The organism is Rehaibacterium terrae (genome assembly GCF_014202935.1).
GTDB classification, from domain to species: domain Bacteria; phylum Pseudomonadota; class Gammaproteobacteria; order Xanthomonadales; family Xanthomonadaceae; genus Rehaibacterium; species Rehaibacterium terrae.
Genome location: NZ_JACHHX010000005.1, coordinates 56,561 through 112,741 on the forward strand (window position 1 = coordinate 56,561; position 56,181 = coordinate 112,741).

Genomic DNA, 56,181 nt, shown 5'->3' on the forward strand with positions numbered 1-56,181 from the left:
CCGGATGGCTTCGTCGAGGGCGAGCGCTCGCTGGTGGCCGATCGCGGGCCGATGCGCTTCCGCCATTACCCGAGCGACACCCGGGCGCTGGCCGAGGTCGCCCATTTCCCCGCCGTGCGCCGGCTGACCTGGTTCAACCACGGCTTCATGAAGGCCGAGGTGCGTGACGGCAAGCTGGTGCTCAGCGATCTGCGCATGGGCGCCGAACCGGACTACACCTTCCGCTTCGCGGTGGCCGAGGGCGGCAACCCGCACTGGCAGGAAATCGTTCCCGAGCAGCAGCGCTGGCCGTGGAGCGAGCGGCGCGCGCTGGATGTGCTGTGGCGGCGGATCTGGGCGCAGCCGGAAGAGTCGGTAACCGGTAGCCGGTAGCCGAAAAGCTTGCGGGTTGCGATGTTTTCCCGGTTCCCGGTTCCCGGTTCCCGGCCCCAACCTCAATACACCGTCGCCCGCGCCTGCACGAAGGCGAAGAAGAACACCGCGTCCGGGTCGTTCTGCACCTGGTGCAGCTCGGCGCGCATGCCCTCGACGGTGGCCTGGTCGACCTTGCCGGCGGCGATGAGCTGGTCGGCGCCGGACAGCAGCAGTTCCTCCCAGAACGCGATCATCGCCTTGCGCCGGTCCGGTTGGCGGTTGTCGTAGTGGAAGGTCTTGATTTCGGTGGCGACGTCGCGGAAGCCGCCGGCCAGCAGCAGGTTGCCGAGCTTGGCACCGACGAACGGATCGCCGCCGCTGTCGTACTGGTGGTCGTTGAAGGCCATCCAGTAGCGCAGCAGGTTGGGCGAATAGGGGTCGAGGAAGAACGAGGAGTTCATCACCTCGGTGACGTATACCGGCGCGCCCGGCATCAGCACGCGGCGCACCTCGTTGAGCACCCGCGCCGGCTGCGGCACGTGTTCCAGCACCCAGCACAGGAAGGCGCCGTCGAAGCTGCGTGGCTCGAACGGCAGATCGGTGGCGTCGGCCTTCGTCAGCGTGTAGCGCTCGGCGCACCAGGGGTGCCGGGCGAGATTGTGTGCGGCGGCTTCGAGCTGGGCGTCGGACAGATCCACGCCGGTCACGTGCAGGTCGGGGAAGCGGCGCAGCAGGATCTCGGTCTGCGCGCCGACGCCGCAGCCGACTTCGAGCAGGCGGCGCACGCCGTCGAAGTCGATGTGGCGGTAGATGGTCTGTTCGGCGATGCGCGCCTGCTTGACCAGCCGCGCCTGCTCGGTCGGCGAGAAGCCGTGGATGTAGGGGAAGTCGGTGGCGGTGGAGGAGTCGGTCATGGCGTGCTCCGGCGCGCTCAATGTGCGGATTGTCGCGCGGGGTGAGGTGTCCGCAGCGTTCAATGTGTATCGGCTTGACCTGCGGCGGCGGGCAGGTGCGCGGCATGGTCGCGCAGCAGCTCCTTTTTCGCCACCCAGGCCTCGCCTTCGTCCATCGGTACGTGGGTTGCGAATTCGCCGCCGACCAGGGTGGCGACCGGCATGCCGTCGCGGTAGAGCACGCGCGCGCCGGCCAGCGACGGCAGCTTCGGGCCGGCGACGACGATGCCCGAGAGGTTGAGCGGGTCGACGCCGCAGACGCAGACCAGGGTGCCGTCCGGTTCGCGCTGGCGCACGCGGCGCAGCAGGCCGATGGCCTCGGGCAGGGCGAACTGCTCGCCGGACAGGCCGGCGATGAAGCGCCCGCCGCGCAGCTCGCCGCGCGCTTCCATGCGTTGGCAGGCGCGGCGCAGGTCGCGCCACGGTGGCAGCCAGTCGGCTTCGCGTTGCAGCAGTTGCCAGGCGAGCACGCCGTAGCGGCGCAGCAGCACGCGCACGATGTATTCCAGCGATTCGGCCTCGTCCCGCTGCCGTTGCCGCGCGTCGGCAGCGGTGGCGGGCGGCGCGCGCCGCAGCAGCGACCAGCGGCCGGCGTCGGCGATGCCGAACAGCGCCGGCCGGCGGCCGCGCTTGCGGCGTTTGCCGTCGCGTTCGCTCGACGGCACCAGCAGCGCGCGCAGGCCGGCGAAACCGTCGGCGTTGACCTGCCCGGCGCTAACGAGTTCGCCGAGCGCGTCCTCCAGCTCGGCCTGCAGCAGGCGGGTGCCGTCCATCAGTTCGTCGAAGAACGAGGCGCCGTGCTCGCGCAGCCAGTCGGCCACGCGGCGGGCGCGCGAGGACAGCGGCAGGCCGTCGGCCTGTTCGGCGACGAGTGCGGTCCAGCGCGGCATCGCCTTGCGCGGCAGCAGCACGATCGGCGTGGCGCGCACCGGGCCGCTGCCGGTGCGCGGTGTGCCGGCGGTGTGGCCGGCGGCGGCGCGCAGGCGCGTCCAGGCCACGCGGCCGGTCATGCTCAGCTCGTCCAGCCAGCCGATCTCGTAGTCGGCCACGCGCAGCGGTAGCAGTTCGCTCTCCCAGGCGCCGGCCGCGGCCTCGTAGCCTTCGAGCTGGCCGAGCACGGCGGCCAGCGCGTCCGGGCCGGCCGCCTGCGTGCCCGGCGCGACGCGCTGCCACTCGAACACGAAGCGCATGAAGTCGCGCGGCGCCACCGGTTCGATCTCGCGCCGCAGCCGGCCGAGCGTGTAGCGGTGGATGCGCGCGAGCAGGTGACGCTCGCACCACTCGGGCGCGGAGCCCTCCGCAGCAGTCCGGCCAGCCATGGCCGGACTTTCCGCATCAGCGCCCGCGGGCGATGCGCCCGGGGTGAAGCGGCCGCGCAGGGCGTAGCCGTCGCGCTCCAGCCGCCGCAGGGCGAGCTCGATGTCGGCGACCGGCAGGCTGATCGAGGCGGCCAGATCGGCGGCCGTGACCGGCCCCAGGCCGGTGAGGCGGGCGCGCAGCAGTTCGGGCAGGGCGTCCTCGGCGGTCCATTCGACCCGCGCGTACTCGGCCGGGGCGTCGATGCGCGGTTGCCACGCCGCCCGTGGATGGATGGCGAGGAATTGCGGCAGGCGTTCGGCGGCGATCCACAGGTCGTGCTTTCCTCCCGCTCCCGCCGGGACAGGGTCGGTGTGAGGGGGTGACGAGGTGGTGGCGTTCGCGGGCCGGCGAACCCTCGCCCCAACCCCGCGCCCGGCGGGAGCGGGGCTCAGCCGTGTCGCGCGCCGCGCGGCGGCGAGTTCGGCCAGCCACTTCTCCCAGCCGGGGCCGCGCGCGGCCTCCTCGGCGGTGAGCCAGCCGATGCCCAGCAGCGCCTCGTGCAGTTCCTCGGCGTTGCGGGCCTCGGGCCAGGCCTCCTCGCGCACCGCCGCGATCGCGCCGGGGTCGAGGCGGCCCAGATCCTCGGCCGATTCGGGGTCGGCCCAGCGCCGGCTCTGCACGGCCTGGGTGCGGCGCTCCTCCAGCGGGGCGTCGTCGAGGAAGGCGTAGGGGCGGGCGCCGAGGATTTCCGCCGCCAGCGGCGAGGGCTCGGTGAGGTCGCGGCAGACGACCGCCACCTCGCCGGCGTCGATGCGCCGCAACAGCGCCTCCAGCGCATCGATGTCCATCGCCTCGTGCAGGCAGTCGTGCAGGGTCTGCGCGACCAGCGGGTGGTCGGGAATCTGCCGCTCGCCGACGATGTTCTCCAGGCAGGCGACCTGATCCGGGAACACGGTGGCCAGCAGATCCTCCGAACGCATGCGCTGGATCTGCGGTGGCACGCGCCGGCCGCCGGAAAAGCGCGGCAGCGCCAGCGCGGTGGTGGCATTCCAGCGCCAGCGCAGCGGGAACATCGGCGCGTCCAGCAGCGCCTGCACCAGCACGTCACGCACGCTGTTGGCGTGCAGGAACTTCACCACGTCGGCGAGCGGGAAGCTGTGGCTGGTCGAGAGCGAAAGGATGATGGCGTCGTCGGTGGCCGCCGCCTGCAGCTCGAAGTTGAAGCTGCGGCAGAAGCGCTTGCGCAGCGCCAGCCCCCACGCGCGGTTGACGCGCACGCCGTAGGGCGAATGGATGATGAGCTGGGTGCCGCCGGATTCGTCGAAGAAGCGCTCCATCGCCAGGGTCTGCTGCGTGGGCAGCACGCCCAGCGCGGCGTCGGCGGCGGCGTAGTAATCGACCAGTTGCCGGGCGGCGGCGGGGGCGATGCCGACCTCGTGCACGAGCCAGTGTCGGGCGATGTCCAGGCCGCCGCCATGCAGCCGCGCGGCGATCTCCGCGCGCAGCCGCGACAACGCGAACGAGAGCTCGTCGCTGCGGCCCGGCGCCTCGCCGAGCCAGAACGGAATGCTCGGCGGCAGGCCCTGCGCGTCCTCGACCCGCAGCTTGCCGCGCTCGACGCGCAGGATGCGGTAGGAGGCGTTGCCGAGCTGGAACACGTCGCCGGCCATGCTCTCGACCGCGAAGTCCTCGTGCACGCTGCCGATGACCTGCGACTGCGGCTCCAGCACCACGTCGTAGTCGGCGGTGTCGGGGATGGCGCCGCCGGAGGTGAGCGCGGTCAGCCGCGCGCCACGACGGGCGCGCAGCATGCCGTGCACGGCGTCGCGGTGCAGGTGCGCCGCGCGCGGGCCGCGCCGGGGGCTGTAGCCCTCGGCGAGCATGCGCACCACCTCGCCGTACTGCTCGCGGGTCAGCGCGGCGTACGGCCAGGCGCGGCGCAGCGTTTGGTAGAGGTCGTCCTCGTGCCAGTCGCGGCTGGCGACCTCGGCGACGATCTGCTGGGCGAGCACGTCGAGCGCCAGCCGCTCGACGCGCAGTGTGTCCAGCTCGCCGCGGCGCACCGCGTCGAGCAGGGCGACGCATTCGGCCAGGTCGTCGCGCGAGAGCGGAAAGATGCGCCCCTTCGGCGTGCCGCCGACGCTGTGGCCGGAGCGGCCGATGCGCTGCAGGAAGGCGGCGATGGCGCGCGGCGAACCGAGCTGGCAGACCAGCTCGACCTCGCCGATGTCGATGCCCAGTTCCAGCGAGGCGGTGGCGACCAGCACCTTCAGCTCGCCGCGCTTGAGCCGCTGCTCGGCGTCGAGGCGGATCTCGCGCGAGAGACTGCCGTGGTGGGCGGCGACCGCCTCCTTGCCGAGCCGCTCGGTGAGGTGCATCGCGGTGCGCTCGGCCATGCGGCGGGTGTTGACGAACACCAGGGTGGTGCGGTGCTCGCCGGCCAGCGCGGCGAGGCGGTCGTACACGCTCGCCCAGACCTCGCCCGACATCACCGCTTCCAGCGGCGCCGGCGGCACTTCGACGGCGAGGTCGCGGCGGCGGGTGTAGCCGACATCGACGATCTCGCAGCCGGAAGGGGCGTCGGGTTCGACACCACCCCCACCCAACCCTCCCCCTGAGGGGGAGGGCTTTAGAGCGGAAGCGAGGCTTTCCGTTCCATCGCGCACGGGGAGAGACACGCACTCGACTCCCTCATCCCCAGCGGGAGCCCCGCTCTTGACTCCCTCCCCCTCAGGGAGAGACGTGCTCTTGACTCCCTCCCCCTCAGGGAGAGACGCGCTCTTGACTCCCTCCCCCTCAGGGGGAGACGCGCTCTTGACTCCCTCCCCCTCAGGGGGAGGGTTGGGGTGGGGGTGGTGTGCGAGCGTCCGCGCCCCCACCAGATAGCGCGCCACCTCCTCGATCGGCTTCTGCGTCGCCGACAGCCCGATCCGCACCAGCCGCCGCCCGCACAGCGCCTCCAGCCGTTCCAGCGACAGTGCCAGGTGCGCGCCGCGCTTGTTGCCGGCGAGGGCGTGGATTTCGTCCACGATCACGCTTTCGGTGCTCGCCAGCATCTGCCGGCCGGACGCCGAGCCGAGCAGCACGTACAGCGATTCGGGCGTGGTGACCACGATGTGCGGCGGGCGCTTGCGCATCGCCGTGCGCTCGCCCGGCGGGGTGTCGCCGGTGCGCACCATGGTGCGGATCTCGACCTCCGGCAATCCGCGCTCGGCCAGCGCGGCGCGAATGCCGGCCAGCGGGCCCTCGAGGTTGATCCGCACGTCGTTCGACAGCGCCTTGAGCGGCGAGACGTAGACCACGAAGGTGCGGTCGGGCAGGGCGTGGCCGAACAGGTCGCCGTCGCCGGGGCCGGCCAGCCCGCGCCGCACCAGCGCGTCGATGGCGGCGAGGAAGGCCGCCAGCGTCTTGCCCGAGCCGGTGGGCGCGGCGATCAGCGCGTGCCGGCCCGACGCGATCGCCGGCCAGGCCCGCGCCTGCGCCGGCGTCGGCGCGCCGAAGGTCGCGCCGAACCAGTCGGCGACGGCGGGATGGAAGGCGGCGAGCGGGTCGGTGTGGGCGGTCATGGCGGCGTCGGCCCGGAACTTTTTTCGATGCTGCCCCCGGCCGGTCGCAGATTCCGGGACGCGCCAGTGTCGCGCAGGCGGCGTTCGCGCCGCGTCATCAGGCCGCTGCGGGCAGGTGCGGCGTCACGCCGGCGATCAGCGCGTCGAAATAGTCGCGAGTCAGGCGCAGTTGCTCGTCGGCGCTCTCGGCGCGGTTGACCACGGCACGGAAGGCGGAATTTTCCGGGCGGTCCCTGGCATACCAGCCCAGGTGCTTGCGGGCGATGCGCACGCCCGATGGCTCACCGTAGAAGGCGTGCAGGGCTTGCAGGTGGCCGAGCAGGATATCGCGCACTTCGGCCAGTGACGGTGGCGGCAATTGCTCGCCGGTGGCCAGATAGTGCGCGATCTCGCGGAAGATCCACGGTCGCCCCTGTGCGGCGCGGCCGACCATCACCGCGTCGCAGCCGGTGTGGCGCAGCACGAAGGCGGCCTTCTGCGGCGAGTCGATGTCGCCGTTGGCCAGCACCGGGATGGACAGCGCCGCCTTGATCTCGGCGATGGTGTCGTACTCGGCCTGGCCGGTGTAGTGCTGGTCGCGGGTGCGGCCATGGATGGCGAGCGCGGCGATGCCGCAGTCCTGCGCGATGCGGGCGATGGCCGGCGCGTTGCGCTGATCGGCGGCCCAGCCGGTGCGGATCTTGAGCGTGACCGGCACCTCCACCGCCTTCACCACCGCCGTCAGGATGCGCGCCACCAGCGCCTCGTCGCGCATCAGCGCCGAGCCGGCCCAGGCATTGCAGACCTTCTTGGCCGGGCAGCCCATGTTGATGTCGATGATCTGCGCGCCGTGGGCGACGTTGTGGCGCGCCGCTTCGGCCATGATCTCGGGCACGGTGCCGGCGATCTGCACGCTGACCGGCTCGGGCTCGCCTTCGTGGTCCATGCGGTGCCGCGATTTGGCGGTCTGCCAGAAGCGCGGATCGGATGTGGTCATCTCCGACACGCACAGCCCCGCGCCCAGACGCTTGCACAGCATCCGGAACGGCTTGTCGGTGACGCCTGCCATCGGGGCGAGCGCCAGCGGCGGATCGATGACGTGGGGGGCGATGCGCATGGCGCGCATTGTACGCGCCGGGCGACCGCGGTCTGGGCCCGCCGCTCGTGCCGTCTCAGCCGCCGTAACGCGCCTGGAACTCCGCCCGGGTCGGCATCGCCAGCGCCGCGCCGGGGCGTTCGGTGGAGAGGGCGGCGTAGCGGTTGGCGAGGCGCACGGCGTCGGCGAACGGGCGCCCGGGGTGCAGCGCCAGGGCGGCGGCCAGGGCACCGTTGAAGGCGTCGCCGGCGCCGGTGGTGTCGATGGCCTCGACCGCTTCGCCGGCGATGCGGTAGTGCGTCGCCTCGTCGCCGCGCAGCTGGCCGTCGGCATGCGAGACGAAGCAGCCGCGCGCGCCCAGCGTCACCACCACGGTCGGGACGCCGAGCCTGCGGCACAGCGCGTGCAGTTCGTCGTCGCCGAGCGTGGCGACGCCTTCGCCGGCGACAGGTCCACCGCGCTGGGCGGCGAGCACGGCGGCGAATTCGGTTTCGTTGGGGGTGAGGATGTCGGTGTCGGACAGCGCGATGGCGCTCACGCCGGCATCGACCGGGGCAGGATTGAGGATGGTGATGCGGCCGGCGCTGCGGGCCAGCGCCAGTGCGGTCTCGACGGCGGCGGTGTTCACTTCCAGCTGCGTCAGCACCACGTGCGCCGCGCGCAACTGCTCGGCCTGGCCGCGCACGAAGCGTTCGGACAGCACCGCATTGGCGCCGGGCGCGACCACGATCTGGTTGCGGCCCTGGCCGTCGACGATCACGGCGGCGCTGCCGGTGGCTTCGCCGGGCGGTCGCTGCACGCGCATGGCGAGGTGGTACTCGCGGGCCAGGTCCATGGCGTGCTCGCCGGCGGGATCCTCGCCGAGCGCACCGATGAACAGCGTCTGCGCGCCGAGCCGGGCGGCGGCCACCGCCTGGTTGAAGCCCTTGCCGCCGGGGCCGGTGTGGTAGCGGCCGAGGCGGGTCTCGCCCGGCGCGGGCAGGCGGTCGGCGACCCAGACGTGGTCCTGGTTGTACGAGCCGACGACGGCGACCTGCGCGCTCATGCTCAGCCCACGTAGCTGGTCAGCACGCCGGCGATGGTGGCGGTCATGAAGGTGGCCAGGGTGCCGCCGAGCACGGCCTTGAGGCCGAAGCGGGCCAGGTCGCTGCGCCGCTCCGGCGCGATGCCTCCGATGCCGCCGAGCTGGATCGCGATCGAGCTGAAGTTGGCGAAACCGCACAGCGCATAGGTGGCGATCAGCCGGGACTTGTCGCTGAGGCTGGCCTGGATCTCGGCCAGCTGCACGTAGGCGACGAATTCGTTGAGCACCACCTTGGTGCCGATCAGGCCGCCGACCGTGACCGCGTCCGACCACGGCACGCCGATGATCCAGGCGATCGGCGCCAGCACGAAGCCGAACAGGGTGGACAGGTTGAGCTCGCGGCCGAGCGCGGCATTGATGCCGCTGATCTCGCCCAGCCAGGCGATCGGCGCGTCGAGCAGCGCGATCAGGGCGATGAAGGCCAGCAGCATGGCGCCGACGTTCAGCGCCAGCCGCAGGCCGTCGGCGGCGCCGGCGGCGGCGGCGTCGATGACGTTGGCGGTGTTCTGCTCGACCTCGATCCGGACCTGGCCGCGGGTGAGCGGCTCGCCGGTCTCGGGGGCGAGGATCTTGGCGATCACCAGCGTGGCCGGCGCGGCCATGATGCTGGCGGTGATCAGGTGCTTGGCGTACTCGGCCTGCGCGGCCGGATCGGGACCACCGAGCATCAGCACGTAGGCGCCGAGCACGCCGCCGGCGATGGTCGCCATGCCGCCGACCATCAGCGTGAGCAGCTCGGACGGGGTCATCTTCGCGATGTACGGCTTGACCACCAGCGGCGCCTCGGTCTGGCCGATGAAGGCGTTGGCGCACACGCTCAGCGTCTCGGCGCCGGAGACCTTCATCACCTTGGTGATCACCCAGGCCATGCCCTTGACGATCGCCTGCATCACGCCCAGGTGGTACAGCACGCTCATGAAGGCAGCGAAGAAGATGATCGTCGGCAGCACCTGGAAGGCGAACACGAAGCCGACCTTCTCCGAGCGCGCGAAGTCCCCGAAGATGAAGGCCGCGCCCTGCTGGGTGAAGCCGAGCAGCTTGACGAAGCCCGAGCTCAGGGCCCCGAACGCGCCTGCGCCCCAGGGCGTGAGCAGCACGAAGCAGGCGAACGCCAGTTGCAGGCCCACGCCGGTGGCGACCAGCCGCCAGTCGACCGCGCGCCGGTTGTCGGAGAACAGCCAGGCGATGGCCAGCAGGGTGGTCAGGCCGAGCAGGCCGAAGAGGATGTCGAGCATGCGGGGTTCCGGGCGTGACGGCGGAAAGGTCGGGGCAGGGTAGAGCAGGGGCGGGGGGGCGGCAATACGCGCCGCGGCGGCGCCGGGACCGCCCGGCTCAGGCCGGTTCGTCGCGGGCGACGGTGCGGTTGCGGCCCAGCCGCTTGGCGGCGCGCAGGCGCAGGTCGGCCTGGCGCATCAGGCTGGAGACATCGGCACCGTCCTGCGGGAAGCTGGCCAGGCCGGCGCTGAAGGTCATGCTGCGGTGGGCCTCGCCGGCCTCCGGCACGAAGGGCGTGTCGGCCAGCCGCCGGCGCAGTGCCTCGACGCGCTCCCAGGCCGTGCCCATCGGGTGGCGCAGCAGCAGCACGAACTGCTCGCCGCCGATGCGGATCATCATCTCGCCCGGTTCGGCCGGTTCGCGCAGGCACCGCACGGCGTGGCGCAGCGCGCGGTCGCCGGCGAGATGGCCGAGCTCGTCGTTGATGCGCTTGAAGTGGTCCAGGTCGATCAGCGCCAGCGTGATGGGCGCGCCCTCCTCGCGCGCATCCTCCAGCATCTGCGGCACGCGATGGACGAGCAGGGCGCGGTTGGGCAGGCCGGTCAGGCCGTCGATGCCGGACATCGCCACCAGCCGCTGCATGCGGTAGACGATCACCGCGGTGATCAGCGTGGTCGCCACCAGCAGCACGACGCGCTGAGCCTGATTGCTCACCGAGGCGGTGCCGTACTCGGGCGAGAACAGCAGCGTGTCCGGCGGCTGCGAGAGAAAGGTCCACAGCACCAGCCCGCCGTACTGCAGCAGCGCCAGCGCGCCGGCGAACAGGGTCACCCGGCCGTCGTTGCGCAGCGCGGTGACGAAGATCACCAGCAGGTAGATGGCGAACACCACCATGCTGTTGAGCGCGCCGGCCGGATCGATCCGCAGCAGCAGCACCAGCACCAGGGTGACCATGCCCAGGTCCGAGGCGCTGGTGACGAACGGCAGCCAGCGGTAGCGGCGGCGGTGCTTGGCCAGCGCCAGCCAGGCCTGGGCCAGGACGTTGGCGAGAATCACGCCGGTCAGCCCGGCCAGGGTCTCCTGCAGGGTGCCGTCGGTGAGCCAGTTGAGCAGCGGCAGCAGGAACAGCAGCAGCGAGATCGCCGCACGCAGCCGCGCCAGCAGCAGCTCGCCGCCGGCACCGATGTCGAGCATGAGATCGTCCGGGCGCTCGAACAGCGAGCGCTGCAGATCCCTGACGGTAGTCCCCAGTGTGCTCATCGCCGCGTGGCAGCCTTCCCCCGAAGGTGTCCAGCATACCCGTGCCCGGGCGGCCGGATCAGCCCAGCCCCCGCAGCGCCACCCACAGCGCCAGCGCGGCGAAGATCGCCGCGGCGGCCCAGCGCGCGTGCTTCAGCGGCAGGCGGTGAGCGAATCCTGCCCCCAGCGCCACCACCGGCGCGTTGGCCAGCAGCATGCCGAGGGTGGTGCCGGCGATCACCTGCCACAACGGCTCGTAGCGCGCCGCCAGCACCACGGTGGCGACCTGGGTCTTGTCGCCGATCTCGACCAGGAAGAAGGCGATCAGGGTGGCGATGAAGGCGCCGTGGCGCGGCGTCCTGGCCTCGGACTCGTCGAGTTTGTCGGGGATCAGCGCCCAGCCGGCGACCAGCAGGAAGGAGGCGACCACCGCCGAGCGCACCAGTGTCTCCGGCAGCGCGGTGGCGACCCAGGCGCCGGCCCAGGCGGCGAGCGCATGGTTGGCGAGGGTGGCGACGAGGATGCCGGCGACGATTGGCCACGGCCGGCGGTAGCGCGCGGCCAGCACCAGGGCGAGCAGCTGGGTCTTGTCGCCGATCTCGGCGACGGCCACCGCGAGGGTGGAAACGGACAGGGCGGTCAGCGACATGTTGACTCCGGGGCCGGGCGCGGACGACACGAAGGCCGGCATCGCGCGGCCCGGCCCGGGTCGGCGCGACGCCCGCCTTCGGTCTTGCCCGGGCGGTCCATGAGGACCGGCCTCGCGCACCATGGCTGCCGCCAAGTGTGTTGATGCGCGACCCCGCCGCGGCGGGTGGGCTACTCCCCGAAGTCGAGGAAAGCGGCGGGATTATAGCCGAGCCGGCCCCGCCGCACCTCCTGTCCGGCGCGCCCGGCCCGCATAATGCGCGGATGGACCAAGCCCTGCGCCTCGCCCTCGCCCAGTTCGACTTTCCCGTCGGCGACGTCGCCGGCAACACCCGCCGCATCGTCGAGGCCATCGCCGAGGCGCGCGACCGCCACGGCGCCGATCTGGTGCTGTTCCCGGAGCTGGCGGTCTGCGGCTACCCGCCCGAGGACCTGCTGCTGCGGCCGAGCTTCCTCGCCGCCTGCGAGGAGGCGCTGGACGAGATCGCCGCGGCGGCGCGCGGCATCGTGGCCGTGGTCGGCCACCCGCAGGCGGCCGGCGCGGTGGTCTACAACGCCGCCAGCGTGCTGCGCGCGGGCCGCATCGAGCACACCTACCGCAAACGCGAACTGCCGAACTACGCGGTGTTCGACGAGCGCCGCTACTTCGCCCGCGGCGGTGCCAGCCCCTGCGTGTTCGAGGTGAAGGGCGTGCCGCTGGGGCTGGTGATCTGCGAGGACCTCTGGCATGCCGACCCGCTGGCGCAGACCGCCGCCGCCGGCGCCGAGCTGGTGGTGGTGCCGAACGCCTCGCCGTTCGAGCGCGACAAGGCGGCCGAGCGCGACGCGCTGCTGGAGCGCCGCGCGCGCGAGGCCGGTGCGGCCATCGCCTACCTCAACCTGATCGGCGGCCAGGACGAGCTGGTGTTCGACGGCGGCGCCTGCCTGGTCGATGCCGACGGCAGCGTGCATCCCTCCGCGCAGGCGTTCGCGCCGCACTGGCTGGTGGCCGACTACCACCCCGGCGCGCGCCGCTTCCACCGCACGCTGTGGCCCGAGGAGCAGGACGAGAGCCGCGAGTCGCTGGCCTACCGCGCCGTGGTCACCGGCATCCGCGACTACGTGCGCAAGAACGGCTTCCAGTCGGTGCTGCTCGGCCTGTCCGGCGGCATCGACTCGGCGCTGACCCTGGTGATGGCGGTGGATGCGCTCGGCGCCGACCACGTCACCGCCGTGCGGCTGCCGTCGCGCTACACCTCCGACCTCAGCAACGACCTCGCCGCCGAGCAGGCCGCCGCGCTCGGCGTGCGGCTGGAGACGCTGCCGATCGAGGCGCCGTTCCAGGGCTTCCTCGCCGCACTGGGCCCGCTGTTCGCCGGCCGCGCGCCCGACCTCACCGAGGAAAACCTGCAGTCGCGCTGCCGCGGTGCGCTGCTGATGGCGCTGAGCAACAAGTTCGGCCACCTGCTGCTGACCACCGGCAACAAGAGCGAGTACGCGGTCGGCTACGCCACCATCTACGGCGACATGTGCGGCGGCTTCGCGCCGCTCAAGGACCTGTACAAGACCGAGGTCTACGCGCTCAGCCGCTGGCGCAACGCCATCTCGCCGGCGATCCCCGAGGCGGTGATCGCCCGCGCGCCCTCGGCCGAGCTGCGCGAGCACCAGACCGACCAGGACTCGCTGCCGCCCTACGAGTTGCTCGACGCCATCCTGCACGCCTATGTCGACGAGGAGCGCTCGCGCGAGGAGATCGTCGCGCAGGGCTTCGACGCCGCCACCGTCGAGCGGGTCGCGCGGCTGGTCAAGCTCAGCGAGTGGAAGCGCCGCCAGTCGGCACCGGGCCCGAAGGTCTCCCGCCGCGCCTTCGGCCGCGAGCGGCGCTACCCGATCACCTCGGGCTGGTGCTGACCCGTTGACATGCGAATGAGAACCATTATCATTTGATCCGTCCATCACGGAGGGCGGATCCATGCAGGTATACGAAACACCCCATGCCGGTTCGATGCGCGCTGCGTCCGAGCGGCCGGCCTTGCCGTCCCGCGAGCGCGAGCTGAGCAGCCTGGAGCTGCTGCGTGGGGCGCGCGAGGTCGTCATCCGCCACGGCGAGCAGACCTATCGCCTGCGCCACACCCGCAACGACAAGCTGATCCTGACCAAGTGACCGCGGTGCGGGCGGGTGCCCGCATCGTGGGCTTGCCGATCGGTAGGGGCGGCTTCAGCCGCGACTACGGATTGCGGGGGAGTGAGTGAAAGTGAGTGAAGAGAAGTGAGTGAAGAGGAGTGAGAAACCAGGGAAAGCATCGGCGTGTCGACGCCTGGCGCTTCCCTCACTCCTCTTCACCCGTTTTCCGCTTCCCCGGCCGCGGCTGAAGCCGCGCCCACGAAGACGAGCGTGCGCGCCGCGCCGCGAAAATTTCCCAGGCCGCCAGCCCCGCCGGTTCCTCTCTCGCCGGCTCCAGCCCGCCGCCTTTCGATCTCGACGAAAGACGCCGCTGGAGTACCGATGCGATTCCATCCGCTTGCCCTCGCCCTGTGGCTGGCCCTGCCGGCCGCCGCGCAGGATTCCGCCGTTCCCGAACAGCCCGGCGCCGTCGCTGCCGCCAACGTCCATGAGCTCGAGCGCATCACCGTCAGCGCCACGCTGAGCGCGCGCGCGGTCGGCGGCGTGCCGGCCGCGCCGATCGTGATCGAGCGCGAGCGCATGGACGCGGAACTGGTGCGCGACATCCGCGGCCTGGTGCGCTACGAGCCGGGCGTGTCGGTGACCTCCTCGTTCGGCCGTTTCGGCCTCGGCGGTTTCCGCATCCGCGGCCTGGACGGCAACCGGGTACGGATCGAGATCGACGGCGCGCCGGTGCCGGAGAGCTTCGCCATCGGCAGCTTCGCCAACGCCTCGCGCGACGCGGTCGATCTGGACCTGCTCAAGCGGGTGGAGATCCTGCGCGGCCCGGGCTCGGCCCTGTACGGCTCGGACGCGCTCGGCGGCGTGGTGGTGTTCACCAGCAAGGATCCGGAAGACCTGTTGCGCGCCGGCCGCGACCGCCACGTCGGCTTCAAGGCCGGCTACGACAGCGGCGACCGCGGCCTGTTCGCCGGCGCCACCACTGCCTTCGCCGGCGAGCGCTGGTCGGGCCTGCTGGCGCTGAGCCATCGCCAGGGCCGCGAGACCCGCAATCGCGGCGATGACGGCAGCGACGGCAGCGCGCGCACGCGGCCCAATCCGCAGGACTACCGCGGCCTCGCTCTGCTCGCCAAACTGGGTTTCGCGCCCGACGCCGACCAGCGCTTCCGGCTCAGCGTCGATGCCGGCGAGTCGCAGGTGCAGACCGACGTGCGCAGCGGCCTCGGCCCGGTCGCCGGCTTCGGCGCGCCGGTGCGGGTGCTGTCGCTGGACGGCGACGACCGCCAGACGCGCGCGCGGGTCGCGTTCGACCACGCGCACGACGCGGTCGAGGCCGGCTGGGCCGACGCCTTCCGCTGGCAGCTGTACCGGCAGGATTCGGAAACCACCCAGGACACCTTCGAGCGCCGCGCCAGCGTGGTCGCCGGCCAGCCGGGACCGGTCACCCGCCGCGAGCGGCGGTTCGACTTCGACCAGCGCGCCTACGGCGGCGAGTTCATCGCCTTCAAGGGCTTCGCGACCGGTGCGGCGGCGCATTACCTGAGCTACGGCGTCGAGTTCGAGCGCCGGCGGCTGGCGCAGAAGCGCGACGGCCGCGCGATCCTGCCCAATGGCAGCGTGACCAACGTGATCTCGCCGGACACCTTCCCGGTGCGCGACTTCCCGCTGTCGACCGTCACCGCACTGGCGGCCTTCGCGCAGGACGAGATCGCGCTGGCGGACGGCCGCTGGCTGCTGGTGCCGGGCCTGCGGGTGGACCGCTTCGAGCTGTCGCCCAAGGACGATCCGCTGTTCGCCGCGCGCAATCCGGGCATCGTGCCGACCGCGGTCCGCGAGACGCGGCTGTCACCCAAGTTCGGCGCGGTGTGGAAGCTCGACGACCGCTGGTCGCTGTTCGGCCACTGGGCGCGTGGTTTCCGCGCGCCGCCGTACAGCGACGTCAACCTCGGCTTCACCAACCTGCAGTTCGGCTACACCGCGCTGCCCAATCCCGACCTCCGGCCGGAAACCAGCGACGGTTTCGAGCTCGGCCTGCGCGCCGGCGGCGAGGCCGGCTGGCTGAGCCTGTCGCTGTTCCACAACCGCTACCGCGACTTCATCGAGTCGCTGCGCCCGCTCGGCCGCGACCCGCAGACCGGCCTGCTCGTGTTCCAGTCGCAGAACATCGGCCGCGCCAGGATCGAGGGCGTCGAATTCAAGGGCGGGCTGGCACTGCGGACCTTCGCGGCGGCGCTGGCGCCCTGGGAACTGCGCGCCGCGGCCGCCTGGCAGCGTGGCGAGGACGAGATCGCCGGCACGCCGCTGGCTTCGGTCGATCCGCCCAGCCTGGTGCTCGGCCTGCGCCGCGACGGCGTGCGCATCGACCACGAGTTGGTCGGCCGCTTCGTGCGCCGACACGACCGCCTGCCGACGGTCGCCGGCGCGCCGGCCTTCGCCGCGCCCGGCCACGCGGTGTTCGACTGGCTGGTCGACATCGACCTCGCCGAGGGGCTGCGGCTCAACGCCGGCCTGTTCAACCTGTTCGACCGCAAGCACTTCGAGGCCGGCGCGCTGCCGCTGCTGGCGGCCGACAGCGGCAACGCCGACCGCTACACCGCGCCCGGCCGCACCCTGGCCTTCAGCGTCCACGTCGACTGGTGAGCGTCATGCGCCCGCCGCCCTCCGCCCCCGCCGCGCCGCTCGACTGGCCAAGGCTGTGCCAGTCGCTGGCGGCGCTCGGCGCCGTGCTCTGCCTGTACGCCGGCGAGCGCAGCCCGCAGCAGGGCGTGTTGCGGGGCGATGCGCCCTTGCCCTGGCAGCGCGAGCTGCTCGGTCTGCTCAGCGCCGAGCGGCTGGAGCCGGTGGTCAGCCTGGACAGCGACGGGCCGTTGGAGGGGCTGTGGTTCCTCGATGACGAGGGGCGCCCCGGTTTCGGCCTGTGCCTGCTCCCGGACAGCGACTTCCTCGCCTGGGAGCGGCTACTGGCCGGGCTGCCGGCGTGCCGGAACGCGGTCGGCGGCTGGTGCGAACGCCTGCTGACGCGGCTGGCGCGGCGCTGGCGCGGCGAGGACTGGCGCGCCGGCCTGCGCCGGTTCCGCTTCGGCGTGGCGGCCGGTCTGCCGGTGCTGGCGCTGGAGCCGGTGGCGCGGATCTCGCCGGTCAGTGTGCACGCCGCCCACCGCCTCGCGCAGCGCAGCCACGCCCGTTTCGATTCCCATGCCGACGCCTGCTGCCGCGCCTGTGGCCGGCTCGGTCTCCACCACTGACGGAGTCATTCAACCCATGTACCTGCACTTGCCACGATCCGTTCCGCTCCTGTTCGCGGTGCTGGCCGTCGTCGCCACCGGCTGTGCCACGGACGCTGCACGCCATGCCGTCGCGCCTGCCGCGCCCATGGCGCCGACGCCCGCCGCAGCGCCCGAGGCCGACCGCCAGGCCATCCTCGCCATGCTCGGCGAGTACCGGGTGAGCTTCGCCTTCGACGAGACGGTGGTGCTGCAGCCGGGCTACGCGCGCGCCGCCCCGAAACGCAGCGGCGCCTACGAGTGGGTCGTGCTGGTCGAGGACAGCGGCGACCGGATCGTGCTGCAGCACCTGCTGGTCTCGCCCGGCGGCCACGTCACCAAGCACTGGCGGCAGGACTGGCACTGGCAGGCGCGCGAGCGGCTGGAATTCGCCGCCGACCAGACCTGGCGGCGCCGGCCGCTCGCACCCGAGCTGACGCGGGGTGCGTGGACACAGTGCGTGTACGAGGTCAGCGACGCGCCGCGTTACTGCGGCACCGGGCGCTGGAATCATCGCTACGGCAACGCCACCTGGACCTCCGACCGGACCTGGCGGCCGCTGCCGCGACGCGAATACACCGTGCGCGGGGACTACAACGCGCTCAACGTCGAAAACCGCCACACCGTCACGCCGGACGGCTGGACCCACGAGCAGGACAACAGCAAGGTGCGCCGCGCCGCCGACGGCAGCACCGAGGCCGTGCTGGTGCGCGAGTTCGGCTTCAACGACTACCGGCGTATCGCCGACCACGACTTTTCACCGGCGCGGCGCTACTGGCAGGCCACCGCCGGCTACTGGGCACGGGTGCGCAGGCATTGGGATGCGGCGGCAGCCGCCGGCGGACTGCGTCTGAACATGGCGGTGGACGGCATGCCGATGATCGAGGGCTTGTTCGCGCAGGCCGCGCGCGTCGAGCGTGGCGAGACGGTGGCCGACGCCGAGATCGACGCCCTGTTCTCGCGTTACGTTGAGCCGTTGCCGGATACCCGCCTGGGCCGGCGCTGAGGCGCGCCACGTTCGCGCCATGCCCGGCCGCGACGGGCCGAACCCGGGCCGGTGACCGCGACGCGGACCCAGGTCCGCGTCACGGCGGCGACGGCGGTCGCGACCGGCAGATGCGTGGTCCCCCGGGGCGGCTTGCCTGGCGCCTGCGGGGATCGTCCGGCAGGGCCGGCGCTCAGTGGATCGCGATGTGTCCGTGCCGGCGTTCGGTGGACCGCTCGGGGCCGCCGGCCTCGGCCAGCACGATCGTCGCGACGATGCCGTGCATGCCGGGGGCGTCAGGCGCCGCGGCCTGCGGGGGCTTCGGGGGCTTGGGTGGAGCGGGCGGTGCCGGCGGCGCTGGCGGCAGCGGCGGCATCATCCACTGGAAGGCCCGCGACGTCTCCGGTGCGGTGATCTCCACCGTCTGCGGGCGGCGGTCGCGCAGCAGCTCGATCAGCACCAGGTCGCCCGGCTGCTTCTCCTGCAGCTCGCGCATCGCTTCGCGCGGCGAGTTCACGTCCATGCCGTCGATCTTCAGGATCACGTCGCCCGACTGCAGTGCCGGGAAGTCCTCCGGCCCGCGCAGCACCAGCACGCCGCGGTCGGTGCCGAAGTAACGGCCGAGCTGGGCGTCCACGCTCGCCAGATTCAGGCCGCGCCAGCGGAAGGCCTGCGACAGCAGCGGCAGCGCGCAGTCCTCGTCCGTGGGGCAGCCGGCGAACGGGGCGATGCGGCCGATCTCCATGTCGATGCCGGGCACCACGATGCTGAATCCGTTCGCGCCGGGGAGGCGGAACTCGCCGCTGCCACCGAACACCATCACGCGCGTGCTCTTCTCGGCCTTCACGGTGGTCTCGGCGCGCTGGCCGTCGCGCTGGTAGGCGAGCCTGACTTCCTGGCCCTCGGTCAGGTCGCCGAGCAGCTTGCGGGCGCTTTCCAGGCGCTCCTCGGCGGTCGTGCCGGTGATCGCCTTGCCGTCGATGCCCAGCAGCACGTCGCCCGCGCGCAGCCCGGCGCGGGCGGCCGGGCCCTCGGGCGTGACGCCGCGCAACTGCACCGCGCCGTTCGCATCGCTGCCGAGGATGACGCCGATCACCGGCCGCTGCATCGCTTCGCGGCGCGTCTCGATGCGGGTGACGATCTGGTCGTGCAGATTGCCGGACTCGCGCGACAGCTCGGCCATGCGGCGGCCCAGTTCGGCCATCTGCCGGCGCAGCGCCTCCATTTCCTTGCGCGCCTCCTCGGCGCGTTCGGGGTCGGGCTGCGCCGGCTGGGCGAAGGCGCCGGCGGGTGCCAGGGCGAGCGCCAGCAGCAACGGAAGGGGACGAAGCTTCATCGGGGTTCTCCTTGCAGAATCAATAGGCGACGACCAGGGCGCCGTCGTAGCGCTCGCCCTGCGAGGCGAGCCATTGGCGGGAGGTTTCCAGGCCGGCCAGCTCGCGCAGCACTGCTACGCGTTGCCGCCACAACGGCAGACGCAGGCTGGCGTCGAGGGCCGGGTCGGCGAGGGCATCGTCGATCGCGGCGAGCCGGTCGTGCAGCGCCGCGCCCAGGGTGGCGACGCTGGCGCTGGCCACACTGTCGTCGGCGGCGACCAGCAGCAGCGCCTCCAGACGTGCCGACTCGTCGTAGAGCGCATCCAGCGCCAGCGTGTCGGCATCCGGGGCGGCGGGCCCGGACGGCGTCGGCGTGTGCAGCAGCGGCAAGGCCAAGGCGAGCGCGAGCACGGCCGCCGCGGCGGCGAGCCAAGGCAGGCGGCGCGGCGCGCGCCGCGGCAGCCGGGCGGCGATCGCCGGCCAGGTGCTGCGCTCGGGCGCCTCGGCCGGCAGCGCGCGGAGGGCATGGCCCAGGTCGATGCCCTCGGGGCGGGAAGGACGGATGTCGTCAGGCACGGCTGACCTCCTGTTCGTGCAGGCGCAGCAGCTCGCGCAGGCGGCGGGTGCCGCGCGCCAGCTGCGACTTGGAGAAGCTCACCGAGCGGCCCATCTGCGCGGCGATCTCGTCGTGGGTGTAGCCTTCGGCGTGGTACAGCCAGATCACGCTGCGGGTGACGTCGGGCAACTGCGCCAGCGCGCGCACCAGCGTGGCCGCGTCGGTAGCCGAAGGCGGCAGCAGCTGCTCACCGGGTTCGAGCTCCGGCTCGGGCGGATCGTCGGTGAACCGCAGGCGGTCGCGCTTGCGCAGCCGCATCAGCGCCTCGTTCACCGCCACCTGCCGCAGCCAGCCCCAGAACGGCGACTCGCCGCGGAACTCGCCGAGGCGGCTGAACACCTTGAGCATCGCGTCCTGCAACACCTCCATCGCCTCCTCGCGGTCACCGAGCATGCGCAGCGCCAGCGTGAACACCGGCCGCTCGAACCAGCGGTAGAGCTGCTCGAACGCCTTGCCGTCACCGCGTCTGGCGCGGGCCAGCAGGCTGTCGGGCACGTCGATGGCGAAGGCGGTCGGGGCGCTCACGAGCCATAGGATGCGCCTGCGCGGGGAAGGGTCGCAGGTGGAGCCGGGTCCCGCCAAAAAAGAAGGCCGGGTGTCGCCACCCGGCCCTCGTGTCGTCCCTGACGGGGGAGAGAGCGGTCAGAACCGGTAGCGCATGCCGACGAAGCCGGTGCGCGGCTGGCCCGGGCGGGCGCCGGACGGGCGCCGGGAGACGATGTAGGTCTCGTCGAACAGGTTCTCGACCCGGGCGTACAGCTCGGCGTTGTCGGTGAGCTGCCAGCCGGCCGAGAGGTCGAACACCCAGGCCGCATCGGTTCGCTGGCCGGCGGCGGGGGTGCCCTGGCCGGCGCGGGTACGCATGTCGTCGATGTAGTTGGCGGCCAGGTTGATCCGCCAGCGCTCGCCCTCGATGCCGGCCTGGGCATTGAACAGGTGCTCGGGCAGGTAGGGCAGGCGGTCGCCGCTGGCCACGGTGCCCCATTCGCCGAAGCTGGAGGTGAAGGCGTTGCGGAACTCGGCGCGGGTGAAGGTGTAGGCGGCCGACACCGGAATGTTCAGCGCGCCGGCGCGGAAGCGGTAGCCGAGGTTGGCCTCGATGCCGCGGATGCGCGCCTTGCCGCCGTCGAACTGGTCGCCGATGTTGCAGCCGCCGCCGGTGGAGGCGGTGCAGGTGCCGATCAGGTTGTCGTACTCGTTCCAGAAGCCGAGCAGTTCGCCGCGCAGGCCGTTGCTGGCGTAGCGCAGGCCGAACTCGCCGTTGACGCTCTCCTCGGCGTCGACGCCGGTGCCCGGCGCCGGCGGGTTGTAGCCGCGGTGCAGGCTGCCGAACACGGTGAGGTCGTCGCTGAGCAGCCAGGTCACGCCCAGGCCGGGAATGAAGGCGTCGACGGTGTCGCGCAGCACGCGGGTCGGACCGGCGTCGCGGCCGTTGGTGGTCAGCGCGAAATCCTCGCGGGTGAGCCGGATGCGCTCGAAGCGCACGCCCGGGGTGATGATCCACCGGCCGTAGCGGATCTCGTCCTGCACGTAGGCCGAGAAGGCTTCGGCGGAGGCGACGCGGTTGTCCTGCGTGCCCGGGGCGCCGTCGGAGGTCAGCACCAGACGGCCGTCCTGCATGCGGTAGCGGTCGTCGTCCTGGAAGCGGTCCTCCTCGTCCCGGTGCCAGCGCAGGCCGAATTCGACGTTGTGTTCGGCGGTGCCGGCGAACTTCCAGCCCAGCACCGACTGGATGCCCTGCGCGTAGTACTTGCGGTTGTTGTTGCGCAGGCGCAGCGCACCGTCCGGGCTGGTGGCGCCGGTCAGCCAGGCGTACTGGTCGGCGAAGGTGGCCGGGTTGGCGAGGATGTTGGCGAGGCTGACCCAGCCGGTGTCGGCGCTGTTGCGCACGTCGTTGAGCTTGTACCAGTTGCGCGCGAACTCGGTGCGGTAGGCGACCGTGGTGAGGTCCACGTTGTCCGCCAGCTCGATGAAGTGGTTGACCTGCGCCAGCTCGTGGGTGGTGGCGATGTTGTCCAGCTGCGAGGCGGCGTAGCGGCGGTTCGGCATGGCGCGGAAGTCGGCGTCGGTCAGGCCGAGGTAGGTTTCGTCGCTGTCCTGGGTGGTGCGCGAGACCTTGAGTTCCAGCTCCTGGTAGCGCGCGGCGTTGCTGTCGGAGTTGACGCGGACCTTGGCCAGCACGTCGTCGAGCCGGTAGCCGGTGTCGCCGCCGCCGTCCAGGCGCTTGAAGCCGTCGCTGCGCTGGTACACGCCCTCGACCAGGAAGCCGAAGCGCTCCTGGCTGGTGCCGGCCCAGGTGTGACCGAGCAGGGTGTTGTCGCGGCCGTAGCTGAGGTCGACCAGGCCGGCCGGGCCGGTCGGGATCGGAGTGGAGAGCAGGTTGATCACGCCGCCGGTGGTGCGCGGGCCGGCCTTGACCGAGGACGAACCCTTGCGCACCTCGACCGCGCTCATCCGCGCCATGGTCGGGAAGTAGTAGGCGGCCGGCGCGGCGTAGGGCGCCGGCGCGATCAGCACGCCGTCCTCCATCACCGTGATGCGGTTGTTGCGGTCGGTGCCGGAGCCGCGGATGCCGATGTTGGGACGCAGGCCGTAGCCCTCTTCCTCGACCAGATACACGCCGGGCACTTCGCGCAGCACGCGGTTGACGTCGCGGTAGTTGTGCTTCTCCAACTGCTGGCTGTCGATGTAGTGGGCGGAGCCGGCGGTTTCCTGCGCCTGCTCGACGCTGCCGACCACGGTGAGGCGGTCGAGGCGGGCGGCCAGCGGCTCGGCATGGGCGGGGTGCAGGGCCTGCAGGACGGCCAGGGACAGGGCGCAGGGGAGAAGCGTGCGGATCGGGGCGCGCATGTTCTTGTTCTCTGTGGCTATCGGGGATCGTGGGAGGTGGAACGTCGGGGCGAATCCTAGTGAAAACGAGAATGATTCGCAATACATTTCCTTGACCTGGATCACCCGGCTTGCGGTCGCCGCCGGCGGCGGCCGGCGTGACGGGCAGGGCAGTCGCTCGGCTATGATCCGGCGACCCCGTCACAAGGAATCGCGACATGGAGATCTTCAGCCTCGTTCTTCTGGCCTTCGCCGTCATCACCCTGTTCAAGGGTGTGCGGGTGGTGCCGCAGGGCTACGAATGGACCGTCGAACGCTTCGGCCGCTACGACCGCACGCTGACGCCGGGCCTGGGCTTCACCATCCCCTGGGTGGAGAGCATCGGCCGCAAGCTGAACATGATGGAGCAGGTGCTCGACGTGCCCTCGCAGGACGTCATCACCAAGGACAACGCGGTGGTGAAGGTCGATGGCGTGGTCTTCTATCAGGTGCTGGAAGCGGCCAAGGCGGCCTATGAGGTGGCGCAGCTGGAGATCGCCATCCTCAATCTGACCATGACCAACATCCGCACCGTGCTCGGCTCGATGGACCTGGATGAGTCGCTGAGCAAGCGCGACGAGATCAATGCCAAGCTGCTGGCGGTGGTGGACGAGGCCACCCACCCCTGGGGCGTGAAGGTCAACCGCATCGAGATCAAGGACATCCAGCCGCCGCGGGACCTGGTCGATGCGATGGCGCGGCAGATGAAGGCCGAGCGCGAGAAGCGCGCCAACATCCTGGAGGCCGAAGGCCAGCGTGCGGCCGAGATCCTGCGCGCCGAGGGCGAGAAGCAGGCGGCGATCCTGGAGGCCGAGGGCCGTCGTGAAGCCGCCTTCAAGGACGCCGAGGCGCGCGAGCGGCTGGCGCAGGCCGAGGCCCGGGCGACCGAGATGGTCAGCACCGCCATTGCCCAGGGCGATGTGCAGGCGATCAACTACTTCGTCGCCCAGAAGTATGTCGAGGCGCTGAAGGATTTCGCCAGTTCGCCGAACCAGAAGACCCTGCTGCTGCCGATGGAGACCACCGGCGTGCTCGGTTCGCTGGCAGGCATCGTCGAGCTGACGAAGGCCGTGCAGGGCGACAGGCCGGGTGGTGGCAAGCCGACGCCGCCGGCGCGGCCGGGCAATCCGTTCACGCAGGGTGGCTGAGCATGGATGGCCTGTCGGACTGGTTCTGGTGGGCATTCGCGCTGGCGCTGTTCGCGCTGGAGGCGCTGATCCCCGGCATCTTCATGCTCTGGCTGGGCTTCGCCGCGCTCGGCGTGGCGGTGTTGCACCTGCTGCTGCCCGAGCTGTCGGTGACCGCGCAGTGGATCGCCTTCTCGCTGCTGTCGCTGGTGTCGGTGGGGATCGCCTGGCGGTTGAAGAAGGTCCGCCCGGTACGTGCCACCGACCAGCCGCACCTCAACCGCCGCGCCGAACAGCTGATCGGCCGCGTGCTGCCACTGGAGCGGCCGATCGTCGATGGCCGCGGCCGGGTCAAGGTCGGCGACGCCTTCTGGACCGTGAGCGGCCCGGACCTGCCGGCCGGCGCGCGGGTCCGGGTCGAGGCGGTCGAGCAGGGCGTGTTGAGGGTGCGCCCGGTGGAATGATCCTGTCGTGCCCTGCGCCGCAGACGAAAAACGCCGCCCTCGGGCGGCGTTTTCGCATCCGGTGACGGTCGCTCAGCGCTCGCCCGCGAAGGGGTTGAGCTGACGCAGCAGGTTGCGTTCCCGCGGCCAGTTGCCGGCCAGCCAGGGATGGTCCGGTTGGTTGAGCTGCAGCACGCGGCGGGTGTCGGCGGCCAATTCGTCCTCGCCCAGTCGGGTGTAGGCCTCGCCCATCAGCGCCAGGGCGTCGCCCTGGTAGCCGCTCTGCGGGTAGTTCTCGATGATGAACTGGCCGCGGTTGGCGGCGGCGACGTGGGCGCCGCGACGCAGGTAGTACAGCCCGACGTTGAGCTCGTGGCGGGCCAGGTGGTTGCGCAGGTACACCATGCGCTGGCGCGCGTCCGGCGCGTAGCGGCTCTCGGGGAAGCGGCGGATCAGTTCGGCGAAGTCGTTGAAGCTCTGGCGCACCGCCCCCTGGTCGCGCAGCGAGGTGTCCAGGCGCAGATAGCGTTCCAGGAACAGGTTCTCGCGGTTGAAGTTGATCAGGCCCTTCAGGTAGTAGGCGTAATCGATGTGCTCGTGGGTGGGATAGGTACGGATGAAGCGGTTGATCGTGGAGGTCGCATCGTCCGGCTTGTTGGCCTTGTACTGCGCGTAGGCCAGCTCGAGCTGCGCCTGTTCGGCATAGGGCCCGTAGGGGAAGCGGGCGACCAGGCGCTGGTAGTACTGCTCCGCACGGCTGTGGTTGCCGCGTTGCAGGGCGCGCTTGCCTTCGGCGTACATCGCTTCGACCGGCAGGGTTTCGAGGGGGTCGGCCCGCTTGCCGGAACGGCCGCAACCGACCACGGCGAGGGCGAGCACGATCAGGATGGCGAGGCGCAGCAGGCCGGCGAATCGGGTCATTGCGTTGGTGGTCCAGGGCGCGAAGGGCGCAGAGACGGCGATAATAGCCCAAAGCCCGCGCCGGGCGCGCCCGCGAGACCGAACCCCGAATGAACGCCTCCCCTCCCGACGAAGACGCGACCGAACTGCTCGAAGCGGTGGTGCCGACAGCCCTGGCCGGACGCCGTTTCGACCAGGTGCTGGCCGAGATCTTTCCGGACTTCTCGCGCTCGCGGCTGAGCGAGTGGATCAAGTCCGGCGACGCGCTGCTGGACGGCCGCCGGGTCAAGCCGCGCGATCCGGTGCGCGGCGGTGAGCCGGTCACGCTGGCGGTCGCACTCGCGGTCGAGACCCGCGCCGAGCCGGAGGAGATTCCGCTCGCCGTCCTGCACGAGGACGACGAGGTGCTGGTGATCGACAAGCCGGCCGGGCTGGTGGTGCATCCGGGGGCCGGCAATCCGCGCGGCACGCTGGTGAACGCGCTGCTGCATCGCGACCCGAAACTGGCCGAGCTGCCGCGCGCCGGTCTGGTGCATCGGCTGGACAAGGACACTTCCGGCGTGATGGTGGTGGCGCGCACCCTGCGCGCCCATGCGGCGCTGGTCGAGCAGCTTTCCGGGCGCGAGGTGCATCGCCAGTACGTGGCGGTGGTGATGGGCCCGATGGTGGCCGGCGGCACCGTCGATGCGCCGATCGGCCGCCACCCGACCGACCGCGTGCGCATGGCCGTGGTCGGGAACGGTCGCCCGGCGATCACCCATTACCGTGTCCGCGAACGCTTCCGCGCCCATACCCTGGTCGAGTGCCGGCTGGAAACCGGTCGCACCCACCAGATCCGTGTGCACATGGCGCATGTCCGGCATCCGATCGTGGGCGACCCGCTGTACGCGCGCCTGAGCCTGCCCAAGGGCGCCACGCCCGAGCTGGCCGAGATGCTGCGCGGTTTCCGGCGTCAGGCGCTGCATGCCGAGCGGCTGGAGTTCGAGCACCCGGCCAGCGGCGAGACGGTCCGCTGCCAGGCGCCGATCCCGGCCGACATGCTCGCCCTGCTCGACCTGCTGCGTGCCGACACCTCGGCTGCGAAGCCGTGAGCCCGCTGCTGCGCCCGGACTGGCCCGCCCCGGCCGCCGTCCGGGCTGCGGTGACCTTGCGTCATGGGGCCGGCGTGTCGACGCCGCCGTTCGACCATTTCAACCTCGGCCTGCGCTGCGGCGACGAGCCCGCCGCCGTGCACGCCAACCGGCGCGCGCTGCTCGGGCTGGCCGGCCTGCCGGCCGAGCCGCTGTGGCTGCGGCAGGTGCACGGCACGGCCGTGCACATCGGCAGGAGCGGCGGAAGTCGCGACCGTGTCTCCGCCGGCTCCCGGGCCGCCTCTGCCGTCGCTCCGGCCGTGGCTGCCGATGCCGACTGCGAGCCCGAAGCCGACGCCGCCGTCACCACCGATCCGGGCGTGGTGCTCGCCATCCTCACCGCCGATTGCCTGCCGGTGCTGCTGTGCGCCGACGACGGCAGCGAGGTCGGCGCCGCGCATGCCGGCTGGCGCGGGCTGTGTGCTGGCGTATTGGAGGCGACCGTCGCCGCGATGGCCACGCCGCCGTCGCGCCTGCTGGCCTGGCTCGGGCCGGCGGCGGGGCCGCAGGCCTACGAAGTCGGCGACGAGGTGCGCGACGCCTTCCTCGCCCACGATCCCGCCGCGCGCGCCGGCTTCGTCGCGACCCGTCCCGGTCATTGGCTGTGCGACCTGTACGCGTTGGCGCGGCAGCGGTTGACGGTGGCCGGCGTGACCCGCGTCCACGGTGGCGGGCTGTGCACGATCTCCGAGCCCGCGCGGTTCTTCTCGCACCGCCGCGACCGGCGCACCGGCCGCCAGGCCAGCCTGATCTGGCTCGCCGGCTGAGCGCGGGTGGGCGCAGCGATCCGCCAGCCGGCGTTCAGCCTTGCTGCGCAAAGCTCCCGCCACCGCCCCGCCGGGGCCTTGCCTGTGAGTCGTGCGATGCGAGCGAGCGTGCTGGTGGGTGTGCTGGTCGGCCTGTGCATGGTGGGGGCGGTATCCGCCGAAACGGTGGATTCGGCGCGGGCGAAGTTCGAGGCGCGCCAGCCCGACGCGCGGGCGGCGATCGAAGCCCTGGCCAAGGCCAGTCCCCGTGATCCCGCCGCGCTGGTGCTGCTCGGCCGCGCGCAGGCGCGCGCGCGCCAGTTCGAGGCGGCGGTGAAGACGCTGGAGCAAGCGGTCGCGCTGGCGCCGACGATGGCCGAGGCGCACTACCGGCTCGGCGAGGCCTACGTCGGCCGGGTGAACGAGGTCGGGATGCTGGGCAGGCTGTCGATCGCCGGCAAGATCCGCGGCGGCTTCCAGAAGGCGGTCGAGCTCGACCCCGACCATCACGACGCGCGGCTGGCGCTGGTGCAGTATTACGCGGCCGCGCCGGGCGTGGCCGGCGGCAGCGCCGAGAAGGCGGCCGCCGAAGCGGCCGAACTGATGCGTCGCAACCCGGCGCGCGGGCACATGGCGCGGGCATTCATCCTGGAAGCGGAGAAGAAGCCCGCCGAGGCCCTGCGCGAGTACGAGGCCGCGCTCGCGGCCGAACCGGCCTACCGCAACGCACGGCTCACGCTCGGCATCGCCTACCAACGCGCCGGGCGCTGGAGCGAGGCCTTCGCCCTGTACGAGTCGATGCTGAGCGAGCAGCCCGACGATCCGTTCGCCTTGTTCTACTTCGGCCGCACCGCCGCGCTTTCCGGCCAGCGGCTGGACGAGGGGCTGGCCGCGCTGCAGCGCTATCTCGCCCTGCCGCTCGACGAGAGCCTGCCGCGGCCGGCCGGCGCGCATTTCCGCATCGGCATGATCCACGCCAAGGCCGGGCGCAAGGATGAGGCGCGCACGGCCTACCGGACCGCCCTCGAACTCGACCCCAAGAACGCCGAGGCGCAGGCCGAGCTCGCCAAACTGTAGTGTCTTGGGCTCTGCAGAGCGGCCTCGGCCGCTGCCGCAGCGCACTCCGGGCCACCGGCCACCTTGATTCGACCCCGTCCGCCCGCATAACGGGGGCATCGGCCGCCTGTCGCGGCCCCATGCCTCAAGGACATCGCCATGCGGATGGACAAGCTCACCTCGCGTTTCCAGCAGGCCATCGCCGACGCACAGTCGTTGGCGGTCGGCCGTGACCACAACCTGATCGAACCCGTGCACCTGCTGGTGGCGTTGCTCGACCAGCAGGGCGGCAGCACGCGCCCGCTGCTCGGCCAGGCCGGCGTCAACGTGCCGCTGCTCCGGGAGCGGCTCGGCGAGAGCCTCGAAAAGCTGCCGAAGGTGGCCGGGCAGGAAGGCAACGTCACCGTCTCCAACGACCTCGCCCGCCTGCTCAACCTCACCGACAAGCTGGCCCAGCAGCGCGGCGATGCCTACATCGCCTCGGAGCTGTTCGTGCTCGCCTGCCTGGACGACAAGCGCGAGGTGGGCCGCGCGCTCGCGGCCGCCGGCGCCGACAGGGCGCGGCTGGAGGCGGCCATCGAGAAAGTCCGCGGCGGCGAGAAGGTGCAGAGCGAGTCGGCCGAGGACCAGCGCCAGGCGCTGGAGAAGTACACCGTCGACCTCACCGCCCGCGCCGAGAGCGGCAAGCTCGACCCGGTGATCGGCCGCGACGAGGAGATCCGCCGGGTGATCCAGGTGCTGCAGCGGCGCACCAAGAACAACCCGGTGCTGATCGGCGAGCCGGGCGTGGGCAAGACCGCCATCGTGGAAGGCCTGGCCCAGCGCATCGTCAACGGCGAGGTGCCCGAGGGCCTGCGCGGCAAGCGTGTGCTGGCGCTGGACATGGGCGCGCTGATCGCCGGCGCCAAGTTCCGCGGCGAGTTCGAGGAGCGACTCAAGGCCGTGCTCAACGACCTGTCCAAGCAGGAAGGCCAGGTGATCCTGTTCATCGACGAGCTGCACACCATGGTCGGCGCCGGCAAGGCCGAAGGCGCCATGGACGCCGGCAACATGCTCAAGCCGGCGCTGGCCCGCGGCGAGCTGCACTGCATCGGCGCCACCACGCTCGACGAGTACCGCAAGTACATCGAGAAGGACGCCGCGCTGGAGCGCCGCTTCCAGAAAGTGTTCGTCGGCGAGCCGAGCGTGGAGGACACCATCGCCATCCTGCGCGGCCTGAAGGAACGCTACGCGGTGCACCACGGCGTCGAGATCACCGATCCGGCGATCGTCGCCGCCGCCACGCTCAGCCACCGCTACATCACCGACCGCCAGCTGCCCGACAAGGCGATCGACCTGATGGACGAGGCGGCCAGCCGCATCCGCATGGAGATCGACTCCAAGCCCGAGGAGATGGACCGCATGGAGCGGCGGCTGATCCAGCTCAAGATCCAGCGCGAGGCGCTGAAGAAGGAGAAGGACGCCGAGTCCAAGCAGCGCCTGGCCGATCTCGAAGCCGAGATCGCCAAGCTCGAGCGCGAGTTCTCCGACCTGGAGGAAATCTGGAAAGCCGAGAAGGCCACCCTCACCGGCGCCACGAAGATCAAGGAGCAGATCGAGCAGCTCAAGATCGAGCTCGACGCCGCGCACCGCCGTCAGGACCTGGCGCGCGCCAGCGAGATCCAGTACGGCAGGCTGCCGGAGCTGGAGCGCCAGCTGAAGGCCGCGCAGGAGGCCGAGACCCGCGGCTTCCGCCTGCTCCAGGACAAGGTCACCGCCGAGGAGATCGCCGAGGTCGTCTCGCGCTGGACCGGCATCCCGGTCAGCAAGATGCTCGAAGGCGAGCGCGAGAAGCTGCTGAAGATGGAGGAGGCCCTGCGACAGCGGGTCGTGGGGCAGGAGGAGGCGGTGCGCGCGGTGTCCGATGCGATCCGCCGCTCGCGCGCCGGGTTGTCCGATCCCAACCGGCCGAACGGCAGCTTCCTGTTCCTCGGCCCCACCGGCGTCGGCAAGACCGAGCTGTGCAAGGCGCTGGCGAACTTCCTGTTCGACACCGACGAGGCGATGGTGCGCATCGACATGAGCGAGTTCATGGAGAAGCACTCCGTGGCCCGCCTGATCGGCGCGCCCCCGGGCTACGTCGGCTACGAGGAGGGCGGTTATCTCACCGAGGCGGTGCGACGGCGGCCTTACAGCGTGATCCTGCTCGACGAGGTCGAGAAGGCGCATCCGGACGTCTTCAACGTGCTGCTGCAGGTGCTCGACGACGGCCGCCTCACCGACGGCCAGGGCCGCACGGTCGACTTCCGCAACACCGTGATCGTGATGACCTCCAACCTCGGCTCGCAGTACATCCAGGAGATGGCCGGCGAGGGCGAGAGCCGCTACGTCGAGATGAAGGCCGCGGTGATGGGCGTGGTGCAGGCGCACTTCCGCCCCGAGTTCATCAACCGGCTGGACGAGATCGTGGTCTTCCACCCGCTGGGCAAGGAGCAGATCCGCGAGATCGCCCGCATCCAGACCGGATATCTGAGCAAGCGGCTGGCCGAGCGCCAGATCAAGCTCGAGATCGACGATTCGGCCCTGGACCTGCTCGGCAACGTCGGCTTCGACCCGGTCTACGGTGCCCGCCCGCTCAAGCGCGCGATCCAGCAGCAGCTGGAGAACCCGCTGGCGCAGAAGATCCTCGCCGGCGAGTTCGGCCAGGGCGATACGGTGCGCGTCGAGGCCGCGGGCGGGGCGCTGGTCTTCCACAAAGCCTGAGCCGGGCCGCGTTTTCATGCCCCTCCCCGCACGAGCGGGGAGGGGGCGGCAGGTCGCATTGCATGACCGGCGGCAGCGCGCGGGACGGGGTTAAACCCGGTGGCAGCCACGTGCATCCAAGGCGGTATGCTGACTCTCGCCGTGCAGCCCGATCCTGCCCCTGACGCGTCCGCACTCCCGGTCGAGGACGACGACCACGCGCTGGTGCGGGCCGCCTCGGATGGCGACATCGGCGCGTTCGAGGTGCTGTACCGGCGCCATGCGCGGCGCGTGTTCGGTGTGGTCTGGCGGATCTGCGGCGGGCAGGAGGCGCGGGCCGAGGATCTGACCCAGGAGGCCTTCGTGCGCGCCTGGCAGGCGCTGCCGAAGTTCCGGTTCGAGAGCGCGTTCTCGACCTGGCTGCACCGGCTGGCGGTCAACACCGCGCTGATGGAGCTGCGCGCCCGCAGCGGCGGCGAGGACCGCGAAACCGACGACTCGGCGCTGGAGCATCACCACAGCGGCGACAGCGCCGGTCACCGCACCGCACTGGCGATGGATCTGGAGCGTGCGATCGCCACGCTGCCCCCGCGGGCACGGGCGGTGCTGGTACTGCACGACGTGGAAGGCTGGAAACACGAGGAGATCGCCACCGAGCTGGGCATGGCGGTCGGCAGTTCGAAAGCACAATTGCATCGCGCGCGCGGCCTGCTGCGCATGCGGCTCGGAGGTGAGGCATGAGCCACGACATCCGCAACGACATCCGCAACGACAGCGAGCTGCGCTGGCAGCTGCGCCAGCTTCCGCGTGAGCGCGAGCCGGGGCGCGACCTGTGGCCAGGCATCGCCGCGCAACTCGGGCCGCAGGGGCTCACGCCGGCATCGCGGGTGTCGCGCTGGCGGCTGCCGGGGCTGGCGACGGCGGCGGTGGCCGTGCTGGCGGTCGGCCTGTTCGTCGCCGCTTACTGGGAGCGGGCGCCCGGGGCGGCGGCACCGAGTTTCGCCGATGCGATCAATCGCCAGGCCGACGCGATCGTGATCGAGTACCAGGCGGCGTTGGCTCAGCTCGGCGACGTGCCGCTGCCGGAGGAGCTCAGGCCGGCGCTGGACCAGCTCGACCGCAGCGCGGCGCGCATCCGCACGGCGCTGGCCGCCGACCCGGAGGCCGTCTTCCTGCTCGGCCAGCTCCGGCGCACCTACGCCCGCCGCCTGGCCCTGACCCAGTACGCCATGAGCTGAGGCCCGGTTTCCCGCCCCTTCCCGCCACGAATCTTCGAATCGATCTTCCGAGGAGCGCCCGATGAAGACCACCATCCCGCTGATCCTGCTGCTGAGCCTGGCCGTCGCCCCGGCCACGGCCGCGACCCCGATCGACGAGTCGCGGCCGCTGGCCGCGGACGGACGCGTGGCGATCGACAACCTCAAGGGCCGCATCCTGGTGCGTACCTGGGACCGCAACGAGGTGCGCGTGAGTGGCTCGCTGGGCGAGGGCGTGGAGCGACTGGCCATCGACGGCGGTGCCGGCAGCCTGAGCATCCGCGTGATCTATCCGCAGTCGCGCGGCGGTCTGTTCAACTGGTGGGGCGGCAGCGATCGCGGCGGGCCGAGCAACATCGAGGTCCGCGTGCCGGTACGCGCCGAGGTGGTCGCGCAGGGCGTCAGCGCCGACATCGACATCGAGGGCGTGCGCGGCCGCCGGCTCGAAGCCAAGACGGTCAGCGGCAAGATCCGTGCCGAAGGCGCGCCGGAGGAGGCCGAGTTCAATGCGGTCAGCGGCAGCCTGGACCTGCAGCTGGAGGGCTCCAGCGTCACTGCCGGGACGGTCAGCGGCACGGTCACGCTGCAAGGCAGTCCTGGCGGGCGCATCACGGTGGAAACGGTGTCGGGCAGCATCGCGGTCAGCGCGGGCGAGGTCCGCCGCCTCGATGCCAGCACCGTCTCCGGCAGTCTGCGGCTGAAGGTCGACAGGCTGGCGCGCGATGCCCGCATCGGCGCCGAAACACTCAGTGGCGGAATCGATCTGATCCTGCCGCGCGACAGCTCGGCGCGACTGTCGGTGTCCACTTTCAGTGGCGACATCCGCTCGGAGGTCGGTGAAGTCAAGCGCCCGCGCCACGGGCCGGGTTCGAGCCTGGAGGCGCGGCTGGGGGACGGCGACGGCGACGTGCGCCTGGAGTCGTTCTCCGGCACGGTGCGCGTGCGCCTGGAGTAGGCCCGCGCCGAGCGTAGCGAAGGCGTACCCGCGCAGCGGGCGAGCGCGGGAGAGAGTCGAGTGCCATGTCTCTTGGCAGCGTCATGCACCAGAGGCCCGGGCGACGGGAGCCGAAGGCGCAGCAAGCCGGTGAGATCCTGGTGGAGCGTCGACGTGGGGAAGCGAGCCGGCGATCCATGCCGACGCAGGCTCGGACGAGCGGACCTGCATCGGCACGCCCGCATGCGCTGAGCGATGGTCGCGCGTGTTTGTCCGGGCTCAGCGCAGCAGCACGATGGTGCCGAGGCCCAGGAAGCTCAGGAAGCCGATCACGTCGGTGACGGTGGTGAGGATGACGCCGCCGGCCAGGGCCGGGTCGATGTTCATGCGCTTGAGGGTGAGCGGCACCAGCACGCCGGCCAGCGCGGCGGCGAACAGGTTGATGGTGAGCGCGGCGCCGATCACCAGCGAGATCCTCGGGTCGCCGAACCACAGCCAGGCGGCCAACCCGACCACCGAGCCCCAGATCGCGCCGTTGAGCAGGGCGACCATCAGTTCCTTGCGCATCAGTACGCGGAAGTTGGTGGCGCCGACCTGGCCCAGCGCCAGGCCGCGCACCATCAGGGTGAGCACCTGGGTGCCGGCGTTGCCGCCCATGCTGGCGACGATCGGCATCAGCACGGCCAGCGCGACGATCTTCTCCAGCGTGCCCTCGAAGCGGCCGATCACGCTGGCGGCGAGGAAGGCGGTGATCAGGTTGATGCCCAGCCAGGTGGCGCGGCGCTTCACCGCGCGCGGCACCGGGCTGAACATGTCCTCGTCCTCGTCCAGGCCAGCCATGCCCAGCACCTGGTGCTCGGCCTGGCCGCGGATGATGTCGACCACGTCGTCGACGGTGATGCGGCCGAGCAGGATGTTGTTCTCGTCCACCACCGGGGCGGACACCCAGTCGTGGTCGGAGAAGTCCCTGGCCACCTCGTCGGCGCTGGCATCGACCTTGATCGCCGGCTGCTCGTCGATTAGCTCGTTGATCGGCGTGGACGGCTCGTGGGTGAGCAGCGCGGCCAGCGACAGCCGGCCCAGGTACTGGTGGCGGCGGCTGACCACGAACAGGTGGTCGGTGTGCTCGGGGATCTCGCCGCGCAGGCGCAGGTAGCGCAGCACCACGTCCACCGTCACGTCGGCGCGCACGGTGATGACGTCCGGGTTCATCAGGCGGCCGGCGCTGTCCTCGGGGTAGGACAGCACCTGCTCCAGCCGCTCGCGGTTCTCGCGGTCCATCGACTTGAGCACCTCGTCGATGACCGTGTCGGGCAGGTCCTCGACCAGGTCGGCGAGGTCGTCGATGTCCAGGTCCTCGACCGCGGCGACGATCTCGTCGGGGTCCATCTCGGCGAGCAGGCTCTCGCGCACTTCCTCGCCGACGTGCACCAGCACCTCGCCGTCGTCCTCCGGGTCGACCAGGCCCCAGACGATTTCGCGCTTGCCTGGCGGCAGCGATTCGAGCAGGTTGCCGATTTCGGCCGGCGTCAGCGTGTTGACCAGCCGGCGCACCGGGCCGAGGCGGCCGGAGTCGAGGGCCTGTGAGAGCAGCTTGAGCTGGCGCGCGGTCTTGTCGTAACGGATGGCCTCGGCCATGCCAAGCTCCCCTGCGAGTGGCGTGTATTATTGCTCCGGCCCGCTGGCGTTTGTGCATCGGGCGCACTGGTCGCGCCCGCAGGTCCACCGCTAAGCTGCCGTCATGCCACGTCGGATCGTTCCCATGCGCATCCTCCCCGTCGTCCTGCTCGCGCTGCTGCTGCCCGCCTGCGGTTCGGAACCGTCGGCGCTGCCGGGTCGTCCGTTCGCCCAGCCCGGCGTCAGCTTCACGCTCACGCCTTCGGCGGCGCGCGACTGCCACCCGGAAACCGTCTATCGCGGTCGGGTCGACTGGTCGGTGGAAGGGCGTGACCGGGTCAGGCTGGAGATCCGTGTCGGCGACCGCCACGGCGCGGTGTTCGCGCGCAGCAACCAGCCCCGCGGCAGCGCCTGGACCGAAGAGTGGGTGCGGCGCGGCGTATGGCTGGTGCTGATCGACCGCGACCGCGACGAGGTGCTGGCGACACTGCGCGCCGGACCGGAAACCTGCGACGAGTGACGATTGCCCGCGCCGGGGCGGTAGCTCAGGCGCGGTCCAGCCAGCGGCCGATGCCGTCGCGGTCGACTGCGCGCAGCAGCGGTCCGGCGCGCCGGCGCAGGGCCTTGAGGTCGCAGTCGCGGATTATCCGGCGTACCTCCAGCAGCGTGCCCGGGTGCAGGCTGAAGTCGGTCAGGCCCAGCGCGAGCAGCAGGCGGGTATAGGCCGGGTCGCCGGCCATTTCGCCGCACACGGCCACCGGCACGGCGCGCTCACGTCCCAGTTTCAGCACCTGGTGCAGCAGCCGGATCACTGCCGGGTGCAGCGGCGAATACAGCTCGCCGAGCGCCTCGTTGTTGCGGTCGGCGGCGAGCAGGTACTGCACCAGGTCGTTGGTGCCGATCGAGGCGAAGTCGAGCAGGTCGATGAAGCAGGGCAGGGCGATTGCGGCCGCCGGCACTTCGATCATGGCGCCGAGCGCGACCTGTCCGGCCACGGCATGGCCCTCGTCGCGCAGGCGCTCGGTCAGGGCGTGGACCAGCGCGCGCACGGCGGCCACTTCCTCGCGGCAGCTGATCATCGGCACCAGGATCCGTACCGGTCCCCAGGCGCTGGCACGCAGGATCGCCCGAAGCTGGGTCTCGAAGACAGCCCGTCGCGCCAGCGACAGGCGCACACCGCGCAGGCCGAGCGCCGGGTTGGGTTCCACGCCCAGCACCAGGCCGGTGCGGTCGGCCTTGTCGGCGCCCAGGTCGAGGGTGCGGATGGTGACCGGGCGTCCGTTCATGCCCAGCACCAGGTCGCGGTAAGCGCGGAACTGTTCGTCCTCGTCGGGCAGCCCGTCGCGCTGCAGGAACAGGAACTCGGTGCGGTACAGGCCGATGCCGGCCGCGCCCAGGCCGTGCGCTTCGCTCACGTCCTCGCGCGACTCGGCGTTCGCGAACAGGCGGATGTCCACGCCGTCGCGCGTGCGGGTGGGCTTGTGCCGCAGCCTGGCGAGCTGGCGCTGTTCGCGCTCGAAGGCGGCACGGCGGGCGTGATAGTCGCGCAGGTCGGCGGCATCGGGCTCGACGATCACCTCGCCGCTGCCGCCATCGACCAGCAGCGCATCGCCGTCGTTGATCCGGCTGAGCGCCTCGTGCGCGCCGACCACCAGCGGCAGGTGCAGGCTACGGGCGAGGATGGCGCTGTGCGAGAGCGCGCTGCCGGTGGCGGTGACCACGGCGACCACGCCCTGTTCCTTGAGCTGAGCCAGCTCCGAGGGGGCCACCGTGTCGGTGACCAGCACCTCGCCGGAGAAGCCGCTGGCGCGATCGTCCTGGCGACGGTGCAGGGCGGCGTGGACGCGGCCGATGACGTGATCGAGGTCCTCGCGCCGGCTGCGGAAGTAAGGGTCGTCCATGTGCTCGAAGACCGCCGCCAGCCGGTCGCGCTGCAGCTTGAGCGCGTAGTCGGCGGAGTAGCGGCCGGTGCGGATCAGGTCTTCCAGTCCCTCGGCCAGCTCGGGATCGTCGAGCAGCATGGCGTGCAGGTCGAGGAAATCGCCGAGTTCTTGCGCCAGCGCGCCCTGCAACTGCTCGCGCAGGCCGTGCAGCTCCTCGCGGGCGGCGCGCAGCGCGTCGTGCAGCCGGGCCAGTTCATGCGGCACGTCCTCGGCCGCGACCAGCTCCTCCTCGATCTCCAGTGCATGCGGTTCGCGCACGCGGGCGCGGCCGAGCGCCAGTCCGCGCGAGGCGCCCTGTCCACGGATCTCGTTACGCATGCGCGGCCTCCATCACTCGCCCTCGTCGAAGCGGCGCTCGAACAGATCGACGGCGGCGGCCATTGCCTGTTCCTCGTCCTCGCCGTCCAGACGCAGCGTGACCACGCTGCCCTGGCCGGCGGCCAGCAGCAGCACGCCCATGATGCTCTTGGCGTTGACCTCGCGGTCGTTGCTGGCGAGAAAGGCGCGGCTGCGATACGAGGACAGCAGCTGCACCAGCTTGGCGGCGGCGCGCGCGTGCAGGCCGAGGCGGTTGACGACGGTGATCTGCCGCTCAAGCATCGTCGGCGTGCACTCCGTTGCGGGCACCGGCGGCGGCGGTGCGGGCCAGTTCGTCGAGCGGCTGATCGGCGTAGTTCAGCGCGCGCATCAGCATGGGCAGGCCGAGGCCGGACACCCGGCGCACCGGCGTGCCCAGATGAGCCAGGCGGGCGGCGAGATTGCTCGGCGAGGCGCCGTACAGGTCGGTGAGCACCAGCACGCCCTCGCCCTCGTCGACCCGGCGCAGCGCGGCGCTGGCCGCCGGCAGCAGCGCGTCGAGGTCGGCATCGAAGGGCACATGGAAAGCCTCGGCGCGCAACGGCAGGCGGCCGAGCAGGCGGGTGGCGGTGGCAAGCAGGGCGTCGCCGACGCCCTCGTGGGTGATCAGCAGGATTCCGACGGGCATGCGGCGAATGTAGCCCGCCGCGTGGCGGAGCGGAACACGCCGTGACGCTGTGGCCGACTCAGGCCTCGCCGCGGATCAGGTCGGCGGCGCGCTCGGCGATCATCACCACCGGCGCATTGGTGTTGCCGCCGATCAGTTTCGGCATCACCGAGGCGTCGACCACGCGCAGGCCGGTCACGCCGCGCACGCGCAACTGCGGATCGACCACCGCGGTTTCGTCCGTGCCCATGCGGCAGGTGCCGACCGGGTGGTAGATGGTCTCGGCCTTGCGGCGGATGAAGGCGACCAGGTCGGCTTCGGCGCGGACGTCGTCGCCGGGCAGGATCTCCTCGCCGCGGTATGGCGCGAAGGCCGGCTGGGCGAGGATCGCGCGCGACAGCCGCAGACCTTCCAGCATCACCTTGAGGTCGTGGCCGTCCGGGTCGCTCAGGTAATTGGCCTCGATGCGCGGCTTGTCGAACGGGTTGGCCGAGGCCAGACGCAGCCGGCCACGGCTGCGCGGCCGCAGCGCGCAGGCGTGCACGGTATAGCCGTCGCCGGGCAGGCGGTGGCGGCCGTGGTCGTCGAGCTGGGCGGGGACGAAGTGGAACTGCAGGTCCGGGCGCTCGTCCTCGGCCAGCGACGAGCGCGCGAAGCCGCCGGCCTCGGCGATGTTGCTGGTGCCCGGGCCGCCGCGGCCGAGGTAGTAGCGCAGCGCCACCGAGAGGTCGCTGAGCCGGTCGTAGGTGACCGGCCGCAGGCTGCGCTGCAGGGTGCAGATATCCAGGTGATCCTGCAGGTTGTCGCCGACGCCGGGCAGGTCGGCGAGCACCTCGATGCCGTGCCGGCGCAGTTCCGCCGCCGGGCCGAGGCCGGAGAGCATCAGCAGCTGCGGCGAGTTGATCGCACCGCCGCACAGGATGACCTCGCGGTCGGCGCCCTCGCAGAAGGCGCGGCCGCCGGCGGTGTAGAGCACGGCGTTGGCGCGGCCCTGGTCGAACAACACCTTCTGCGCCTGCGCCCGGGTGACCACGGTGAGGTTGCGGCGGCCGCGCGCCGGGCGCAGGTAGGCCACGGCGGTGGAACAGCGCGCGCCGTCCTTCTGCGTCACCTGGTACCAGCCGAAGCCTTCCTGACGCTCGCCGTTGAAATCGCGGTTGAGGGCGAAGCCGGCCTGGCGCGCGGCTTCGATGAACACGCCCGAGAGTTCGTTGGTGTACTTCAGGTCGGAGACGTGCAGTGGGCCGCTGTCGCCGTGGAATGCGTCGGCGCCGCGGCTGTTGGTCTCGGCGCGGCGGAAGTAGGGCAGCACGCTGCGCCAGTCCCAGCCGACCGCACCCAGCGCCGCCCACTCGTCGTAGTCGCGGGCATGGCCGCGGATGTAGCACATGGCGTTGATCGAGCTGGAGCCACCCAGCACCTTGCCGCGCGGCCACCACAGCATGCGGCCGTCCAGATGCGGCTCGGGCGCGGTGCTGTAATCCCAGTTCACGCCCTTCTTGCCGACCAGCTTGGCCAGACCGGCGGGCATGTGCACGAACGGGTGCCAGTCGCGCGGGCCGGCTTCCAGCAGCAGCACGCGGACATCGGGATCTTCCGACAGCCGGTTGGCCAGCACGCAGCCGGCGGAGCCGGCACCGACGATGATGTAGTCGTACACGAGGATGACCGTGGCGTTGGTGGATCGAGGCTAGGTCCGGGGGCTAGAGCAAATGCTCGGTCGGTGGGGCATCGTTTCCCGCGAGCGGCGGGGTGGCGGTGACGGCGTCCATCGGTTACCGTGCGCGCGCCTCCCCCGACGCCAGCCAGATGGCCACGCGCGACGCCACCCGCTCTCCGTTCGACCGTCTGCGGCGATTCCGCGGTGCATTGAGCGAGTTTCCGCCGCTGCTGTGGGCGTTCACCTATTTCTTCTGCCTGCTCACCGGCTATTACGTGCTGCGGCCGGTGCGTGACGCGCTCGGTGCGTCCTCGGACATCGAGGCGGTGTTCCCGCGCGGCATGATCGAGTGGGCCGCGGCGCGCGGCGTGGCGCTGGGCGAGTTGACCCTGCAACTGCTGTTCACCGGCACCTTCATCAGCATGCTGCTGCTGCAGCCGGTGTACGGCGCGCTGGTCAGCCGTTTCCCGCGGCGGGTGTTCCTGCCGGTGGTGTACCTGTTCTTCATCGCCTGCCTGCTCGGCTTCTATCTGGCCTTCGACAGCGCCATTCCCGGACGTGGGGCGGTGTTCTTCATCTGGGTCGCCGTGTTCAACCTGTTCGCGGTCACGGTGTTCTGGAGTTTCATGTCGGACATCTTCAGCAACCACGAGGCCAAGCGCCTGTACGGCTACATCGCCGCCGGCGGCACCGTGGGCGGCTTCGTCGGGCCGCTGCTGACCCGGCAACTGGTCAACGAGCTGGGCGTGGCCAACCTGTTGCTGGTGTCGGCCGGGCTGCTCACGCTGTGCGTGGTGTGCATCCTGCGCCTGGGGCCGTGGGCGCGGCGGCGCGAGCTGGAGCGCGGCATCCGCGGCGGCGAGCAGGCCATTGGCGGCGAGGTCCTGGCCGGCCTGAAGCGGGTCTGGCGCGAGCCGCTGCTGCGCGCGCTGGCGCTGCTGATGCTGTTCGGCGTCGGCGTCGGCACGCTGATCTACAACGAACAGGCGCGCATCGCCCGCACCTTCTTCGCCGACGCCGAGGCGCGCACGGCCTACTACGCGGGCATCGACCTGGCGATCAACACGCTCACCATCGTCGTGCAATTGTTCGTCACCCGTGCGCTGCTGACCCGCTATGGGGTGGCGCCGCTGCTGCTGATCCCGGCCGGCGCGATCCTGATCGGCTTCGCCGCGCTCACGGCATCGCCGCTGCCGATGCTGGTGGCGGTGGTGCAGGTGGTGTTGCGGGCCGGCGAGTTCTCGCTGGCCAAGCCGGCACGCGAGACCATCTACACCCGCGTCGATCGCGAGTCGCGCTACAAGGCCAAGGCGGCGATCGACACCGTGGTCTACCGCGGCGGCGATCTGATCTTCGTCTGGCTGCACAAGTTCCTGGCCGCGTTCGGCTCGAACGTGGTGTTCGGCTTCGGCGTGCTGGTCGCCGCCGGACTCGGCGCCGGCGCCTGGTGGGTGGTGCGCGAGCAGGCGCGACTCGGCAGCGCGTCGGATCCGGCGACGCGGCCGCTGGCCACCTGATCGATCGCCGACCACCCCGCGATGGAGTCCCGGAGGCAGGGATGTCCGCCCTCCCGCGCGTCATCGACGACACCGGTGTGCTGTTGGAGCTGGGCGGCAGCGGCGGGTGTCGTGCCCTGCTCCGGCGCAGACGTGGTTTCAGCGCCGCGGCGATACCCACATGCGGATGCGGGCGGTGAAGACGGTCTCGCCGCCGCGGTCGGTCACGACGACCTCCACCGGCAGCTCGTAGCCTTCCGCCGCTTCGCGCGGCGCTTCCAGCGGCGTGGCGACCGCGCGCATCGGGCCGACCGCCTTCTTCAGGTATTCGACCTGCATGCCTTTCGGAATCCACCGCATCGTCGTGGGGATGGTCACGTCGGTCATCAGCCCGGCAGCCAGTTCGGCCATGTTGCACAGGGCGATGGCGTGCACCGTGCCGATGTGGTTGTGCACGCGGCGGCGGTCGGCGATGCGCACCTCGCAGCGGCCAGGCTCCAGCACAGTGATGCGCGGTGAGATGCTGGCGAAGTAGGGCGCGCGGAAGCACACCGCGCGGCTGAACAGCCAAGTGCCGGCGGGCCAGCGGGTGATGCGGCGGTGGAGGCGGAGCAGGGCGGGCTCTTTCATCGTTCGTTCCGTCGCGATTGGCGTCGGGGGCGCAGCAGGGCACGCAGCAGACGCACCCACGGCGACCAGGGTTGGCGTTCGGGCGCATCGCCGAGCGCGAGCGCGGCGCGATCGAGCGCGTCTTCGAGCAGGGCGTCGTGCAGCGGGCGGAACAGCAGCGGCCAGCTCAGCAGCGCCGGCCCGGCGATGCGCATCTCCAGTACATGCACCAGCCGCGTGTGTCCGTCCCCGGCTTCGAGGTGGAAGCCATGCCAGCCGTGGAAGCCGCGCGGCGCCTCGAAGGCGAAGCGCACGCACTGTCCCGGCCGGTAGTCCTCGACGCGGTAGCGCACCGGGCCGTGGCCGCCGCGCGCACCGATCGCCAGCGCCCGATCCAGCCGCATCGCCGGCCAGCGGTCGCGCGGCCACAGGCGGTCATCGTCCGAAGCCAGGGTGTCGATCAGTGCGCCGACCGCAGCCGCCGACGCGCGCAATGTGCGCGCGTGGACATTGCGCACCCCGAGCATCGGCAAGGGCTCAGGCGGCCTTCTCGATCCGGCGCTTTCGATAGAGCGCGGCAGACTCCAGGTCCGCCGGGTCGAAGTCGTCGACGGTGATGGCGTCCCAGGTCAGCGCATGCAGCTCCTTGAGCTGTTCCTTCTCGGCCGCGGTCAGATGCCCGCGTTCGACGGCCTGGGCGAGTTGCCCGTCGAAGTCCAGCGCCGTGCATTCGGCGGACTTCACGAACTTGAGGAATTTGCGCTCCACCGGCTCGGCCAGGATCACCTTCGGCAGGGCGGCATCGATGCGGCCGGCCGGATTGTTGGCGCAGGGCGTGAGGAACACGCCGCGGGCGAGCCGGTCGCGGGCGTCACCGGGCGACATCAGCAGCGAGGCGGCGCGGTGGCCGAGGCGGTCGGACGGCTCCTGCGCGCGCCGGCCCCAGGGGAAGACCAGCAGCCACAGCAGCCAGCCGACCGGGCGGATCGGGAAGTTGCGCAGCGCACCGGAGAGGGCCTTCTCGATCTTGTAGATGGCGTCGTACATGGCCCAGGACAGCAGCGGCCGGTCCGAGACCGGGCGGCCCTCGTCCTCGAAGCGCTTGAGCATGGCGCTGGCGATGTACAACTGGCTGAGCACGTCACCGAGCCGCGCCGAGAGCTTTTCCTTGAACTTGAGCTTGCCGCCGAGCAGCAGCATCGAGGTGTCGGCGACCAGCGCCAGGTTCGCCGAGTAGCGGTTGAGCCGGCGGTAGAACGGCCGCGTGTAGGCGTCGCCCGGCGCCGAGCCGATGCGTGCGGCGGTCAGGCCGAACCAGAGGCTGCGCACCGCGTTGGAGATGGCGAAGCCGATGTGGCCGAACAGGTTGCGGTCGAATTCGACCAGCCGCGTCTGCGGATCGGGATGCTGCGCCGCCTGCATTTCCTTGAGCACCCACGGATGGCAGCGGATCGCGCCCTGGCCGAAGATCATCATCGAGCGGGTGAGGATGTTGGCGCCTTCCACGGTGATCGGGATCGGCGCCGCCTGCCAGCTGCGGCCGAGATAGTTGCGTGGCCCCAGCACGATGCCCTTGCCGCCGTGGATGTCCATCGCATCGATAGCGACCTGGCGTCCCAGCTCGGTGGCGTGGTACTTGGCGATGGCCGAGGGCACGGCCGGCTTCTCGCCGCGGTCGACCGCGGCGGCGGTGGCCTGCGCCAGCGCACTGGCGGCGTAGGCGTGACCGGCGATGCGTGCCAGCGCCTCCTCCACGCCTTCGAAACGGCCGATCGAAAGCCCGAACTGCTTGCGGATGCGGGCATAGGCGCCGGTGACCACGGCGCCGAGTTTGCTGCCACCGGAGGCGGTCGAGGGCAGGGTGATGGCGCGGCCGACCGACAGACACTCGACCAGCATCCGCCAGCCGTGGCCGATGTAATCCTCGCCGCCGATCAGCTGCGACAGCGGCAGGAACACCTCGCGGCCGCGCACCGGGCCGTTCTGGAACATGCAGTTGAGCGGCATGTGGCGACGGCCGATCTCCAGGCCCGGGGTGTCGCGCGGGATCAGGGCCAGGGTGATGCCGCGGTCCTTGTCGCCGCCGAGCAGCCCGTCCGGGTCGTACAGGCGGAAGGCCAGGCCGATGACGGTGGCGACCGGGGCGAGCGTGATGTAGCGCTTGTCGAAGGTGAGCTTCACGCCCACCACCTCGGCGCCGCCCCACTTGCCGGTGGTGACGATGCCGTAGTCGGGGATCGAGGTGGCGTCCGAACCGGCGGTGGGGCCGGTGAGCGCGAAGCACGGGATCTCGCGGCCGTCGGCCAGGCGCGGCAGGTAGTGCCGCTTCTGCTCCTCGGTGCCGTAGTGCAGCAGCAGCTCGGCCGGGCCGAGCGAGTTGGGCACGCCGACGGTGGACGAGAGCGTGCTGGAGATCGAGGCCAGCTTCTGGATCACCTTGTGGTGTGCCAGTGCCGAGAAGCCCAGGCCGCCGTATTCCTTCGGGATGATCATGCCGAAGAAGCGGTGCTTCTTGAGGTAATCCCAGATCTCCGGCGGCAGGTCGGCGCGCTCGTGGGTGATCTCCCAGTCATTGGTCATCCGGCAGACCTCCTCGACCGGGCCGTCGAGGAAGGCCTGTTCTTCGGCGGTGAGCTCGGGCTTGGGTTGCGACAGCAGCTGCTGCCAGTCCGGCTTGCCGGAGAACAGCTCGCCCTCGAAGCCGACCGTGCCGGCTTCCAGCGCGGTGCGTTCGGTGTCCGAGAGCGGCGGCAGGATCTTCGTGTAGAAGGCCAGCAGTGGCGCGGTGATGCGGCGGAGGCGGAACGACGGGATCAGCAGCGGCACGGCCACCAGCGCCAGCAGCAGCGCGGCGATGACGGTGGCGACCGTCCCGGCGCCGAGAAGCGCGGCGGCGACCAGCAGCGTGGCCGACAACGCCGCCCAGATCACCAGCGGGAGCCGGTGATAGGCGGCGACGGCGCCCGCGAGCAGCAGGGCGAGGAAGGGCAGGAGGGTGCTCATCGGTGGACTCCCGGGATGGATGCGGGGGGAACGCGGCGGGTGAGGAAATCGAGAATGGTATCGGTGAAAGTGTCGTTGTCGTCGCCGGCGACCATGTGCGTGGCGCGCGGCAGACGGACATGTTCGGCATGCGGGACATGATCGAGGAATTCCCCGGCCGTGGCCTCGGAAACCAGGTCGCTGCGTCCGCCGCTGACCAGCAGCACCGGCGCGGCGATGTTCTGCACCGCCTCCAGCAGTGCGCTCTGATAGCGTCCGCTGTCGCGGGCGAACTCGTCGAGCAGGCGCGGATCCCAGTGCCAGCGCCAGCGGCCGTCGACGCCTTCGCGCAGCAGCGCGCGCAGTTGCTGCGGCGGTTTGCGCTCACGGCGGTGCGGCAGGTGGGCGGCGATCGCGTCCGCCGCATGCTCCAGCGAATCGAAGCCGTCCGGATGGGCACTCATGAAGCCGAGGATGCGCTCCAGCCCGGCGTTTTCCCAGCGCGGGGTGATGTCCACCAGCACCAGCGCCGCGAAGCGCGGCTGCAGCGACTCGGCCCACAGGCCGATCAGTCCGCCCATCGAGGCGCCGACCAGCACGGGGCGCTCGCCGGCCGCGGCGCTCACCGCGCCGAGATCGGCGAGGAACTGCTCGCCGTCATAGCGCCGGTCGATCGGGTTGCGACCGCTGTCGCCGTGACCGCGGGCGTCATAGGCGAGGCCGGTGTAGCCCGCGGCGCCCAGCCGTCGCGCCGTTCGTGACCAGGCCAGGCGTGTCTGGCCGAAGCCGTGGGCGAACACGACCCGGCCGCCCGCGCCCGTGCCGTAACGGCTGCAGGCGAGCGGCAGGCCATCGCCGCCGGGCAGGATGAAATCCCCTGCCGCCAGGGTGTCGGGGGCTGAATCGCGGACGCAATCGACCATACGCACAAGTATTGTCGTGCGCGCGGGCGCTGTCAATTCGCCTGCGTATGGTGCCTGCGTATGGTGCATCCATTTGACTGGAAAGGGATTTCAAACGCCCGCTGGAATTTCTCCACTTTCCGTCCGATGACGCTGCGGTTAAACTCCCGTCATGACCGCACCCGCGCGCAAGCTCGACCGCCCCTCCCGCCTGAGCGCGGACGACTGGGCGCAGGCCGCACTCGACCTGGTTGCCGAGCAGGGCGTGGCCGCCGTCGCGGTCGAGCCGCTGGCGCGTCGCCTGGGCGTTACCAAGGGCAGCTTCTACTGGCATTTCCCCTCGCGCGACGCGCTGCTGCACGCCGCACTGGAGCGCTGGGAGGCGTTCGAGCAGGAGGCCGTGTTCGGCAAGCTCGAGGCCGTCTCCGATCCGCGCGAGCGGCTGCGTGCGCTGTTCCGGCTGGTCGCCCACGAGGTCAAGCCGCACGTCATCTATTCCGAGCTGCTCAAGGCGCTCGACCATCCGGTGGTCAAGCCGGTGATGGAGCGCGTCTCCAAGCGCCGGCTCGACTACCTCGCCGCCAGCTTCCGCCAGGCCGGCCTGAGCCGTACCGATGCGCAACATCGCGCGCGTCTGACCTATGCCGCCTACGTCGGCTTCCTCCAGCTCTCGTTGCAGTTGCAGCAGCCGCGCCTGCACCACGACGAGTTCGAGGCCTATGTCGAGCACGTGATGGCGACGCTGATCCCCGGGGGATGAGCGCGCTGCGTCGCCGGTCCGGCACCCATCCTTTCCATTCCAGATCGAGGCCGTGGGCCCGGGAGTCCTGCTGCATGTCCAGTTCGCTAGCCGCCCTGAACCGATGGGTCGATGAGGTCGCCCGCCTGACCCGGCCGGCCAGTATCCATTGGTGCGACGGCTCCGAGGCCGAGCACGCCATGCTGGTCGAGCGCATGCTCGCCGGCGGCGACCTGCTGCCGCTCAACCCCGACACCCACCCGCGCTGCTACCTGCACCGTTCGCACCCCAGCGACGTGGCGCGCGTCGAGCATCTGACCTTCGTCTGCACGCGCGAACGCGAGGACGCCGGCCCGAACAACCACTGGATGGCGCCGGCCGAGGCGCACGCGAAGATCGACGGCCTGTTCGCCGGCTGCATGCAGGGCCGCACGATGTACGTGATCCCGTACTGCATGGGTCCGATCGATTCGCCGCTCTCCCGCTGCGGCGTCGAGATCACCGACAGCCCGTACGTGGTCGCCAACATGCGCATCATGACCCGCATGGGCGCAGCGGCGCAGGCGCGCATCGAGCGCGAGGGAACCTTCGTGAAGGGGCTGCACTCGATCGGCGAGCTCGACCCCGAGCGCCGCTTCATCATGCACTTCCCCGAGGAGCTGACGATCAAGTCCTACGGCTCCGGCTACGGCGGCAACGCCCTGCTCGGCAAGAAGTGCCACGCGCTGCGCATCGCCAGCTGGCAGGCGCGCCAGGAAGGCTGGTTGGCCGAGCACATGCTGATCGTGGGCATCGAAAATCCGGAAGGGCAGACGCACTACCTCGCCGCCGCCTTCCCCAGCGCCTGCGGCAAGACCAACCTCGCCATGCTGATCCCGCCCGAGGGCTACCGGAAGGACGGATGGAAGGTGTGGACCGTCGGCGACGACATCTGCTGGATGCAGCCCGGTCCCGACGGCCGGCTGTGGGCGATCAACCCCGAGGCCGGCTTCTTCGGTGTCGCCCCCGGCACCAGCGCCGCCACCAATCCCAATGCGATGGCGATGCTCGATCGCGACGCCATCTTCACCAACGTCGGCCTCACCGCCGACAACCGGCCGTGGTGGGAGGGCCTGCCCGGCACCCCGGCCAAGGACTGGCAGGGCCGCGATTACGACCCGGCCAACGGGCCGGCGGCGCATCCGAACGCGCGCTTCACGGTCAGTGCCAGACAGTGCCCGAGCTGGTCGCCCAGGGCCGAGGATCCGCAGGGCGTGCCGATCAGCGCGATCGTGTTCGGCGGCCGCCGCGCCTCGCTGGTGCCGCTGGTGTTCCAGGCGCGCGACTGGACCCACGGCGTGCTGGTCGGCGCGGCGATGGGCTCGGAAACCACCGCCGCCGCCACCGGCGCGGTCGGCGTGCTGCGCCGCGACTCGATGGCGATGAAGCCGTTCTGCGGCTACAACTTCGCCGACTACTTCGCCCACTGGCTGAGCTTCGACCGGCCCGGCGCGAAGCTGCCGAAGATCTTCCATGTCAACTGGTTCCGCAAGGGCGCCGATGGCAAGTTCCTGTGGCCCGGCTTCGGCGACAACCTGCGCGTGCTGGAGTGGATGATCCGGCGCGTCGGCGGCCAGGCCGGGGCGGTGGAGACGCCGATCGGCTACCTGCCGCGGCCGCAGGATCTCAACACCGACGGCCTCGACCTCGCGCCCGCCGCGTTGGCCGAGCTGCTCTCGCTGGATCGTGAGGGCTGGTGCGAGGAGATCGAGTCGATCGGCGAATACCTGGAGAGCTTCGGCGCGCGCATGCCCGCCGCACTCAAGGCCGAGCAGTCGCGCATCGCCAGGGCGCTGGCGGGCTGAGGGCGGCCCGCGCGCCCCGCCTGCACGCAAGGGGCCGGTCATGCCGGCCCCTTCACATCGCGCGGGCCGATAATCCCGCCCGATGAAGGCTTTCCACTGCCACCATTTCGTGCTGCCGTTGCCGGCGGGCCATCGCTTTCCGATGGCCAAGTACCGGCGGCTGTACGAGCGCGTGGCCGCCGACCGCGCAGGCCGGGCCGGGCCAGGCGATGGCCTCGATCCGGGAATGCCCTGAAAGAAAGCTTCGGCGCCCGCCTGCCCCCGGCGCTTCGGGACGAGCAGGCGAGCATCTCCCGCGACCTGGGCTGAACCGCATGTCCGGGTGGAGCCCGCCCACGGCCTGCAGCGGCTCCGGCATGCGGTCGCTCGTGGGCCGTGGCGTGTCCCTGTTTGCGGTCCTCCTGCGGAACGCAGGCGCCTGCCGATTCCCGGTACGCCGCCTGCGAAGGCGGCAGCCGGTCGTGGATCGGCCGCACCATACTAGCCAGTATGGTGAGGGTTTCCCACGGCGTGAAATTTGCGTTATCCTCGCTCGGCCGAGGTTGCCCGATCTACCGGAAATCCGGCTTCTTCCGAACTTCCAAACGAGTCATTCCGACGTTGGAGAGAGACAAGATGACAAACATCAAGCAGCTGCCCAGCGCGATCCGCCTTGCGTTGCTGGCCGGCGCCGCGTCTGCCGCCGCGATGGGGGCCGCCGTGGCCCAGGAGCAGGCGGCCACCCTCGACCGCATCGAGGTCACCGGTTCGCGCATCAAGCGTGCCGATGTCGAGGGCGCCCTGCCCGTCACCGTGATCGACCGTCAGCAGCTCGAGCTGTCGGGCGAGGTCTCGGTCGCGGATTTCCTGCGCAACACCACCTTCAACTCTTTCGGTTCCTTCCGTCCGCAGTCGGGCTCGTCGGCGCAGTCCTTCGCCGGCATCAGCCTGCGCGGCCTCGGTGAGGGCCGGACCCTGATCCTGATCGACGGCCGTCGCGCCCCGATCGCCCCGAACGTCGGTTCGGCGCAGGATCTGAACTCGATCCCGCTGGCGGCGGTCGAGCGCATCGAGATCCTCTCCGACGGCGCTTCGGCGATCTACGGCACCGACGCCATCGGCGGCGTGGTCAACATCATCACCCGCAAGGATTTCAGCGGTGCCGAGTTCACCGCCGGCGTCTCCAACCCGAAGCGTCCGGGCGGCGAGACCGAGCAGGGCTCGGTGATCTTCGGTGCCGCCGGCGACCGCGGCCGGATCATGGCCGGTGCCTCCTACAACACCCGTGGCATCGTCTGGCAGCGTGACCGCGAGTGGTCGGCCGGTGGTGTGTCGACCTTCTCGAACAACTTCATGGTCGCCAACCCGGCTCCGGGCAGCCTGTACGGCTGGCTGCCGGGCGGCTTCCTGGCCAACCCGAACAACGGTTCGGTGCCGCCGGGCGGCTGCGGTGGCCCGGGCTTCTCGGTCGGTGGCTCGGGGGCTTCCACCCGCTGCTTCTACGACTTCACCTTCGTCGCCGCCGACGAGGCCGAGATCCGCAACCAGTCGCTGTTCACCCGCGCCGAGTACATGATCAACGACGACTGGTCGACCTACATGAACGCGAGCGTGAGCCGCGTCAAGTCGTTCGGTCGTTACGCGCCGGTGCCGTCCTCGCCGTGGCCGGGTGGCCAGCCGTTCATCCCGGTCGGCTCGCCGAACCACCCGGCGGTGCGCTTCCCGAACGCCGGCTATGACCCGAACCGTCCGGTGTTCCTGCGGCACCGCTTCGCCGCCCTCGGCAATCGCGATACCTTCATCGACTCGAACGTCTACGACCTGCTGGTCGGCTTCGAGGGCCGGATCGGCGATGTCGACGTCGACTTCGGCGCGCGTCAGAGCGAGTACAAGTACATCGACCTCGGCCGCAACTACGTGGTCGGCGCGATCGCGCAGCAGTTCATCGCCGATGGCCGCTACAACATCTACGACCCGTTCGGCAATCCGCGCAGCGTCCTCAACTCGATGATCGCGACCATCAATCGCGAGAGCACCACCAAGCTGCAGGAGGTGTACGGCAACGCCAACTTCGACCTGTTCGAGCTCAGCGGCGGCACCGCCGGCATGGCGGTCGGCGCCGAGTACCGCAAGGAGGACTACGCCGACCTGTACGACTCGCTGTCGGAGTCCGGCCAGATCGTCGGCTCGGCGGGCAACTCGGCGGCCGGCAGCCGTGACGTCAAGGCGGCCTACTTCGAGGTGCTGTTGCCGTTCCTGAGCAACCTCGAGGTGTCCCTGGCCGGCCGTTACGACAAGTACAGCGACTACGGCAGCGACACCTCGCCGAAGGTCTCGGTGCGCTGGCAGCCGCTGGAGGCGCTGACTGTCCGTGCTTCCTACGGCCAGGGCTTCCGTGCCCCGTCGCTGGACATCCTGGCCGCGCAGCCCTCGTTCTCGGCCGCCACGATCACGCATGCCCCGACCTGCTTGGCCTTCGGCCAGCCGCCGACCTGCTCGACCCAGGTCACGACCTACCAGATCGCCAACCCGAACCTGGAGTCCGAGCAGTCCGAGCAGTACTCGATGGGCTTTGCCTGGGATGCCACCGACTGGCTCAACCTGACCCTCGACTACTACAACATCAAGGTCGAGGACCGCGTCGCCTTCATCGGCATCGGCACCATCGTCAGCTGCCTGGAGGGCACCGGCACCAACTGCCCGTCGGGCCTGAGCAGGTTCCCGACCGGCACCGCGGTGCCGAACCCGGCCCTGGGCCTGGGCGTCGAGTTCGGCCCGCAGGGCGAGATCATCGTCGGCCAGACCGGCTACGCCAACCTCGGCACCATCGAGACCAACGGTCTGGACCTGAACCTGCGCACCAACTTCGACTTCGGCAACTGGGGCGCGCTGCGCAACCAGTTCCAGGTCAGCCATGTGCGCAGCTACAAGGTCGATGGTGAGGATCAGATCGGTCGCGAGGGTCTGCCGAAAAACCGCGCCACCCTGGCCAACCAGTGGACCATCGGCGACTTCACCTTCGCCTGGAACCTCAACTACGTCCATGGTCAGCTGTCGGTGGCCGGCCGTCGTGCCCAGCTGGGCCTGAACGACTACGGCTACTCGCACCGTCTGCCGTCGTGGACCACCCACGACCTGCAGGCGACCTGGAGCGCGCCGTGGAACGGCCGCATCACCCTTGGCGTGCAGAACGTCGCCGACAAGGACCCGGTGCAGGATCCGTTCGACCCGACCGGCCGCGGCTTCCGCTTCGCCCTGTACGACGGCTACGGCCGCGTGCCGTACATCCGCTACACCCAGAGCTTCTAAGGCTCGCGGTCAGGCGGTTTTGCGAGGGGCCCTCCGGGGCCCCTCCTTTTTGGTGCGCCCGGCACGGGCGCACTCTTGGAGGTGCAAGTCCTCCCGCGAGCTGGCCACAGCGAGCGAAGCGAAGCGCAACTGCGGTTGCGGATCAACGAGAGCAAGAGTGCGGTGGCCAGCGTGCTCGAGCGGTCGTTCCTGGGCTATGCCTTTGGGCGCCTGCCGAACGCTGGGGTGAAGCGGAAGGTGGCACCGAAGGCGCTGGAGCGATTGAAGGATCGCCTCCGGCAACTGACACGTCGCGCCCTTGGGTGAACCGCTCCCGATTTCCTGGACACGCCTGAGGGCGTAATTCACGCCGCCATGCGCTGCACCGCGGCGTGGTGATCCCGGCGCACCTGTGCCGGGCTGCGGTGGCCGTGCCGGCTCACCATCCAGTGCTCGTCGTATACCTTCTGCCACCACCAGGATGAGGACGCGAGCATCCGCAGCCGGTAGGTCCCTCGCAAAGCGTCGCGGTGCCCGCAAGCCAGGGGTGGCTTGCTCGAGATCGAGCACGCAAGTGCCTGATCAGCGCAGGCGAGTCCGGACATGCGCGGCGTTCCCGACTCGCCCCCCCTGGAAGGTAGTTCTTCGAGGTTCCCCGGCGTGAGAATCCGCATCACGCTGGCCTTCAACGCCCGCTTCAAGCTGGAGGGGGCGCAGCCGGCGAAGATTCCGATCGGCTGAAGGCGGCCAATGGCACCGGCGACCTGCGACCGGGTCAGCCGGCGGCCACGGCTTCGATCATCGGCGACAGTTGCCGCTCGTAGGCCTGCCAGATCCGGCCGCGGTCGCGCCGGATGCCGTCGCGCATCATCACACTGCTGGCGGTGGAAACGGCGTCCTTGCGGGCTTCGATGGCGAGCATGCCGGGCTCGTAGGCCACGCCGCAGAAGCGCGCCATGGCAGCGCTGGTGGCTTCGGGGTTCTGCACCAGATCGTCGTAATCCACGTCCAGGATGCGATCGCCCAGCAGATCGCGCCAATGCTGCATCAGGGCCTGGTAGCGGCGGTAGTGCGCGACGAATTCGAGCTGGTCGTAGGAGTAGGGGCAGGCATGCGAGAACAGGGTGCGCAGGCTGGAGAGGCCCACGTCCACCGGATCCCGCCGCAGGTGGATGAAGCGGGCCCGGGGCAGGGCGCGGGCAATGAAGCCCACGTTGTAGTAGTTGCTGGGCAGCTTGTCGGTGACCAAGGGCTTGCCGGCGCCGCGCCAGCGCATCCCGGTGATGTAGCCCTCGCCGATGGCGCGATAGTCGAACCCGGAGCGGGCCTCGACCACCGCCGGGTCGAGTTCGCCCTGGAAATGCCGCCCGCTGGCGCGGCGGAGCTGGGCGCGCAGGTCATAGGTTTCGCCCCCGGCCCGGATCAGGCTGTGCCCGCCGAGGATACGCTCGGCCAGGGTCGTGCCCGAGCGGTGCAGGCCGATCACGAAGACCGGATCGAAGGGGCCCTCCTCCCAGCCGTCGCGGACAGCCAGGTCCTCCTCTGACCAGGTCATGAGCGCGTCGAACAGACGGCCGGCCGCTTCGATGCTGTAGTCGAGGGTGGAACGTTTGGCGCGGCAGCCCAGTACCAGTGCGTCCCAAGCGGCCGCGTAGTCGCGCTGATCGTGCAGTTCGTTGTGCAGCGCATAGGCTAGGTAGGCGGTGGCTTCGGCGTCCGGTGCGCGCGCCAGCTCGCGCCGGATCCGGTCGATGCGGCGGCCGGCATCGGGTTGACGCAGGCGCGACAGCAGCCAGTGCGAGCCAGGGTCGCCCGGCAGGATCGCGATGCAGCGCTCGGCGTGTTCGGCGGCCGATTCGATATCGCCGAAAAAGACGTCCAGCGTGGCATGGACGTAGAGGCTGGGCGGATGGTTCGGATCCCGCGCCACGCCGGCGCGGGCGAACTCGCGTGCCAGATCGTGGGCGCCGATCAGGCTGAGCTGGTAGGCCATCTGGGCCAGCGATTGGGCCGAATCCCACAACGGCGGTGGCAACTGGGCCGCAATCTGGACCATGAGCGTTGATTCGCTCAGTACATTGAGCGTCTCCATCAGGCGCAGCACGGTACGCGGGCTGTCCATGTGCCCGGAGAGCGCGCGCAGCGCGGCCTCCCGGGCCGGGTTGTGGGCACCCGCTTCGAGGTGCAGTTCGGCCAGTCCGAGCAGGGCGGGGACGTGGTCCGGAACGATGGCGGTGCAGGCTTCGTAGTTGGCGATGGCGTCGGCCAGCTGCCCGCTGGCGCGGTAGGTTTCGGCGCGTTGCAGAAGGCGCCGCAAGCGCGGAGCGGTAGCGGGGTCGTGGCCGGGGGAGACCGCGGGCGGCCTGGGGGCTGGTGTGCTCATGGCGCAAGTCTACAGCATGTGGCGCAAGCGCCCCGGCGCGGGCACCATGCTCGGCGCATGCAAGACCTCCGGCCCGAACCTCCCGCATCCGGAACGTCGGGCGGTCTGGCCCCGCTACTGGTCCAGCGGTGCACTGCATTCCTGCAGCAGCTCGTTCGAGGGCAATCACGACGGCGCCGTGGCGCGCTTCTGCGGGCTGGACTACGAGCCGGGGATGCTGGCGGTGGAGCGTCGTGGCGATGCCGTCGCCACCGCGAGCAGCGAAATGGTGCGTGATGGCATCCGTACCGACCGCGGTGAGGTCTGGAAGCTCTACCAGACGCAGCTGGCACCGATGATCCGGGCGCTGGCCGAGGCCTGAGCCGAGGCCGCCATCGCCAGCGGGCGCGCGCGGCCGGGAGATGGCTTGGTCATGGGTCGGTCACATGCTGCCGGTCCGGGTAGTACTCGGCCATCGCGGCGGTCACCGCGGTGACCAGTTCGCGCTCGGCCTCGGTGAGGAATGGATTCCAGATGTCGAAGATCAGCACCACGCGGGTCTGGTCACCGTGATTCCAGGCCTCGTGCTCGATGGTGTCATCGAATATCAGCAGCTCGCCCGGACGCCATTCGCGCACGTCGTTGCCGACCCGGAACCCGCAGCCAGGCGGCACGATCAGCGGCAGGTGCACGATCAGGCGGGTATTGGTCGCGCCATGGTGCGGCGGAATGTGGGTGCCAGGGCGCAGGCGCGAGAAGAACGCGGTCGGGCCACGGCCCGGGATCCGCACCAGCGGCAGGGCATCGAGGGCGGCGACCGTGGCCGGGCAGGCCTGGCAGTGTTTCTCGACGCGCTCACCCTGGTTGTAGAGAAAGAACACATCCCAGTCGTGCCGGAAGTTGAGCGGTTCCCAGACCGAGCCGGGCGCAACGTCGTGCTTCTGCACGTAGGGCATGAAGCGCTCGTCATGTTCGGCGAGCACGGATTGCAGCTCGGCGCGGATGGCGTCGGTGGCGGCCTCGATCTGCTCTGCCCAGGGAAACTGCTGCCGCGGGTAGAAGGTCAGCGGCGGCAGCTTCGGGAAATACATGAAGCCGGGCCGCGGAAGCATCGGCTTCTGGCGTCCGCGCAGGATCTGGTAGCACTCATCGAAGCGGGCCCGGGACTCCTCGTCCAGCTGCGACTGCAGTGGCGCGAGTCGCGCCTGCAGCCAGCGCTCCAGCTCCTGCTCCTCCTCGGCCAAGGCGCGCTGTGCGTGTTCGACGCGCTCGCGCAGCGCTGGCGGGAGAGCTTCGGCCGGCGGCAGCCGTGCCAGTGCGGCGCGGTAGTGGGCATTGGCGTCCCGGCGTCGGCCCATCGCCTCCAGCAGCGCGGCGGCATCCAGTCGTGCCGGGACGAAGTCCGGATCCAGGGCCAGGGCCGCCTCGAAGGCCGCCAGGGCGCCGTCGGCATCGCCCATGGCGCGCAGGATCAGGGCCCGGTTGGCCTCGATCAGCGCCACTCGCGGTTGTCCGCGGCTGGCGCGCTCGATCCAGTCGCGGGCGCGTGGGAGGTCGCCGGCGAGATAGGCTTGCATGGCGAAGAAGCTGAGCGCGCGCGAATAGTCCGGCACGACTGCCAGAACCCGCTCGTAGAGCCTGGCGGCGGCGGCGGTCTGGCCTTGCTGGGCCAAGCGTTCGGCCTGCTCGGCTTCGGCCTGGACCGAAGCTGGCAGGGCAGGGGCAGTGGTGCTCATCATGGACTCCGGGAAACCAGCAGCCATTCTATGGCAAGCCTGACCCGCTCCGTGGAGAGGATGGCCAGACCGCAAGCCACGGCGAAGCTTACCGTCATAGCGCCCCGCCTCCGTGGCGCGGATAATCCCGCCCGATGAAGGCTTTCTACTGCCACCATTTCGTGCTGCCGCTGCCGGCGAACCATCGCTTTCCGATGGCCAAGTACCGCCGGCTGTACGAGCGCGTGGCCGCCGATGCCGGCCGGCTCGGCATCGAGCTGGTCGAGCCGGCCGCCGCCAGCGACGAGGAGCTGGCGCGCGCCCATTGCCCCGATTACATCCAGCGGATGAGCGCCGGCGAGGCGGTCGAGGCCGACATGCGGCGGGTGGGCTTTCCGTGGAGCACGCAGACCATCGAGCGTTCGCGCCGCTCCGTGGGCGCGACGATGGGCGCGCTGCGTGCGGCGCTGGAGGGCGATGGCGTCGCCGTCAATCTCGCCGGCGGCACCCATCACGCCGCGCACGCGCGCGGCGGCGGTTACTGCATCTTCAACGACACGGTGGTGGCGGCACGCCACGTGCAGCACCTGGGGCTGGCGCGGCGGCTGCTGGTCGTCGACCTCGACGTGCATCAGGGCGACGGCACCGCCGCCATCTGTGCCGGCGACGACAGCATCTTCACCTTCTCGATCCACGCCGCGCGCAATTATCCGGCGGTGAAGCCACCCTCCGACCTCGACGTGGCGCTGCCCGACGGTACCGGCGATGACGAGTATCTGGAGGCGCTGGCACGCCATCTCCCGCTGGCGATCGACCGGGCGCGGCCGGACGCGGTGCTGTATCTGGCCGGCGCCGATCCCTATGCCGGCGACCGGCTCGGATTTCTCGCACTGAGCAAGCCGGGGCTGGCCGAGCGCGACCGCTTCCTGTTCGAGCGCTGCCGCCGCCACGGCCTGCCGCTGTCGGTGAGCATGGCGGGTGGCTATGCAAACGAGGTCGAGGACATCGTCGACATCCACTACGCCACGATCGTGCTGGCCAGTCGCCATGCCCAGACCGTGGCAGCGGCGGTCGGGGCGTGACTTCCGGGGCGTGGCAGCGGCCGCGCCGGGCGGCTAGGCTCGGGCACTGCCCGTTCGCCTGTCAGGAGTGACCAGATGTTGCGTGCTTCGATTCTCGCGCT

At 70.9% G+C, this 56,181-nt stretch carries 48 protein-coding genes, 1 pseudogene and 1 riboswitch (2 of these 50 only partly in view); of the genes and pseudogenes, 24 read left to right on the plus strand and 25 right to left on the minus strand.

From position 1 onward, the window contains the following. A protein-coding gene (locus HNQ58_RS04740; protein WP_183947649.1) for a metal-dependent hydrolase crosses the window boundary here: on the plus strand, positions 1–372 show its final stretch. 657 nt of this gene lie to the left of the window's left edge; only the last 372 of its 1,029 coding nucleotides appear in the window; its start codon lies beyond the left edge, outside the window; it ends in the stop codon at positions 370–372. A gap of 62 nt (positions 373–434) precedes the next feature. On the opposite strand, the gene HNQ58_RS04745 is transcribed toward HNQ58_RS04740, so the two are convergent. The 8 genes and pseudogenes from HNQ58_RS04745 to HNQ58_RS04775 all read right to left on the minus strand — a co-directional run bounded on the left by HNQ58_RS04745 (position 435) and on the right by HNQ58_RS04775 (position 11,434). Next, positions 435–1,268 carry a class I SAM-dependent methyltransferase gene (locus HNQ58_RS04745; protein ID WP_183947650.1) on the minus strand — a complete coding sequence of 278 codons (834 nt, stop codon included), beginning with the start codon at positions 1,266–1,268 and terminating at the stop codon, positions 435–437. A gap of 59 nt (positions 1,269–1,327) precedes the next feature. Then, positions 1,328–2,626 carry an Lhr family helicase gene (locus HNQ58_RS13655; RefSeq protein ID WP_425504153.1) on the minus strand — a complete coding sequence of 433 codons (1,299 nt, stop codon included), beginning with the start codon at positions 2,624–2,626 and terminating at the stop codon, positions 1,328–1,330. Positions 2,627–3,055: 429 nt separating this feature from the next. After that, positions 3,056–6,172: pseudogene (locus HNQ58_RS13600) on the minus strand (DEAD/DEAH box helicase); the annotation flags it as partial. A 97-nt stretch (positions 6,173–6,269) separates the two neighbouring features. Continuing rightward, positions 6,270–7,268, minus strand: coding sequence for a tRNA dihydrouridine synthase DusB (gene dusB / locus HNQ58_RS04755; RefSeq protein WP_183947652.1), 999 nt, complete (start codon positions 7,266–7,268; stop codon positions 6,270–6,272). Between the two features lie 55 nt (positions 7,269–7,323). Beyond that, a complete protein-coding gene (locus tag HNQ58_RS04760; protein WP_183947653.1) occupies positions 7,324–8,292 on the minus strand; it encodes a ribokinase in 969 nt (322 codons plus the stop codon). Positions 8,293–8,294: 2 nt separating this feature from the next. After that, positions 8,295–9,566, minus strand: coding sequence for a NupC/NupG family nucleoside CNT transporter (locus tag HNQ58_RS04765; RefSeq protein ID WP_183947654.1), 1,272 nt, complete (start codon positions 9,564–9,566; stop codon positions 8,295–8,297). Positions 9,567–9,663: 97 nt separating this feature from the next. Continuing rightward, positions 9,664–10,806, minus strand: coding sequence for a GGDEF domain-containing protein (locus tag HNQ58_RS04770; protein WP_183947655.1), 1,143 nt, complete (start codon positions 10,804–10,806; stop codon positions 9,664–9,666). Between the two features lie 58 nt (positions 10,807–10,864). After that, the gene (locus HNQ58_RS04775) at positions 10,865–11,434 is read right to left on the minus strand and encodes a TMEM165/GDT1 family protein (protein ID WP_221301149.1); all 570 of its coding nucleotides are present in this window, start codon (positions 11,432–11,434) and stop codon (positions 10,865–10,867) included. A gap of 90 nt (positions 11,435–11,524) precedes the next feature. After that, a riboswitch (yybP-ykoY riboswitch) is annotated at positions 11,525–11,625 on the minus strand. Positions 11,626–11,697: 72 nt separating this feature from the next. Here HNQ58_RS04775 and HNQ58_RS04780 point away from each other — a divergent pair. From HNQ58_RS04780 to HNQ58_RS04800, 5 genes are all read left to right on the plus strand, one after another. Continuing rightward, on the plus strand, positions 11,698–13,323 hold the full coding sequence (locus HNQ58_RS04780) for an NAD+ synthase (protein ID WP_183947656.1): 1,626 nt from the start codon (positions 11,698–11,700) through the stop codon (positions 13,321–13,323). Between the two features lie 61 nt (positions 13,324–13,384). Next, entirely contained in the window at positions 13,385–13,576 is a 192-nt protein-coding gene (hemP, locus tag HNQ58_RS04785) for a hemin uptake protein HemP (protein WP_183947657.1), read from the plus strand. 342 nt (positions 13,577–13,918) lie between these two features. Continuing rightward, positions 13,919–16,177, plus strand: coding sequence for a TonB-dependent hemoglobin/transferrin/lactoferrin family receptor (locus tag HNQ58_RS04790; RefSeq protein WP_183947658.1), 2,259 nt, complete (start codon positions 13,919–13,921; stop codon positions 16,175–16,177). A gap of 5 nt (positions 16,178–16,182) precedes the next feature. Then, positions 16,183–16,782, plus strand: a complete 600-nt coding sequence (locus tag HNQ58_RS04795; RefSeq protein ID WP_183947659.1) for a Hemin transport protein — start codon at positions 16,183–16,185, stop codon at positions 16,780–16,782. 127 nt (positions 16,783–16,909) lie between these two features. Continuing rightward, positions 16,910–17,806 (plus strand): DUF6607 family protein, encoded by an 897-nt coding sequence (locus HNQ58_RS04800; RefSeq protein ID WP_183947759.1) that lies wholly within the window; start codon positions 16,910–16,912, stop codon positions 17,804–17,806. A gap of 172 nt (positions 17,807–17,978) precedes the next feature. Here the strand turns inward: HNQ58_RS04800 and HNQ58_RS04805 are convergent, their stop codons facing one another. From HNQ58_RS04805 to HNQ58_RS04820, 4 genes are all read right to left on the minus strand, one after another. Beyond that, the gene (locus tag HNQ58_RS04805; RefSeq protein WP_183947660.1) at positions 17,979–19,121 is read right to left on the minus strand and encodes a PDZ domain-containing protein; all 1,143 of its coding nucleotides are present in this window, start codon (positions 19,119–19,121) and stop codon (positions 17,979–17,981) included. Positions 19,122–19,140: 19 nt separating this feature from the next. Continuing rightward, a complete protein-coding gene (locus HNQ58_RS04810) occupies positions 19,141–19,677 on the minus strand; it encodes a hypothetical protein (protein ID WP_343057188.1) in 537 nt (178 codons plus the stop codon). After that, positions 19,670–20,242 carry an RNA polymerase sigma factor gene (locus HNQ58_RS04815; RefSeq protein WP_343057189.1) on the minus strand — a complete coding sequence of 191 codons (573 nt, stop codon included), beginning with the start codon at positions 20,240–20,242 and terminating at the stop codon, positions 19,670–19,672. The genes HNQ58_RS04810 and HNQ58_RS04815 overlap by 8 nt, the downstream gene beginning before the upstream one ends. A gap of 117 nt (positions 20,243–20,359) precedes the next feature. Next, on the minus strand, positions 20,360–22,567 hold the full coding sequence (locus HNQ58_RS04820; protein ID WP_183947661.1) for a TonB-dependent receptor family protein: 2,208 nt from the start codon (positions 22,565–22,567) through the stop codon (positions 20,360–20,362). A gap of 197 nt (positions 22,568–22,764) precedes the next feature. Between HNQ58_RS04820 and HNQ58_RS04825 the strand changes: the two genes are divergently transcribed. Beyond that, positions 22,765–23,733 carry an SPFH domain-containing protein gene (locus tag HNQ58_RS04825; protein WP_183947662.1) on the plus strand — a complete coding sequence of 323 codons (969 nt, stop codon included), beginning with the start codon at positions 22,765–22,767 and terminating at the stop codon, positions 23,731–23,733. 2 nt (positions 23,734–23,735) lie between these two features. Then, positions 23,736–24,176, plus strand: coding sequence for an NfeD family protein (locus HNQ58_RS04830; RefSeq protein ID WP_183947663.1), 441 nt, complete (start codon positions 23,736–23,738; stop codon positions 24,174–24,176). Positions 24,177–24,248: 72 nt separating this feature from the next. Here HNQ58_RS04830 and HNQ58_RS04835 read toward each other — a convergent pair whose 3' ends face one another. Continuing rightward, on the minus strand, positions 24,249–25,076 hold the full coding sequence (locus tag HNQ58_RS04835; RefSeq protein ID WP_183947664.1) for an outer membrane protein assembly factor BamD: 828 nt from the start codon (positions 25,074–25,076) through the stop codon (positions 24,249–24,251). A gap of 89 nt (positions 25,077–25,165) precedes the next feature. Here HNQ58_RS04835 and rluD point away from each other — a divergent pair, with 89 nt between their 5' ends. From rluD to HNQ58_RS04870, 7 genes are all read left to right on the plus strand, one after another. Further along, positions 25,166–26,146: a 23S rRNA pseudouridine(1911/1915/1917) synthase RluD gene (rluD, locus tag HNQ58_RS04840; protein WP_183947665.1), complete on the plus strand. Its 981-nt coding sequence runs from the start codon at positions 25,166–25,168 to the stop codon at positions 26,144–26,146. Then, positions 26,143–26,952: a peptidoglycan editing factor PgeF gene (gene pgeF, locus HNQ58_RS04845; protein WP_183947666.1), complete on the plus strand. Its 810-nt coding sequence runs from the start codon at positions 26,143–26,145 to the stop codon at positions 26,950–26,952. Before rluD ends, pgeF begins: the two co-directional genes overlap by 4 nt. Before the next feature lie 96 nt (positions 26,953–27,048). Beyond that, a complete protein-coding gene (locus HNQ58_RS04850) occupies positions 27,049–28,008 on the plus strand; it encodes a tetratricopeptide repeat protein (protein ID WP_183947667.1) in 960 nt (319 codons plus the stop codon). Positions 28,009–28,146: 138 nt separating this feature from the next. Continuing rightward, a complete protein-coding gene (gene clpB, locus HNQ58_RS04855) occupies positions 28,147–30,729 on the plus strand; it encodes an ATP-dependent chaperone ClpB (RefSeq protein ID WP_183947668.1) in 2,583 nt (860 codons plus the stop codon). Between the two features lie 126 nt (positions 30,730–30,855). Beyond that, the gene (locus HNQ58_RS04860) at positions 30,856–31,449 is read left to right on the plus strand and encodes an RNA polymerase sigma factor (protein WP_183947669.1); all 594 of its coding nucleotides are present in this window, start codon (positions 30,856–30,858) and stop codon (positions 31,447–31,449) included. Then, a complete protein-coding gene (locus HNQ58_RS04865) occupies positions 31,446–31,946 on the plus strand; it encodes a hypothetical protein (protein ID WP_183947670.1) in 501 nt (166 codons plus the stop codon). Before HNQ58_RS04860 ends, HNQ58_RS04865 begins: the two co-directional genes overlap by 4 nt. A 61-nt stretch (positions 31,947–32,007) precedes the next feature. Then, entirely contained in the window at positions 32,008–32,919 is a 912-nt protein-coding gene (locus HNQ58_RS04870) for a DUF4097 family beta strand repeat-containing protein (RefSeq protein ID WP_183947671.1), read from the plus strand. Positions 32,920–33,177: 258 nt separating this feature from the next. Here the strand turns inward: HNQ58_RS04870 and mgtE are convergent, their stop codons facing one another. Next, positions 33,178–34,536, minus strand: coding sequence for a magnesium transporter (mgtE, locus tag HNQ58_RS04875; RefSeq protein WP_183947672.1), 1,359 nt, complete (start codon positions 34,534–34,536; stop codon positions 33,178–33,180). A 124-nt stretch (positions 34,537–34,660) separates the two neighbouring features. Between mgtE and HNQ58_RS04880 the strand changes: the two genes are divergently transcribed. After that, positions 34,661–35,035 (plus strand): hypothetical protein, encoded by a 375-nt coding sequence (locus HNQ58_RS04880; protein ID WP_183947673.1) that lies wholly within the window; start codon positions 34,661–34,663, stop codon positions 35,033–35,035. A 25-nt stretch (positions 35,036–35,060) separates the two neighbouring features. Here the strand turns inward: HNQ58_RS04880 and ptsP are convergent, their stop codons facing one another. Genes ptsP through HNQ58_RS04900 form a run of 4 tightly spaced genes read right to left on the minus strand, consistent with a single transcriptional unit; the run spans position 35,061 to position 39,082 of the window. Then, the gene (ptsP, locus tag HNQ58_RS04885) at positions 35,061–36,776 is read right to left on the minus strand and encodes a phosphoenolpyruvate--protein phosphotransferase (RefSeq protein ID WP_183947674.1); all 1,716 of its coding nucleotides are present in this window, start codon (positions 36,774–36,776) and stop codon (positions 35,061–35,063) included. A 12-nt stretch (positions 36,777–36,788) separates the two neighbouring features. Beyond that, a complete protein-coding gene (locus HNQ58_RS04890; protein ID WP_183947675.1) occupies positions 36,789–37,058 on the minus strand; it encodes an HPr family phosphocarrier protein in 270 nt (89 codons plus the stop codon). Beyond that, a complete protein-coding gene (locus HNQ58_RS04895; RefSeq protein ID WP_183947676.1) occupies positions 37,051–37,443 on the minus strand; it encodes a PTS sugar transporter subunit IIA in 393 nt (130 codons plus the stop codon). The genes HNQ58_RS04890 and HNQ58_RS04895 overlap by 8 nt, the downstream gene beginning before the upstream one ends. 58 nt (positions 37,444–37,501) lie before the next feature. Further along, positions 37,502–39,082: a choline dehydrogenase gene (locus HNQ58_RS04900; protein ID WP_183947677.1), complete on the minus strand. Its 1,581-nt coding sequence runs from the start codon at positions 39,080–39,082 to the stop codon at positions 37,502–37,504. A gap of 149 nt (positions 39,083–39,231) precedes the next feature. Here HNQ58_RS04900 and HNQ58_RS04905 point away from each other — a divergent pair, with 149 nt between their 5' ends. Further along, positions 39,232–40,599, plus strand: coding sequence for an NTP/NDP exchange transporter (locus HNQ58_RS04905; protein ID WP_183947762.1), 1,368 nt, complete (start codon positions 39,232–39,234; stop codon positions 40,597–40,599). A gap of 138 nt (positions 40,600–40,737) precedes the next feature. Here HNQ58_RS04905 and HNQ58_RS04910 read toward each other — a convergent pair whose 3' ends face one another. Genes HNQ58_RS04910 through HNQ58_RS04925 form a run of 4 tightly spaced genes read right to left on the minus strand, consistent with a single transcriptional unit; the run spans position 40,738 to position 45,092 of the window. Then, a complete protein-coding gene (locus tag HNQ58_RS04910; RefSeq protein ID WP_183947678.1) occupies positions 40,738–41,208 on the minus strand; it encodes a hotdog fold domain-containing protein in 471 nt (156 codons plus the stop codon). Further along, positions 41,205–41,714 carry an SRPBCC family protein gene (locus tag HNQ58_RS04915; protein WP_183947679.1) on the minus strand — a complete coding sequence of 170 codons (510 nt, stop codon included), beginning with the start codon at positions 41,712–41,714 and terminating at the stop codon, positions 41,205–41,207. Before HNQ58_RS04915 ends, HNQ58_RS04910 begins: the two co-directional genes overlap by 4 nt. A 10-nt stretch (positions 41,715–41,724) precedes the next feature. Further along, entirely contained in the window at positions 41,725–44,190 is a 2,466-nt protein-coding gene (locus tag HNQ58_RS04920) for an acyl-CoA dehydrogenase (protein WP_183947680.1), read from the minus strand. Continuing rightward, on the minus strand, positions 44,187–45,092 hold the full coding sequence (locus HNQ58_RS04925; protein ID WP_183947681.1) for an alpha/beta fold hydrolase: 906 nt from the start codon (positions 45,090–45,092) through the stop codon (positions 44,187–44,189). The genes HNQ58_RS04920 and HNQ58_RS04925 overlap by 4 nt, the downstream gene beginning before the upstream one ends. Before the next feature lie 151 nt (positions 45,093–45,243). On the opposite strand from HNQ58_RS04925, the gene HNQ58_RS04930 reads away from it, so the two are divergent. From HNQ58_RS04930 to HNQ58_RS04945, 4 genes are all read left to right on the plus strand, one after another. After that, complete coding sequence (locus tag HNQ58_RS04930; RefSeq protein WP_183947682.1) at positions 45,244–45,831, plus strand: TetR/AcrR family transcriptional regulator; 588 nt, start codon at positions 45,244–45,246, stop codon at positions 45,829–45,831. Between the two features lie 74 nt (positions 45,832–45,905). Continuing rightward, positions 45,906–47,654 carry a phosphoenolpyruvate carboxykinase (GTP) gene (locus tag HNQ58_RS04935; RefSeq protein WP_183947683.1) on the plus strand — a complete coding sequence of 583 codons (1,749 nt, stop codon included), beginning with the start codon at positions 45,906–45,908 and terminating at the stop codon, positions 47,652–47,654. 82 nt (positions 47,655–47,736) lie between these two features. Continuing rightward, positions 47,737–47,889 (plus strand): hypothetical protein, encoded by a 153-nt coding sequence (locus tag HNQ58_RS04940; RefSeq protein WP_221301151.1) that lies wholly within the window; start codon positions 47,737–47,739, stop codon positions 47,887–47,889. A gap of 380 nt (positions 47,890–48,269) precedes the next feature. Continuing rightward, the gene (locus tag HNQ58_RS04945; RefSeq protein ID WP_183947684.1) at positions 48,270–50,942 is read left to right on the plus strand and encodes a TonB-dependent receptor plug domain-containing protein; all 2,673 of its coding nucleotides are present in this window, start codon (positions 48,270–48,272) and stop codon (positions 50,940–50,942) included. A 344-nt stretch (positions 50,943–51,286) separates the two neighbouring features. On the opposite strand, the gene HNQ58_RS04950 is transcribed toward HNQ58_RS04945, so the two are convergent. Both HNQ58_RS04950 and HNQ58_RS04955 read right to left on the minus strand, forming a co-directional pair. Next, positions 51,287–51,526: a hypothetical protein gene (locus tag HNQ58_RS04950; protein WP_183947685.1), complete on the minus strand. Its 240-nt coding sequence runs from the start codon at positions 51,524–51,526 to the stop codon at positions 51,287–51,289. Positions 51,527–51,696: 170 nt separating this feature from the next. Continuing rightward, complete coding sequence (locus HNQ58_RS04955; protein WP_183947686.1) at positions 51,697–53,238, minus strand: tetratricopeptide repeat-containing sulfotransferase family protein; 1,542 nt, start codon at positions 53,236–53,238, stop codon at positions 51,697–51,699. 64 nt (positions 53,239–53,302) lie between these two features. Here HNQ58_RS04955 and HNQ58_RS04960 point away from each other — a divergent pair, with 64 nt between their 5' ends. Then, positions 53,303–53,665 (plus strand): hypothetical protein, encoded by a 363-nt coding sequence (locus tag HNQ58_RS04960; protein ID WP_183947687.1) that lies wholly within the window; start codon positions 53,303–53,305, stop codon positions 53,663–53,665. 49 nt (positions 53,666–53,714) lie between these two features. Here the strand turns inward: HNQ58_RS04960 and HNQ58_RS04965 are convergent, their stop codons facing one another. After that, positions 53,715–55,019 (minus strand): aspartyl/asparaginyl beta-hydroxylase domain-containing protein, encoded by a 1,305-nt coding sequence (locus HNQ58_RS04965; RefSeq protein ID WP_183947688.1) that lies wholly within the window; start codon positions 55,017–55,019, stop codon positions 53,715–53,717. Positions 55,020–55,153: 134 nt separating this feature from the next. On the opposite strand from HNQ58_RS04965, the gene HNQ58_RS04970 reads away from it, so the two are divergent. Continuing rightward, positions 55,154–56,080: a histone deacetylase family protein gene (locus HNQ58_RS04970; protein WP_183947689.1), complete on the plus strand. Its 927-nt coding sequence runs from the start codon at positions 55,154–55,156 to the stop codon at positions 56,078–56,080. 75 nt (positions 56,081–56,155) lie between these two features. After that, positions 56,156–56,181, plus strand: partial view of a S9 family peptidase gene (locus tag HNQ58_RS04975; protein WP_183947690.1) — the 5' end (the start) only. It continues 2,029 nt past the right edge of the window; the window shows 26 of its 2,055 coding nt (coding positions 1–26); it begins with the start codon at positions 56,156–56,158; its stop codon lies off the right edge, out of view.

Coding starts and splice junctions, on each gene's coding strand:
- HNQ58_RS04745 (WP_183947650.1), bottom strand. CDS start 1,268: ATGACCGACTCCTCCACCGCCACCGACTTCCCCTACATCCACGGCTTC.
- HNQ58_RS13655 (WP_425504153.1), bottom strand. CDS start 2,626: ATGGCTGGCCGGACTGCTGCGGAGGGCTCCGCGCCCGAGTGGTGCGAG.
- dusB (WP_183947652.1), bottom strand. CDS start 7,268: ATGCGCATCGCCCCCCACGTCATCGATCCGCCGCTGGCGCTCGCCCCG.
- HNQ58_RS04760 (WP_183947653.1), bottom strand. CDS start 8,292: ATGAGCGCGCAGGTCGCCGTCGTCGGCTCGTACAACCAGGACCACGTC.
- HNQ58_RS04765 (WP_183947654.1), bottom strand. CDS start 9,566: ATGCTCGACATCCTCTTCGGCCTGCTCGGCCTGACCACCCTGCTGGCC.
- HNQ58_RS04770 (WP_183947655.1), bottom strand. CDS start 10,806: ATGAGCACACTGGGGACTACCGTCAGGGATCTGCAGCGCTCGCTGTTC.
- HNQ58_RS04775 (WP_221301149.1), bottom strand. CDS start 11,434: ATGTCGCTGACCGCCCTGTCCGTTTCCACCCTCGCGGTGGCCGTCGCC.
- HNQ58_RS04780 (WP_183947656.1), top strand. CDS start 11,698: ATGGACCAAGCCCTGCGCCTCGCCCTCGCCCAGTTCGACTTTCCCGTC.
- hemP (WP_183947657.1), top strand. CDS start 13,385: ATGCAGGTATACGAAACACCCCATGCCGGTTCGATGCGCGCTGCGTCC.
- HNQ58_RS04790 (WP_183947658.1), top strand. CDS start 13,919: ATGCGATTCCATCCGCTTGCCCTCGCCCTGTGGCTGGCCCTGCCGGCC.
- HNQ58_RS04795 (WP_183947659.1), top strand. CDS start 16,183: ATGCGCCCGCCGCCCTCCGCCCCCGCCGCGCCGCTCGACTGGCCAAGG.
- HNQ58_RS04800 (WP_183947759.1), top strand. CDS start 16,910: ATGGCGCCGACGCCCGCCGCAGCGCCCGAGGCCGACCGCCAGGCCATC.
- HNQ58_RS04805 (WP_183947660.1), bottom strand. CDS start 19,121: ATGAAGCTTCGTCCCCTTCCGTTGCTGCTGGCGCTCGCCCTGGCACCC.
- HNQ58_RS04820 (WP_183947661.1), bottom strand. CDS start 22,567: ATGCGCGCCCCGATCCGCACGCTTCTCCCCTGCGCCCTGTCCCTGGCC.
- HNQ58_RS04825 (WP_183947662.1), top strand. CDS start 22,765: ATGGAGATCTTCAGCCTCGTTCTTCTGGCCTTCGCCGTCATCACCCTG.
- HNQ58_RS04830 (WP_183947663.1), top strand. CDS start 23,736: ATGGATGGCCTGTCGGACTGGTTCTGGTGGGCATTCGCGCTGGCGCTG.
- HNQ58_RS04835 (WP_183947664.1), bottom strand. CDS start 25,076: ATGACCCGATTCGCCGGCCTGCTGCGCCTCGCCATCCTGATCGTGCTC.
- rluD (WP_183947665.1), top strand. CDS start 25,166: ATGAACGCCTCCCCTCCCGACGAAGACGCGACCGAACTGCTCGAAGCG.
- HNQ58_RS04850 (WP_183947667.1), top strand. CDS start 27,049: ATGCGAGCGAGCGTGCTGGTGGGTGTGCTGGTCGGCCTGTGCATGGTG.
- clpB (WP_183947668.1), top strand. CDS start 28,147: ATGCGGATGGACAAGCTCACCTCGCGTTTCCAGCAGGCCATCGCCGAC.
- HNQ58_RS04860 (WP_183947669.1), top strand. CDS start 30,856: ATGCTGACTCTCGCCGTGCAGCCCGATCCTGCCCCTGACGCGTCCGCA.
- HNQ58_RS04865 (WP_183947670.1), top strand. CDS start 31,446: ATGAGCCACGACATCCGCAACGACATCCGCAACGACAGCGAGCTGCGC.
- HNQ58_RS04870 (WP_183947671.1), top strand. CDS start 32,008: ATGAAGACCACCATCCCGCTGATCCTGCTGCTGAGCCTGGCCGTCGCC.
- mgtE (WP_183947672.1), bottom strand. CDS start 34,536: ATGGCCGAGGCCATCCGTTACGACAAGACCGCGCGCCAGCTCAAGCTG.
- HNQ58_RS04880 (WP_183947673.1), top strand. CDS start 34,661: ATGCGCATCCTCCCCGTCGTCCTGCTCGCGCTGCTGCTGCCCGCCTGC.
- ptsP (WP_183947674.1), bottom strand. CDS start 36,776: ATGCGTAACGAGATCCGTGGACAGGGCGCCTCGCGCGGACTGGCGCTC.
- HNQ58_RS04890 (WP_183947675.1), bottom strand. CDS start 37,058: ATGCTTGAGCGGCAGATCACCGTCGTCAACCGCCTCGGCCTGCACGCG.
- HNQ58_RS04895 (WP_183947676.1), bottom strand. CDS start 37,443: ATGCCCGTCGGAATCCTGCTGATCACCCACGAGGGCGTCGGCGACGCC.
- HNQ58_RS04905 (WP_183947762.1), top strand. CDS start 39,232: ATGGCCACGCGCGACGCCACCCGCTCTCCGTTCGACCGTCTGCGGCGA.
- HNQ58_RS04910 (WP_183947678.1), bottom strand. CDS start 41,208: ATGAAAGAGCCCGCCCTGCTCCGCCTCCACCGCCGCATCACCCGCTGG.
- HNQ58_RS04915 (WP_183947679.1), bottom strand. CDS start 41,714: ATGCTCGGGGTGCGCAATGTCCACGCGCGCACATTGCGCGCGTCGGCG.
- HNQ58_RS04920 (WP_183947680.1), bottom strand. CDS start 44,190: ATGAGCACCCTCCTGCCCTTCCTCGCCCTGCTGCTCGCGGGCGCCGTC.
- HNQ58_RS04925 (WP_183947681.1), bottom strand. CDS start 45,092: ATGGTCGATTGCGTCCGCGATTCAGCCCCCGACACCCTGGCGGCAGGG.
- HNQ58_RS04930 (WP_183947682.1), top strand. CDS start 45,244: ATGACCGCACCCGCGCGCAAGCTCGACCGCCCCTCCCGCCTGAGCGCG.
- HNQ58_RS04935 (WP_183947683.1), top strand. CDS start 45,906: ATGTCCAGTTCGCTAGCCGCCCTGAACCGATGGGTCGATGAGGTCGCC.
- HNQ58_RS04940 (WP_221301151.1), top strand. CDS start 47,737: ATGAAGGCTTTCCACTGCCACCATTTCGTGCTGCCGTTGCCGGCGGGC.
- HNQ58_RS04945 (WP_183947684.1), top strand. CDS start 48,270: ATGACAAACATCAAGCAGCTGCCCAGCGCGATCCGCCTTGCGTTGCTG.
- HNQ58_RS04950 (WP_183947685.1), bottom strand. CDS start 51,526: ATGTCCGGACTCGCCTGCGCTGATCAGGCACTTGCGTGCTCGATCTCG.
- HNQ58_RS04960 (WP_183947687.1), top strand. CDS start 53,303: ATGGCGCAAGTCTACAGCATGTGGCGCAAGCGCCCCGGCGCGGGCACC.
- HNQ58_RS04965 (WP_183947688.1), bottom strand. CDS start 55,019: ATGAGCACCACTGCCCCTGCCCTGCCAGCTTCGGTCCAGGCCGAAGCC.
- HNQ58_RS04970 (WP_183947689.1), top strand. CDS start 55,154: ATGAAGGCTTTCTACTGCCACCATTTCGTGCTGCCGCTGCCGGCGAAC.